At 59.1% G+C, this 48,126-nt stretch carries 44 protein-coding genes and 2 pseudogenes; 30 read left to right on the top strand and 16 right to left on the bottom strand.

Annotated elements, in window-relative coordinates:
• Positions 1 to 485: integrase core domain-containing protein (locus BCA01S_RS32420; protein ID WP_027780439.1), on the top strand; the 485-nt coding region annotated here is incomplete at its 5' end.
• Between the two features lie 39 nt (positions 486 to 524).
• A pseudogene (locus BCA01S_RS37630) lies at positions 525 to 863 on the top strand (IS30 family transposase); the annotation flags it as partial.
• A 371-nt stretch (positions 864 to 1,234) separates the two neighbouring features.
• On the opposite strand, the pseudogene BCA01S_RS35980 reads toward BCA01S_RS37630, so the two are convergent.
• The 4 genes and pseudogenes from BCA01S_RS35980 to BCA01S_RS35975 form a co-directional block, all read right to left on the bottom strand.
• A pseudogene (locus BCA01S_RS35980) lies at positions 1,235 to 2,064 on the bottom strand (polysaccharide deacetylase family protein).
• Positions 2,061 to 3,101 (bottom strand): glycosyltransferase family 4 protein, encoded by a 1,041-nt coding sequence (locus BCA01S_RS32410; RefSeq protein WP_244145910.1) that lies wholly within the window; start codon positions 3,099 to 3,101, stop codon positions 2,061 to 2,063. The pseudogene BCA01S_RS35980 and the gene BCA01S_RS32410 overlap by 4 nt, the downstream one beginning before the upstream one ends.
• Complete coding sequence (locus BCA01S_RS39350) at positions 3,067 to 3,570, bottom strand: phage integrase Arm DNA-binding domain-containing protein (RefSeq protein WP_084167064.1); 504 nt, start codon at positions 3,568 to 3,570, stop codon at positions 3,067 to 3,069. The genes BCA01S_RS32410 and BCA01S_RS39350 overlap by 35 nt, the downstream gene beginning before the upstream one ends.
• Entirely contained in the window at positions 3,506 to 3,721 is a 216-nt protein-coding gene (locus tag BCA01S_RS35975; protein WP_042320198.1) for an excisionase, read from the bottom strand. Before BCA01S_RS35975 ends, BCA01S_RS39350 begins: the two co-directional genes overlap by 65 nt.
• A gap of 112 nt (positions 3,722 to 3,833) precedes the next feature.
• Between BCA01S_RS35975 and BCA01S_RS32400 the strand changes: the two genes are divergently transcribed.
• Positions 3,834 to 4,124: a hypothetical protein gene (locus tag BCA01S_RS32400; RefSeq protein ID WP_244145911.1), complete on the top strand. Its 291-nt coding sequence runs from the start codon at positions 3,834 to 3,836 to the stop codon at positions 4,122 to 4,124.
• A gap of 89 nt (positions 4,125 to 4,213) precedes the next feature.
• Positions 4,214 to 4,480: a hypothetical protein gene (locus tag BCA01S_RS32395; protein ID WP_042320216.1), complete on the top strand. Its 267-nt coding sequence runs from the start codon at positions 4,214 to 4,216 to the stop codon at positions 4,478 to 4,480.
• A gap of 2 nt (positions 4,481 to 4,482) precedes the next feature.
• Here the strand turns inward: BCA01S_RS32395 and BCA01S_RS39345 are convergent, their stop codons facing one another.
• Both BCA01S_RS39345 and BCA01S_RS32390 read right to left on the bottom strand, forming a co-directional pair.
• Entirely contained in the window at positions 4,483 to 4,605 is a 123-nt protein-coding gene (locus BCA01S_RS39345; protein ID WP_255218493.1) for a tail protein X, read from the bottom strand.
• 62 nt (positions 4,606 to 4,667) lie between these two features.
• Positions 4,668 to 5,012 (bottom strand): hypothetical protein, encoded by a 345-nt coding sequence (locus BCA01S_RS32390; RefSeq protein ID WP_027780435.1) that lies wholly within the window; start codon positions 5,010 to 5,012, stop codon positions 4,668 to 4,670.
• Between the two features lie 780 nt (positions 5,013 to 5,792).
• On the opposite strand from BCA01S_RS32390, the gene BCA01S_RS32380 reads away from it, so the two are divergent.
• Positions 5,793 to 6,455 (top strand): hypothetical protein, encoded by a 663-nt coding sequence (locus BCA01S_RS32380; protein WP_027780434.1) that lies wholly within the window; start codon positions 5,793 to 5,795, stop codon positions 6,453 to 6,455.
• Between the two features lie 459 nt (positions 6,456 to 6,914).
• On the opposite strand, the gene BCA01S_RS32370 is transcribed toward BCA01S_RS32380, so the two are convergent.
• Positions 6,915 to 7,751, bottom strand: a complete 837-nt coding sequence (locus tag BCA01S_RS32370; RefSeq protein ID WP_027780433.1) for a hypothetical protein — start codon at positions 7,749 to 7,751, stop codon at positions 6,915 to 6,917.
• A gap of 1,370 nt (positions 7,752 to 9,121) precedes the next feature.
• Between BCA01S_RS32370 and BCA01S_RS35970 the strand changes: the two genes are divergently transcribed.
• The 7 genes from BCA01S_RS35970 (at position 9,122) to BCA01S_RS39340 (ending at position 16,937) form a co-directional block, all read left to right on the top strand.
• Entirely contained in the window at positions 9,122 to 9,829 is a 708-nt protein-coding gene (locus tag BCA01S_RS35970) for a nuclease-related domain-containing protein (protein WP_063831985.1), read from the top strand.
• 1,095 nt (positions 9,830 to 10,924) lie between these two features.
• Positions 10,925 to 11,395, top strand: a complete 471-nt coding sequence (locus BCA01S_RS32360) for a hypothetical protein (protein ID WP_156955157.1) — start codon at positions 10,925 to 10,927, stop codon at positions 11,393 to 11,395.
• Positions 11,396 to 12,092: 697 nt separating this feature from the next.
• Positions 12,093 to 13,190, top strand: coding sequence for an integrase domain-containing protein (locus BCA01S_RS35965; protein WP_084167063.1), 1,098 nt, complete (start codon positions 12,093 to 12,095; stop codon positions 13,188 to 13,190).
• Positions 13,191 to 13,199: 9 nt separating this feature from the next.
• Positions 13,200 to 13,649 (top strand): hypothetical protein, encoded by a 450-nt coding sequence (locus tag BCA01S_RS35960; RefSeq protein WP_244145912.1) that lies wholly within the window; start codon positions 13,200 to 13,202, stop codon positions 13,647 to 13,649.
• Positions 13,650 to 13,771: 122 nt separating this feature from the next.
• On the top strand, positions 13,772 to 14,458 hold the full coding sequence (locus tag BCA01S_RS35955; protein WP_042320195.1) for a hypothetical protein: 687 nt from the start codon (positions 13,772 to 13,774) through the stop codon (positions 14,456 to 14,458).
• A 1,002-nt stretch (positions 14,459 to 15,460) separates the two neighbouring features.
• Positions 15,461 to 16,402, top strand: coding sequence for a hypothetical protein (locus tag BCA01S_RS32335; protein ID WP_169740557.1), 942 nt, complete (start codon positions 15,461 to 15,463; stop codon positions 16,400 to 16,402).
• Between the two features lie 244 nt (positions 16,403 to 16,646).
• Positions 16,647 to 16,937 (top strand): FitA-like ribbon-helix-helix domain-containing protein, encoded by a 291-nt coding sequence (locus BCA01S_RS39340; RefSeq protein WP_042320191.1) that lies wholly within the window; start codon positions 16,647 to 16,649, stop codon positions 16,935 to 16,937.
• Positions 16,938 to 17,322: 385 nt separating this feature from the next.
• On the opposite strand, the gene BCA01S_RS32325 is transcribed toward BCA01S_RS39340, so the two are convergent.
• Entirely contained in the window at positions 17,323 to 18,423 is a 1,101-nt protein-coding gene (locus tag BCA01S_RS32325; RefSeq protein ID WP_027780430.1) for an MraY family glycosyltransferase, read from the bottom strand.
• 249 nt (positions 18,424 to 18,672) lie between these two features.
• Between BCA01S_RS32325 and BCA01S_RS32320 the strand changes: the two genes are divergently transcribed.
• The 3 genes from BCA01S_RS32320 (at position 18,673) to ltrA (ending at position 23,619) form a co-directional block, all read left to right on the top strand.
• Positions 18,673 to 20,319 (top strand): methyl-accepting chemotaxis protein, encoded by a 1,647-nt coding sequence (locus BCA01S_RS32320; RefSeq protein ID WP_027780429.1) that lies wholly within the window; start codon positions 18,673 to 18,675, stop codon positions 20,317 to 20,319.
• A 404-nt stretch (positions 20,320 to 20,723) separates the two neighbouring features.
• On the top strand, positions 20,724 to 21,668 hold the full coding sequence (locus BCA01S_RS35945; protein WP_500862390.1) for a sensor histidine kinase: 945 nt from the start codon (positions 20,724 to 20,726) through the stop codon (positions 21,666 to 21,668).
• 640 nt (positions 21,669 to 22,308) lie between these two features.
• Positions 22,309 to 23,619, top strand: a complete 1,311-nt coding sequence (gene ltrA, locus BCA01S_RS32310; protein ID WP_042320187.1) for a group II intron reverse transcriptase/maturase — start codon at positions 22,309 to 22,311, stop codon at positions 23,617 to 23,619.
• A 412-nt stretch (positions 23,620 to 24,031) separates the two neighbouring features.
• Here ltrA and BCA01S_RS32305 read toward each other — a convergent pair whose 3' ends face one another.
• Positions 24,032 to 25,000, bottom strand: a complete 969-nt coding sequence (locus tag BCA01S_RS32305) for an AraC family transcriptional regulator (RefSeq protein ID WP_208459212.1) — start codon at positions 24,998 to 25,000, stop codon at positions 24,032 to 24,034.
• An 85-nt stretch (positions 25,001 to 25,085) separates the two neighbouring features.
• Here BCA01S_RS32305 and BCA01S_RS35940 point away from each other — a divergent pair, with 85 nt between their 5' ends.
• Positions 25,086 to 25,442 (top strand): nuclear transport factor 2 family protein, encoded by a 357-nt coding sequence (locus BCA01S_RS35940; RefSeq protein ID WP_042320185.1) that lies wholly within the window; start codon positions 25,086 to 25,088, stop codon positions 25,440 to 25,442.
• Between the two features lie 589 nt (positions 25,443 to 26,031).
• Here BCA01S_RS35940 and BCA01S_RS32295 read toward each other — a convergent pair.
• Positions 26,032 to 27,012, bottom strand: coding sequence for an AraC family transcriptional regulator (locus BCA01S_RS32295; RefSeq protein WP_244145914.1), 981 nt, complete (start codon positions 27,010 to 27,012; stop codon positions 26,032 to 26,034).
• A gap of 60 nt (positions 27,013 to 27,072) precedes the next feature.
• On the opposite strand from BCA01S_RS32295, the gene BCA01S_RS32290 reads away from it, so the two are divergent.
• A complete protein-coding gene (locus tag BCA01S_RS32290) occupies positions 27,073 to 27,852 on the top strand; it encodes an SDR family NAD(P)-dependent oxidoreductase (protein ID WP_027780425.1) in 780 nt (259 codons plus the stop codon).
• A gap of 596 nt (positions 27,853 to 28,448) precedes the next feature.
• Here BCA01S_RS32290 and BCA01S_RS32285 read toward each other — a convergent pair.
• Both BCA01S_RS32285 and BCA01S_RS32280 read right to left on the bottom strand, forming a co-directional pair.
• On the bottom strand, positions 28,449 to 29,561 hold the full coding sequence (locus BCA01S_RS32285; RefSeq protein ID WP_027780424.1) for an NADH:flavin oxidoreductase: 1,113 nt from the start codon (positions 29,559 to 29,561) through the stop codon (positions 28,449 to 28,451).
• A 35-nt stretch (positions 29,562 to 29,596) separates the two neighbouring features.
• Complete coding sequence (locus BCA01S_RS32280; RefSeq protein WP_027780423.1) at positions 29,597 to 30,481, bottom strand: alpha/beta fold hydrolase; 885 nt, start codon at positions 30,479 to 30,481, stop codon at positions 29,597 to 29,599.
• A 114-nt stretch (positions 30,482 to 30,595) separates the two neighbouring features.
• On the opposite strand from BCA01S_RS32280, the gene BCA01S_RS35935 reads away from it, so the two are divergent.
• The 6 genes from BCA01S_RS35935 (at position 30,596) to BCA01S_RS32250 (ending at position 38,863) form a co-directional block, all read left to right on the top strand.
• On the top strand, positions 30,596 to 31,087 hold the full coding sequence (locus BCA01S_RS35935) for a winged helix-turn-helix transcriptional regulator (RefSeq protein WP_244145915.1): 492 nt from the start codon (positions 30,596 to 30,598) through the stop codon (positions 31,085 to 31,087).
• Positions 31,088 to 31,504: 417 nt separating this feature from the next.
• A complete protein-coding gene (locus BCA01S_RS32270) occupies positions 31,505 to 32,530 on the top strand; it encodes an IS110 family RNA-guided transposase (protein WP_027780422.1) in 1,026 nt (341 codons plus the stop codon).
• Between the two features lie 1,090 nt (positions 32,531 to 33,620).
• Entirely contained in the window at positions 33,621 to 35,327 is a 1,707-nt protein-coding gene (locus BCA01S_RS32265) for a M14 family zinc carboxypeptidase (RefSeq protein ID WP_027780421.1), read from the top strand.
• Positions 35,328 to 35,824: 497 nt separating this feature from the next.
• Entirely contained in the window at positions 35,825 to 37,018 is a 1,194-nt protein-coding gene (locus BCA01S_RS32260; protein WP_027780420.1) for an amidase, read from the top strand.
• Positions 37,019 to 37,094: 76 nt separating this feature from the next.
• Positions 37,095 to 37,820 (top strand): HAD family hydrolase, encoded by a 726-nt coding sequence (locus BCA01S_RS32255; protein ID WP_027780419.1) that lies wholly within the window; start codon positions 37,095 to 37,097, stop codon positions 37,818 to 37,820.
• A 59-nt stretch (positions 37,821 to 37,879) separates the two neighbouring features.
• Positions 37,880 to 38,863, top strand: a complete 984-nt coding sequence (locus tag BCA01S_RS32250) for a threonine ammonia-lyase (RefSeq protein ID WP_027780418.1) — start codon at positions 37,880 to 37,882, stop codon at positions 38,861 to 38,863.
• A gap of 18 nt (positions 38,864 to 38,881) precedes the next feature.
• Here the strand turns inward: BCA01S_RS32250 and BCA01S_RS32245 are convergent, their stop codons facing one another.
• Positions 38,882 to 39,616 carry a GntR family transcriptional regulator gene (locus tag BCA01S_RS32245; RefSeq protein ID WP_084167059.1) on the bottom strand — a complete coding sequence of 245 codons (735 nt, stop codon included), beginning with the start codon at positions 39,614 to 39,616 and terminating at the stop codon, positions 38,882 to 38,884.
• Positions 39,617 to 39,956: 340 nt separating this feature from the next.
• Between BCA01S_RS32245 and BCA01S_RS39570 the strand changes: the two genes are divergently transcribed.
• Entirely contained in the window at positions 39,957 to 40,184 is a 228-nt protein-coding gene (locus tag BCA01S_RS39570; RefSeq protein ID WP_084167057.1) for a LysR substrate-binding domain-containing protein, read from the top strand.
• A 42-nt stretch (positions 40,185 to 40,226) separates the two neighbouring features.
• Here BCA01S_RS39570 and BCA01S_RS32235 read toward each other — a convergent pair whose 3' ends face one another.
• The 3 genes from BCA01S_RS32235 to BCA01S_RS32225 form a co-directional block, all read right to left on the bottom strand.
• Positions 40,227 to 40,967 (bottom strand): SDR family oxidoreductase, encoded by a 741-nt coding sequence (locus BCA01S_RS32235; RefSeq protein WP_027780415.1) that lies wholly within the window; start codon positions 40,965 to 40,967, stop codon positions 40,227 to 40,229.
• Complete coding sequence (locus tag BCA01S_RS35930) at positions 40,964 to 42,121, bottom strand: alkene reductase (RefSeq protein WP_042320176.1); 1,158 nt, start codon at positions 42,119 to 42,121, stop codon at positions 40,964 to 40,966. Before BCA01S_RS35930 ends, BCA01S_RS32235 begins: the two co-directional genes overlap by 4 nt.
• Positions 42,122 to 42,186: 65 nt before the next feature.
• Entirely contained in the window at positions 42,187 to 42,891 is a 705-nt protein-coding gene (locus tag BCA01S_RS32225) for a type 1 glutamine amidotransferase domain-containing protein (protein WP_027780414.1), read from the bottom strand.
• Positions 42,892 to 43,309: 418 nt separating this feature from the next.
• Between BCA01S_RS32225 and BCA01S_RS32220 the strand changes: the two genes are divergently transcribed.
• The 6 genes from BCA01S_RS32220 to BCA01S_RS32195 form a co-directional block, all read left to right on the top strand.
• Positions 43,310 to 43,996, top strand: a complete 687-nt coding sequence (locus BCA01S_RS32220; RefSeq protein ID WP_027780413.1) for a type 1 glutamine amidotransferase domain-containing protein — start codon at positions 43,310 to 43,312, stop codon at positions 43,994 to 43,996.
• Positions 43,993 to 44,304 carry a DUF1330 domain-containing protein gene (locus BCA01S_RS32215; RefSeq protein WP_027780412.1) on the top strand — a complete coding sequence of 104 codons (312 nt, stop codon included), beginning with the start codon at positions 43,993 to 43,995 and terminating at the stop codon, positions 44,302 to 44,304. The genes BCA01S_RS32220 and BCA01S_RS32215 overlap by 4 nt, the downstream gene beginning before the upstream one ends.
• Positions 44,305 to 44,983: 679 nt before the next feature.
• Positions 44,984 to 45,805, top strand: a complete 822-nt coding sequence (locus BCA01S_RS32210; protein WP_042320173.1) for an alpha/beta fold hydrolase — start codon at positions 44,984 to 44,986, stop codon at positions 45,803 to 45,805.
• A gap of 149 nt (positions 45,806 to 45,954) precedes the next feature.
• Positions 45,955 to 46,452: a DUF3331 domain-containing protein gene (locus tag BCA01S_RS35925; RefSeq protein WP_052369575.1), complete on the top strand. Its 498-nt coding sequence runs from the start codon at positions 45,955 to 45,957 to the stop codon at positions 46,450 to 46,452.
• A gap of 5 nt (positions 46,453 to 46,457) precedes the next feature.
• A complete protein-coding gene (locus BCA01S_RS32200) occupies positions 46,458 to 46,856 on the top strand; it encodes a BON domain-containing protein (RefSeq protein ID WP_027780410.1) in 399 nt (132 codons plus the stop codon).
• Between the two features lie 227 nt (positions 46,857 to 47,083).
• Positions 47,084 to 48,126, top strand: a 1,043-nt coding sequence (locus tag BCA01S_RS32195) for a peroxidase family protein (RefSeq protein ID WP_027780409.1), incomplete at its 3' end; no start/stop codon positions are given.

Here is a 48,126-nt window from a genome sequence, read left to right as displayed (position 1 = left end):
GGCCCGATCAGGTGATTCTGCATTCGGATAACGGCGGCCCGATGAAAGGCGCGACGATGCTCGCCACCCTCCAGGCGCTGGGTGTCATGCCGTCGTTGAGTCGTCCGGGTGTAAGCAACGACAACCCTTATTCCGAGTCGCTGTTCAAGACCCTGAAGTACCGCCCCGCTTACCCACTCAAGGCGTTCGACACCCTGTTTGCCGCACGCGCCTGGGTGGGCGCACTGGTGCGCTGGTACAACCACGAACATCGTCACAGTGCGATCCGGTTCGTGACGCCAGCGCAACGCCATGCGAATCTCGATCAGGACATCCTGGACCGACGCGCGGCGCTCTACGAGAGCGCCCGGCAGCGCAATCCGCTACGATGGAAACGCCGCAAGCGCAACTGGCAGCGTGTAGATGCAGTGCATCTGAACCCGGATCACATTGACAACCAGGGTGCCGCCCCACAACGCCCTAACCAGGAGAGAAAGGCCGCCTGAAATTTATTCGTTGAGGCGACAACTAGCTTGAAACTTTCCGCTGACATGCCTGTCCAGTTGTGGCGGTCATTGACTTGGGATCGTGGCAAGGAATTATCCGATCACGCCCGCTTTACCGTCGAGTCCGGGGTAAAGGTATTCTTCGCCGACCTGCACAGTCCATGGCGGCGCGGCACGAACGAAAACACGAATGGCCCTTTACGACAGTACTTTCCAAAGGGCACTGACCTAGCCCGGTGGAGTGGTCGAGAGATCCAGGCCGTTGCCAATGCACTGAATACCAGGCCCCGGAAAACGCTTGGGTGGAAGACTCCTGCCGAAGCGCTGGACGAATATCTAAAATCTGTTCAACAATCCGGTGTTGCGACGACCGGTTGAATCCGCCTTGTGCACGACGATCCATATGCCGGATACCGGTGCCGTCACCCTGGTCACCTTCTGCTGATCCTCACCTTCAGAGGTTCAAGGCCACGCGAACGTGCGTACGGGTCAGCAATCGCATCTGTCATATGCGTGAGTAGCGCTTTGGTATCGACATTTCCCCGTCGCCCGCAAGACCTTACCCAGCAAGCCTTGTTCAACGTTTGTTCAAAACCCTTCGCCTGACGAAGGCCCTACGGCCATGCATGCAACGGATTCTGCAGGCTTACGGATTGAGGTCCCGCTTGTTGGCGCTATTCAGTGCGATATATCGTTTTCGCGGCTCAGGCCACTCGCAGACGGCAAGTAATCGCGAGATTGTCGGTGCATCACCGTTTGATCCTGAGGTATGCCCGGCTGATTGCGGGACGGGTGTGAATCCACAGCCGCGAGGCGAGCCATGATGCTGAACGGTCGCGCACTTCTAACCGAGTAATCGAGCGAACTGCGCTGCCATCGTTTCCAGGGTAATTGGACCCCTTCTCGCATGTGTAGAAATGCCGGAATCCTGCCTGATAGGCGACACGTCGATAGTCATCGTCGTAATAGCCTTGGGGCCAGCACAAGTGATCGGAAATGGCTCCGAGCCGTGTTTCCAAGGTCGTGCGGGCATCGTGGAGATCGCGCTCGAGTCCCGCGCACTTCTCGTCTGCATTGAATGACACTTGATCCCATCTCACATGACTATGGGTATGGCTGTGAAATTCGAAGGTTCCCGCATCGCGCATCGCGTCGATTTCAGACCATCGGAGAATCGCGCGATCAGCTTCACCGTTTTCAATCGCGACTTCACCGGCTCGATGGTTGAGTAGTGGAGGCAACGTGCCGCCAGCGCCCGCATGGGCACGCGCCGGCCCTTCGCCGATCCAGCTCGTCACAAGAAAGCACAAAGCGGTCAAACCGTGTGCTTGAAGCACGGGATACGCATGAACCCAGTTGTCGAGATAGCCGTCGTCGAATGTCAGCATGACCGATTTCTCCGGCAACCCTCTCCCGCCAGATAGGCGGCTAGTTGCGTGCTGCCGATCGTCCTGTACTCCGCGTCTGCCAGATACGCCATTTGCGCAGCGAAGTTATCGGGCGACACCGTGATCATCCCCGGCGACGTGCTGATATGGTGGTACATCAGCACGGGCACTCCTTTGGCATGCCGGGTCATCCCGATGCTCCTCGCCGGCGGAATACGTGACGCTGGCGATCGATGCCGCGCAGGTATAGATCGATTGTCTCTCTCGCCATACCTTCTACCGTGAAGTTGTTGTCGGTCTTGATACGACCAGACAGTCCAAAGCGCGCGCGCAATGGTGCGTCGTCGACCAGACGCGTGAGCGCGGCGCGCAACGCGTCAATGTTGCGCGGGGGCACGAGCAAGCCGTTCACGCCCGAGTCGATCAACTCGGGAACCCCGTCGACGTCGGTGCCAACCACGGGCAGACCCATCGCCATCGCTTCGATAATCGCTTGGCCTAGCGCTTCCTGGTGAGTCGGGAGCACGAACAGATCACAGCCACGCAACACGTTGTTGATGTCCTTGCGGAAGCCCAGCAAATGAATCCGTTCTGACAAACCAAAGCCGTCGATCATCGCCTTCAGTTTGGCAAGTTCACCGCCCTCGCCAGCGATTACGACGTGAAAATGCGGTCGATCAATCATCATCGGTCTTACGGCCGCGATCAGGTCCTCGTGACCTTTTTTTTCGCGGAGCATCGCAACCACTCCAGCGATGACTGTGTCTGAATCGAGTCCGAGTTCGTCGCGGAGAGTCGAAAGCGTCAGCGGCTCCGGCTTAACAATGCCATCATAAATTGTATCGACGCGACTTTCCTGCACGCCGGCGGAAATCAGATAGTTGCGCACGTAGTGACTCACCGCCACAACGTGATGGGGAATCCAGTTGTACGTAACCAGCGATGTGATGGGCAACGCCAGATGCCGCGTTCGCACGATGAACGGCGTTCCCGCAAGACGTCCGGCCGCGCCTGCGACCAAGGTGTCATGGCCGCTATGCGTAATCAGCACATCGAAGTTATGTTGTTCGAGAAGCGTGCGGATTCTCAGCATGGAACGCACATCGGCGCCCCCGTGTATGGGCGCGTGATGCACTGTAAAGCCTTCCGCTTGAGAACGGATCCCCAGCATTGCATTGTCGGAACATACGAGTTCAACGGTGTGACCAAGCGCACGTAGTGCGATCATTTCCTTGAGTGTACGAACTTCCTGGCCGCCCCGCCTCGATCTTTTCGAGCATCTCGGCGATATGCTTCGTAGTGAGTTCAGCGCATCTGATCGTGCCGATTTCGTCGCGGATTGCGTTGTCGACATACTTGCGATGGCGAATCGTCTCAGGCTTCGCTCTCCAGGCCGGCATCTTGAGCAACAGGGCGGCGACGGTTTCCTTCGGCATGTTGAGCCGCTCGGCGAGCGTCGTCGTCGGCTTTAGGCTGAGAAGCGCGAGATTAGCCTCCAGCGCTTCATGTATCGCTTGGGCAAGCGGCATGCGTCCGAGGATGTGCGTCTCTTTGCTGATAGGGTCGCGCCACGTGTAATAGCCAAGGCGCGGCTCGTGGAGATTGTCGGGCCAGTTAGCGCGACGGCGGATTCTAGGACGTGCGGCCATATTTCTGTAAAACCCTTTGTGCGAGGGACAGGCGTGCGGTACCGTCATTAAAGACCGCGTTTTGGTCGACGTGATACGACAGGCCAACTTTGACCGGCGCTGGATAGATCTTTCCGGCATTGACCCACAGGCGAGCAGTGCGGATAGCGGGCGGCGGATCAAACTCACGCTTGAGCCATTCGTCGAGACGGATTTGCAATTTACACCCAGTGTTTGCGCGTGGTTTCAATCATTCGTTTTGCTGCTGCTTCAATCAAAGCTTCTACTAAAGTTCCTGGCGGGCCGGCCGTTATTGAAGTTCTCATCGCTTCATGTTTCCGTACGGTGAGATCTCTCGGATTGCTCTTGCCCCGTCCTCGTTGAGGTTCGGGGCCTTTTTCAGTGGCATTGACCACATGGACCTAAACCTCACCGTCGCGCAAGCAAAAGCAATCTTCGAATCCGCCTGCGCTGCAGCCGAAGTCAGCGTGGTTGCGCAGTTCGGAGAGTTCGACATATTTAAAAACAGGCACTGCGTCGCATACGACGCGGCGCTGTTCCTCGTGCTGGAAGAGCATTTCGGCGACATGACCTTGCCTGAACTTCTAAGCATCATCGGATGAGTCAGGAGATGCGGCGATAGCGATATAGGCCGCAAATGCTGAGATCGTGCTCACGCTACGATTCCTCGTAACTCACGATGGAGACGGACATGACTGCCTTGCATAAGGAGGTTAAAGTCCCACCGTATAAGATTGCTATTGACGCTGAACTCGAAAAGCGACGTGGAGCTCCTGGTCCAAGCGGCTGCTATTACGCCCGAGCAATGATCATGAGGCTTGACGGCGCACCTGTGTATAAAAACTTCGTCACGTATCAAATCGAGCGGGGGGATGTCTTCGGAGATCCCGAGAGAGCGTTCAAAGACGCCGAAGAGCGGGTTCGTGAAGCAATCGCGAACGGGTTTCCGGACAACTGAGCTCACTTCGCCTTTTCCTCCACCACGCCCGAAGCGGGAGCGACTGGCAAATGAAGCACCGTGCCGAGCGGGAAATATTCGTGAGGGAGCATGTCGGCGAAGTGCGGATTGGATTCGGAAGACACGCTTTATTTGACTTGACCTGTGCATCTCTCAAGCAGTGCCGGGTGTTCCGTCAGTGATATTCTCACACCATCCGAAAAAGCAGATCGACATGGCTAGAGGGCGCTCCGACGTCTTGCAGCGTCAGCTTCCTACGTAACCAAAAGTTCACTAGGAACTGGACGTGCTTGTGCTTCAGTGAGTATGGAGACTGCAAGGCGAAGCCGTTTTGTCGCAGTTCCTCAAATGACTTGCCGAGCGTCATCGTTCGGCACTTCTGCGTCTGCATCGAGAGCGTTTTCGGGCTCCCCGTTGCCGCGCTATTCGCACGGTCCACATTACGCTCGAGCAGCTCTTCGAGCACCGCCTTGAAGTCAGCGGGCAGCCGGTAATTGTCCAAGGCTTCGCGCACATCAAGAATTGTAGACATCTTCACCTCGTCCGTGTGTCGGGGAGCACATCAGTGCCCGCCATCATATGGGGCCGTCGCGGCCACCGAGTCCCTGCTTCCGGCGGCAATTTTCAGTCAGTCGTCCTTCGCGCCTGAGAGGGGGCAATCTGCCGCGACACAGCCTCCGCATCGGCTCAGGGTGAGTTATCGACTAACGAAAACGGCTCGTTTGGCGTGGCCGTAACCGATGTCGACGGCAGATGCCCGATACCTTCATTCACATTCTCCTGTTGGTTCAAACTGCTCGGCGTGCCGAGACTATCGTCCCGCAGCAGCCTGTTCAGAGCACTGCTGTGGCCAGCGTTGCCTGCGCGGCTGTATCACGTTGAGCCAAGGCGGTCGCAGGCCGTTGGCCGCGGCGAAGACAACACTGCTTGACCGACCAACTGTACAGATCTGATGAGGTTAATAGGGAAGCGAATGATCACTAATTTCGCCTGGCTTTCGGCGGAAGCAGCGAACATCCAAACGCGCGCGCATTCACGTTTTGTTGCGTTGAAGAGCAGAGGCAACGGGTTACGCATCGAAGGAATTTCTTCGCTGGATGCATGGGCGCGCTGCCTCGGTCGTTCGACGTTGCCTTGACATTCCGCCACGCATGGCACGCTGAAGCTATCCAGAGTCGTCGCTGCTCAGCGACGTGTTTGCCCCGCTGCGAAATGTGGCGCCACCGAAAGCTGCGCTGCGTTCTGAGGCGAGACGAGCGGGGCGAACTCACGCTGCCGTCTATCACCCCTTCAGTCAATCAACGGAGAACATATGAAACGGATAAAGTCGCTGCATCCTCTGGCCGGTAATAACGCAACCTCTGCCAACGCGTTGTGGAAGGATCCCAGTGCGGCCGCTGAAGGGTGGGACGCCGATCAAGCTCCGTGGAAGGAAAAGCGCCGTCGCGTGTGTTTGCCATTAACAAACCGTATCCGATCGCTACTGGATGGGATGACCGGGGATGCATGCGTCGTTCGCCTCGGAGTGCTACTGGAGCATGCCCCTGACACGCGCAACCCGGTGACCTGGGTAGACTGCCTGGCTATATCGGCATTTGGCGTGTTTGCCATCGATCAGTACGAGTGGATCGGCAAAGTCGCGCGCTCTGCAAACGAGGAGGAGCTCCTTCTGCATGAGAGGCCCGGTGTGGTCTGCGTTCAAACCTCTCCATTGCGCAGAGCAAAGCCCGTATTACGCCATTTGCGAGGGGTACTCGGACAGTTCCTGTGTCCGGTCGAAAGCATCGCCGTCTTCGCCGACTCCGACTGCGCTCGCGATCCAACGTTGCCGGAAAACATGCTTCAAGGCGGTGAGTTACGTCATTTCATGCGCACGCGCCTAAACCGCTTTCGTTGCAGCCACTCTCGGTATCTCGATCCTCGAAGGATCGCGGCGCATCTGCAGTCGCACAGCCCGGACTGGGGCCAAGGTTGATACTTGCCCTCGTCGATGTTCACTTGCTGAGACCGTCGCCAACGGCGCGGACAGACGCGGGCAACCACTGAAGTGCGCGTCGCCTGCCGGTGGGCTCTCCTATCAGACAGTACGGGTTCACTATCCGCGAGCGCCGATGGCCCGGGTGCGCCCGACAAGCGCAACGGGACTACTCGGTCGACGGCAGCGCCGAATTCAAGCCCGAGGTCATGTTTGACGACGGTCACTCGATCTGGATGCGCATGCCCGCGAAATCGCAAACGTGGCCGGTGCCGATGTACAAGGACCACGGCGATCGCGTCGTCGGGAATTTCATCGCCGAGCTGATTCCCTTATTTCCAGCGGCTGGCCGACAAGAGTGTTCTCGTTTCCGTAAAGGATGAGGTGAGGGTGGTGCGTGGACGCCGGCGCGTGTCGGAGTGTTCTGACTGTAGCCAAAAAAAGCCTAACGGTTGGCCTTCACTCAATGCCAAACCTGGTCTTCAGCATTTCAATCATGAACTCGAGCGCCTCTACGCTGTTAGCGTCCGACTCTTGAAGGTGCAATTCAACGATCAGGCGGCGCTTTGCATTCTTTCCTGGCGCTTTCCTAACCCTCACGTTGACGCCGGGTATATCGATACCCGCAAGGCGGTTCAGGATCAGTTGGGGTGACGGCCTACGCGGCGAGCGGCCCGCCTCGGCTGCGAGCGCGCGAACATTATTCACCCCCCGCAGCGCTATCAGCCTCACTATTTCCTTGCCGGCCGCGAAAGTTAGATTGTCACCCGGAAAAAGCATTTTCACCTCAGCTGGCAACGCCTTCTCAATGGTGATTGCCTCGCTAAGCCGGGATTGCGGTATGCCCATATGTGCCGCCGCGACGCCTTTGCTCGGGAATTTGCCTTTTAGGTAATACGCTGCAATGGCGAGCGGCGCGTTCAATCCCGGAGGGGCCGCTCGTGAGCTTACTTCGCCGCCCGATCGCAAGGCACGCAAAATATCCCTCGCGTCCATTCCAGTTGTGTCAATCTCTGCGGCGCTTGCAGCGAGCAGGCTTTCTCCACGCTGACTTGCCAGTCTTAGGAGCGCGCGCGCGTTTCCACTGCTCAAGCCGGCTTTGTCGAACAGTCCTGTAAGCACCCTAGGCAACCGCGAGACGGCCAGAGCCTCGGCGATCCTCGGTGGCGCCAGGTTCGTCTCGAACAACCTGGACAGCTTGGCTGCTGCCTGACGATATGTGTTCCATTGCGTTCCCACGCCGGCCTTATAAATCGCTGCTAGCCTCAATGCATCGTCGACGACTTTTTCCGTCATTGAAACGTCTCAATAAAATCGTTGGGAGAAGCACAGCCAGCAAGCCACCGTCGAAGGTCTCCACCTAGAAACCGAAAGGTGCACCCCTACGGTTGCTTTAGAACCCGGCCAATCGCTTCCGCGTCTGCAACCGCTACTGCGCCGTTGCACCGCGCGTTATCCGCCGCAGTTCACGGCTTTTTAACCATGGTTAATTTTTTTGCTCGCGTCGCCCGCGCAACCGACTGTTTTCAAACAGGAAAAAAGCAAGCTATTTTGTTCCAGGAATGTAAATTTGTAAAAAAATTCGGAACAGACCGTAAACGATACACCGCAGCACGCTCAACGGAACGCCGGAAGGGTGCCGATTTCGATCCTCTTTACGGCGGAGATGCCTAACCATGGTTAAAGTTTTCGAAGCCGGCGACGGAACTGCGAACTGTCGTGACCACAAAGGCGCTCAAATCTATGTGCCTTTTCCCTCAAAACCCTTGTTAGAGATCGTTTCAATGGTACCCATTCATCAAGGGTTGCCATGTGCATTTTCAGGAACAAGCGGCAGGCCGCGCTATCCACGGCCCCCGGCATGTATGCCGAGGAAGATCCATCGAAAGTCATTTACGAGGCGAGCACGCGGCTGAAGGTCGAGAGCAACCGCTCGATGCTCATTGCCTTCGCCTGTGCTGGGGTCGCAACCGGTGCCGTCTGGACACGGCAGCCGCCGCCTTCCGACTATCCGTCGTGCCCACCGTGTTCCTTTCAGCTGTTGCCATGGCTTCACGGACCGTTTGCGGACTCAACGATTGGTAACCTTGGGAGAGGGCGCGAAATTTGTCCACAGATAGGCGTTCGCCATTCTTGCCCGGCTACCCCTGTTGCTTCGGCGACGCACTGCGTCGCATTCTTCGTGAATCTCGACCCGCTGACCCGCCCAACCGTCTGTTGCAGGGGTAGCGCCCGTCGCGACGTCGGCGCGTCAAGCGGTACGGCGGTCCGACTACCTTGGGTCCGTCGAGCTGCGGCTACTGGAACGATAGGTGTGTCGATGCGTGGAGGCGGCTCCCCTCGATCGAGAACCTTCTCGGCTGTAGTTCGTCTTTTCTACCGGTTTCGCAACGTGGACCTCTTGGTGGCGGGATTTGCGACTTCAGTCGTCGCGAACCGCGCTGCTCGTCACCATGTCGTCGCTCGCTGGTGGGACACAAGACCGTCGTGCTCTTGGCCACCTGCTCAACGTCGTTTAAGTGCGACCCAGTATGTGAGCGATAAAGCTGTAAGTGCGTCCAGTTTGAAGCAGCTTGCCGCTGCGGCCAGCGTTTTTCTGACGATCCTTGACTTCGGCTAGAGCCCGGTACGCTGGTTTCACCCATCTAACGAAAGGAGAAGCCGAAATGCTTATAGAACTGCTCGCGTTTGGCGCCACATTGCTGTGGGCGTACCAGGGCCACAATGAAGAGCTGTCCAGCGAGAAGGCTCTTTCAGGGGCGCGATGGATGGATCGTGCAGGGCGCGGCGAGGAAGGGGAACAACTCGTATCTGCTGATCTTCAGCGACACCTCGTGCGCCTGTGTGGCGATGACTGGCTGATCTTCAATGGCCTCATTCTTGTTCACGCGCCCGATAGTGCGTTTCCAACCGTCGAGATTGATCACCTGGCGATCACCCCGTTCGGCATCTTCGTGATTGAGACGAAGCACTGGGGTGGCGCGGTTACGCGTGGTGAAACCGATGCAACGTTGATCCTTTCGACGCCTGACGGGCAGCGGCACTTTCGCACTTCCCCAATGAAGCAAAATGGGCGAAAGGTTCGATTTCTCAAAAGCTTGATCCCTCCGAGGCTCTGGCTCGTTGAAGGACTTGGCGTGTTTTCCAATGACGCGACCACGCTGGCCCCTATGCTTCCAACGGCACTGCTTGAGCGCGGCGAACTTTATCGGCACTTGAGGATACGCCAGCAGCAGTTTGCGCGGACGGGAATCGCTCTACTGCCTGTGCAAAAGATCGCGGACGCGGTACTTCGGCATGCTGATACGCGAGCCGAGGCTTTCGCTGAGCATCGGCAACGCATCCGGGACGCCCGTGCAGCTGAACAGGAATGATGCTGTGACCGGTATGGGCTTCGAACGCCAGCGCAGGCAGTAAGCGCGATCATCCTCAAAGCCGATCCGTCGCCTGCAAGTCGCTTGCATCGCAGCCCTTCCTCTCCGGGGCGCGACGAGAGAAGCCTTACAGGAATGCAAAGCGAGGGGAGATCGCGCAACATGCTGTTCGACGTCTCTTGTGTCGCTGCGCCTCCATTGGCGCCGCCTCCGTGGCGGCCCGGATGGAACAGCGATGCCACCCAGAGCAACATCGAGCGCTGCAACGGTACATCGTACGGTCGAGATCGTGCCGTTAACCAGCGCTGCACCCATTGCCAATCAGAGGCTTCGCCCCGATTCCAACGCTGCCCACAATGCCGTCAATCCTGGCTAAGCAAAAGTGGCGGGAAGGCGAAAGGTGGCGGTAAGCAGACACCTTGAGAGACATACCGTAACCGAGATCATTCGGCGGTTAGACCCGTAACGCGTTACACGCTACGACCCTCGTCCGCGTGTGAACCGGCGAAGCGAGCGTGCTATTGAGGAATAACGAAACGGAAGTGCGCGAGTCGTTCACAGCTCTATCAACGGAAACTGCCGATAAGCCGGATAGACATGGGGGAAAAGACGGGGTCACAACGCTGCCGTCGACATGAGAGAGTGCATCAGCCATGTCGGTGCTGTTCTGCGAGTGCGCGTGAGCGCTAGAGAATGCTCTCGAACGCTCATGTGATGGCTCGCCCTGCCGCCCGCAGGTGCCGGGCTCGACTGCCGAGAAAAAAGCTGCAGCGAAAGACCCCCGCTTTTTGTGATCTTTCGCCGCCACCATGCCCTTGCCGACCGCTATAGTCACTTCATCCCCCGCGTTTTCAACGCATCGACAAGACGAATCGAAAGATTCCTTCGAACTTCCTTTTTCTCTATCCACGATGCCAGTTGCGGCAGCCCGCCTGCCAATTCTGGTTTTTCGCCTGGACGATCAGCCCGGCATTCGTCGCCGCCGGGGCTGACCTTATCTCCTTTTACAACGTAGCCGAACGGAACCTGTCCATTGGGCGATCAATGTTGTGCCGGAGATTCCCCTTGACCACCTTTTTCCTTAATGGAGCTGTCATGAAACTTGTAAATGTTGAAGTCTCTTATGAGGGTGGCACCGTATTGGCCGACCGCGTGTTGCTTGACGTCGATTCAGCGCAAGTAACCTTGCCGCCGCGGCTTGCATCCCTTATGGAGGTCCTGGATGGTTGCGATCAGATGAAATCGTTTGTCGTCGATTGCGGCGGCACGCGGTACCTGGTGAAACATGAATCAGGGCGAGGGCACTTCGTTGACTTCAGTACGCCGCGCCGCCGCGGCTTCTCTGCTGGCGCTATGCAGCTCTTTTCACCTTCGCCCGCACAACAGCGGCTCAACGGGCGCTTCGCTCATATGCTTAGCGCGATGGCGCTCATTGCAGCGTGTTTTGAGGTAGCCACCACGCACGCTTTCAACTGGCATTCTCTACTTGAACCTATTTGTCTGGGTGTATTGTCGATCGCGCTCTTTTTAGTCGGGCATCGTTGCTTCGCTGCCCGTTGCCTTTGAGCATGCGTTGCGCCGCCGCCCAAGCGGTGCAACGCCTTATGTCCGATGCCAGTAAGCGGTAACTGTCGGAGGAAAGTCTGTGGTGCCGGCTCCTTCGGGAGCCACACCATTAGACAATGTTCCCCTTGTGTGTGATTCCGACCTGGCGCGCTATTCTCAGGCGCGCTAGACAGGGCGCAACCAACGCCAGACGATGTTCTGATATCGGGGCAAGCGCTCTGGCAACCGGTGGCTGCGATGTTCTGCATCGTGGTGGCTCATCTGCAGTGTGGCATCCCCGACACCGGCTCCCCTCAAAAATGCCTTGCGGCCGCCTGCAGCAATATGGCGACGTAAGCGCGGCTAATGCGATCCCGCTCTTCCACGCTGGTCGCCGTACTCGTGTCTCCCTGCAGCACAGACACACGGGCCACCTGTTGCCTCCTCAGACGCGCCACCAAGGCGGCAGTCGCCATCCACTTCCGTTACCTCGCAAAGAAGGCCCATCCGTCACGGATCCCACAGCTCAACGCATTACCGGCCCTCACTGCGAACCAAAAGTCGACCTATGCGCGTGGCTCACCCCGGTCCAGCGCAGTCATTTCAGGCAGTCCCATCAGAGGCGACGTGCCGGACAAGAACCGTCATTCCGGGGACCTGTTCGCGTCACGCGCACGCGATCAGGGGTTGGTATGCGCGTACACCGAGGAGTCTGACGATGAGCATGATGTCAAAAGCGGTACACGATGCAGCGGTAAGCAGCAGAAAAGCGGGGGGCAGCTTCGCAACACAGCAGAACAGGCGGCTGGATACGACAGGGCTATTGCGCTTCGCCCGGCAGGTGGGCGAGATGCGTAAATCCATCACTGAGATTCCTCCATGGGTAATTCACGCCTATGCGCAATACAACATTGCCCAAGGCAAAGCAGCGGGCACGCTCGCCAATATTTTTTCGGCCATCCGTGTGACGTCTCGCCATGCGGGTCGCGACATAGACGAGATCTGCAGTAATGAAAGGCTCGAACTCGGTCGACGGGTCAGGATAGGAGCGAAGCGGGCAATGACAGCCGCGGAAGTTGACGAACTGCTCGCGCGGGCGAGAAGGTTGGATACGGGATTGGTGCACATGATCTCGCTGGCCCTTCATCTCGGCCTGCGGCGAAAGGAGGCGCTTATGTGCGCACCGGATCTGCAGATGTGGCTTGATGGCCTATCGCGCGGTGACGCGACACTTGCCCTCATGCGGGGCTCGAAAAACGCAAGGCCACGGCAAGTGCGGATCATCGCGAGCGAACGCGAGCGAACGACCAGAGCCGTTCGTGCAGCTCTCGCCTATAGTCTCGAGCACGACCTTAAACTGGTCACAGGACGACAGAAGACGCTCAAGTCGTCGATGAACCGGATGACAGCCTTGCTTCGTCGCGCGGGCATGACGGGAACACTCAGCTTTCATTCGCTTCGCTACACCTATGCGCTCAAGAGTGCATTGGAGATGCTTGAGGCGGGAATGGCTCCCTATGAGGTTCTCGTTGAACTGAGCGAGTCACTCGGGCATGGGCCCACACGCGTGCAGATGATCCTGGCGCACTACTGTCAACCCATCAGGGACAGGTTTGAAAACCACGTATCAGGGCATCACATCGAGGCGGAACGTCGGCGCAAGCCCTCACCGTTGCCACGTGCCCAGGCGCGTTTACTGGCGAAGCATCGACACGGCGCGTTGAGCGGCTATCCGATTGGCCGGACGGATAATTTATGGTCCACGGCAGGTGCACCGTTACCGACCTCAACCGCAGAACAAGATTTGCAACCGTGAGGAATTTCCATGTCTGAAGGTGTGCTGGCTAGTCAGGCAAAACGTCGAGCTGAAGAAATCGGATTGAATGAATTCATGCGCTCGATTGCGAGTGCCGTGTGGAGCGCGTTCGAAGGATTTTTGCCTGCGGGTTCGACATGTCTCGCGCGGCTGCAAGACGTTGACGTAGAGCTGGTCAGACGCTTCATTGCGTCGCGAGCGCAGGAGTACACCGATGTGGAAGAACTGCTGCTGGAGCTTACCTGTATGAGGTTGACGCTTTTAGCGGCGGGTTTCCATCATAGGCAACTGAGCGCGCTAACGGTTCGGGTCAAACGCGAACGGCTGCCAAATGACGCGAATGGCAAGTACCGGTTTACGAAAAAGCTGTGCAACCCCGGTTCCTGTGCTCCAGTAGCGCCTGCTACCAGTCCCCGGACTGTGCCGCGTGATGCAGCCACGGTTCGTGACATCCGATGAATTCCTCGACCTCGTTCCGCCGATCCGACTCAACGAGTCGTCTTCGCGTTCGCCTCCGTGTCGCACGTTCGTCCTTGCCCGCGAACACCGGGCGCATGACTGGTTCATTACAAGGAAAGAGCATGACAATCCACTATGACTACCGGTACGTTATCGCCTGCAGCGGCTTGCCCGAACAGTTCCGGCGGGACTTGCGCGGGCTCGCCAGCGGCAGGATCACCACAACCTACGATTACCGCACCCGGATAAAGGAAAGAGTGTCACCGGAAGCGCAATGCCGACGGATCGCTGAAATAGCTGAAGGGTTTGAGGCACTGCATAGTAGCGGCTACGCCCTGCATAGTCCGTGGGACTTCAGGGGCAAGCATCTGCAACTTCTTATAGACCGGTGGTCCGCGCAGCACATGACGCCCGGAGAGCGTGCCGAGCGGTGCGAGCACTGGTGCCAGTGTCTGCTGTGGATCCGCAAGCGGCAGCTCATTAGCTTGCTTAACGCTTGGATAAGGACACGGGCCTCGCCGCGCGAGAACGACAGTCGTCGTTGTACGCATGTAGTTGGCTATGTGCGGCCTGCCATCCCTATACTCACGCGCGAAAAAGTCTTGGAGGTTCTGACCGAACAGCGCGGCAGTCTGCGGAGGGCCGCGCGCGCTTTAGGGACAACCACGCATTCGATCTGTGAGGTCCTGCGCGAAGGTCGATCGCCCGAAACGCAGCTTCCGCCCGGGCTGACCATCTTGCCCGGAGGTTCACTCCCTGTAGCCGGCGATTGTCGTGCAGCACCGGCACACGTCAACATTGTCGTGTGATGACGCCAAAAAGGGAGTTTGGTCGGGGGGCTGGCTACAACAGGAGCACTAGTTACTGCGAAATGAGGTGCCGAAGGCATAGAGGTATCGGGGCTTCTCGGGTGTCCTCAGGTACATAACGACGCGTGAGCGACGCCTGCCAGCAGATGTCCGGTTGAAATTTGCGAATTCTGGCTGATTGGCTTGCTTTTCGGATTTCGCAAATCACTTCATTTTGCTTGAGAGATCATGAGGTTACGGAACATCGGCCGCAACGTTAGGACCCGTAACGCGTAATCGATGTTTTCTGGATATCGGCTGAGCGCGGAGCGATGTGGCGAACTGCGTGGCAGGAATGGGTCAACTTCGCACGCGAAGACGGCCGGACGATTCGGGCGAGAGCGTTAGCGCTACCACGATTCTTGCAACGGCAGGTCGAGTTTGACGCTCCGTCCTTGAGCTGGGAACGCTGCTGAACGTCGGAATCGCCTGCGCTGGCCGCGGTGCAGAAGGGGCGGAAACGCACCAACGCCGCGCCCGCATGGCTGGATTTTTCGCGCGCAGGTCGCTTGCGTTGTCGCGCCACGCTCCCCTGTTGCGCCACCTTGGTGGACCCCAGTTGTGATAAGCGGCAGTTCAACGCATATCGACAGGCAAACAACCTTCTCCCGTCAGAAAAGACAGGTCACCTTCGTGCCAGGCGAGCGGCGCGCCGCGCATACCGTTTGGTCCCGGCGAAAGAGGCTATTTGTTGGAAGATGAGACAACGACGCGAGAAGGATCTGACACTTGCGGCTCTATCGAACGTCCTCCTTGGGATCGCCCGCGGGCGGGTTCTCGGTCCTTCGCGCGGCGAGCTGCCTGGAGCGCGCACGGGTGGTTGTCTATGAAGCTGTTACGTTCACAGAAGGCCCCCCGATTCCGCCGAACCCGCGTATCGTATAGGCTCGCAGACGATCAGGCTCGCGACACTATTCATTCGAGACAGATGTTATGCCGCATGACAATGAGTTGATCCGGATAATGAAAGCAGTCCGCAAGTGCTTTCTGATTGTGCACCTGTACAAGGACGGGCTCGCTCGAGGTGAGTGGACCACGCAGAAAGGCGCCCTTGAGGCGCTCGGAATCAGCGCGGCGGAGCTGTCGTTAGCACTTCGGCTTGACGCACTGCCGGCAGAAATCGTAGATCTGTTTGAGTCTCCCGGTGCGATAACGCCGTATGCAGTGCGGGTGATTAGCGAAACCATCGCAAAGGATGGTCTAGAAGCCGTGACGCAGCGGGCCAAGCCACATCTGACCGCTGGCAACAAGTTCTCGACAAGGGTGGCCCTGGCGACGTTGAAAGGAAATCTGGCTGCGACTACGCGCGCTCTCAGGGGAAAGAAAACCGCCAAGAACGCCGTTCCGGAGGGCGCGCCCGCGTCGCCGCGAAATCTTTCGGATCGGTATCATATCGGCGTCCTCGAAGGTAGATGGACCAATTACAGTGGCTGCGCCCGGGAGCTAAAGATTTCTCGAAAAATCGTTCGCGACGCAGTTTGCATCGAAGCGCTCATGCTTAAGATGCCTTGCGCTCCGGGCCTAATTGAGGTCAGTTTCACCAGCGGCCGCAAGTTTCTGGCGCTTGAAAAGCAGTGGGGGCGGGAAATGCTCGTGCAGCGCCTGACGCGCCTTACCTCGCACATGCGAGAAGCTTCAAGCGACCATCTAATTCGCGCGCTTGTCGGCGCGAACGTGCAACCAGCTGACCTTAGTCGTATTCGTATCAGGAAGGGCCGTGGCAGAAACCGACTTATCATCGAGTGCAACCACGCAAGCTTTCTGTACATGTATCGCCGTCAGTTCGAGCAGGCAATGCAGCAGGTGCTAAAGAGGCTGACAGAAAGTGCTGAAGGTAACGACCTTGCTCGAATGCTATTCGCATCTCAGCAGTTCAAGAATGCATCTTCTCTAGGTCGTGTGTGAGCTCGGTAAGTGGTGCATGGCTTTGCCTTATCATTGACGTATAAGCTAGATGCTAGCGATGATCGTGAGCGGCGTCATCTTGACAAGGACGAAGCGTAGACTGCTGGTCGCTCAAGCGCAGCCGCTCGACTGGCACTCGCGCAGTCGGAGTGCAATTGATCGCGCGCCGGCCGGCCCTGCTATCACTGCGTGGACTTCACACGCAAGATCTTATTGCGAAGACCGACGAAGTGTGGGGTGATTCATGGCGAATCTGCTGTTGAGAAATGTAGACGATCAACTTGTCCAGAGCTTGAGGCAGCGAGCCGCAGCGCGTGGGCGCAGCGCAGAAGCCGAGCACCGCGAGATCTTGGCAAAAGCATTGAGCGCGTCTCAGCGCAAGACATTCGCCGAAGCGTTGATGAGCATCCCGAACGTCGGTGTGGAAGCTGATTTCGCGCGTATTCAAGGTTGGGACGGCGGGAGTGTATCCGGGCGAGAGCAAGGTCACCAGGGCGGTTCGCAAGCGGGACCGCGCGGACAAGGGCGCGACTGACTCTCTTTCGGAAGGCGGTGCAGGATGACATCGACCGGTACATCCCGTTGCCGACGATTGATGACTGCGGGCAGGCGTAGGAATGCGTTACCGGTCCAGCGTCACAGGATCACTGTTTTTGTTGACTGTTTAGTACGAGGGTTAGCGAAATGCGTTGGACGCTTCCGTTCTCCTTAAAGCCACGACTTTTGGCTCTGACGATGATGGTTAGGAAGTTGTTGCGCCAACTTCCTTTTTGTGTTCAAACACCCACGGTTGTTTGTCTGACTTTCAACCCGTTATAAGGAGAAAGCGCGCCGAACTTCAGCTTCGGGGATTGACCGGGGTAGGAGCGCGCCCGAACGTACCCCGGCTGTACCACCGATGTGACGGGGCTGGACCCGGCTCACCGCTTCCCTTTCCTCACCACCATCCACCGGGGCGACTTGAAGCGCACGATGCTCACATAGAGCCACACATAAGTCGCCGCGAACAGCACCACAAAGCAGAAAAGATGCAGCGTATGTCGCCAGAACAACGTGGCCGGCACGACCGCAATCAGGCATAACAACCACAAGTAAGGCGACGTCAGCGAGTTGCGCCGCGTCAACTCGCGTGCGGTGCGCGCGCCGACCGCCCAACGCATCAGCCGCTTATAGACCAGCATGTGCAGATGCACGCCATCAGGAATGCCCGGCGACATGCCGCGAATAAACTTCTTTCGATAAATCGAGAAACACGTCTCGAAGATCGGGTACATGAAGAGCAGTACCGGATACCACGCGGACACGTCGCGATTGCGCATGACCAGCATGATCGACAGTTCGGCAAGCATGAAGCCGATGAAGTACGCGCCGCCGTCGCCGAGAAAAATCAGCCCGGCCGGGAAGTTCCAGATGAAGAAGCCGAGCACCGCGCCCATCATCATGAACGACGCCGACAGCACGATCGGATCGTGCACCTGAAAAGCGACATAAGCGAGCGACGCAAACATCATGAACGCCACCATCGACGCAAGGCCGTTGAAGCCGTCGATGATATTGATCGCGTTCGCAAGCGCCGCCACCGCGAGCACCGTGACCGCGCACGAGATCACCGCATACGAGAGCAGGAAGTCGAGCGGCGGCACGCTGATGCGCGTGACTGCAATGTCCAGCAGAAAATAGGCAAGCGCCGCTGCCGCCATCGTGCAGACGAGGCGCGCGAGCGGCGACACACGTTTGGTCAAATCCTCGATGAGACCTGAGCCGAAGGCGGGCATGCCGCACGCGATGAGCCCGAGGATGCCGCCCGATACTGCCGGATAGGCATAGCGCAGTTGCACGGCCGAAACGATCAGCCCGACGAGAATGCCCGTTCCGCCGATGCGCGGCACCGGGCGCACATGAAATTTCTGTACGCCGGCCAGATCGGTGTCGGTCGAAAATTTTTCATGCAGATGCGCATAGCGCACGATCAACAGCGTGATCAGCAGTGAAACGATAAAGCCGAGCGCAAAACTAAGCATGAAAGTGGGCCTGAGCGAAGACGCCGAATTATACAAACGAAACGCGAGACGCCCGGAAAAGCGCCGGGCTCCCGAGAGCCGCAACCGATCCCAGATAGTGAGGCGCAAAACGCGTGCAAACCCGCGCCAGTCATGGATTTCACCTATGTAGCGAAGGTCGCGCCGCGTCGTTAACCTGGATGCGGCGACGTGTGCGCAATGCAGGGATAGACACTCGCCGCGGATCGACAAGACGGTTCCGGAGACCCAATGCTAAATAACATCACAATTCGTGGCGGCCTGACGCTGGTGATCAGCGTATTCGTTGCCTTCCTGCTGACCGTAATCGGCGTTGGATATGGCGCACTGAAGCTTGCCAACAATAGCCTCGACGAGACGCAGCGCAGCGCAGCGGCGCTCTCGCATCTGAAGGCAAGCTCGGAGAAGCTGCTGCAGGTGCAACTCGCGCTGGGCTCTTATCAAACGCTCTTCAGCGTCGGCAAGCAAACCGACGACCTGCTGCCCGCCGCGCACAAGGTGCTGGTCGAATCGAACAAGGACTTTCGCAATTACATGGCGGGACCGTTTTCGAGCGACGCGGAGCAGAAGCTCGCGCAGAACGTCGAGCAGGCCCGTAACGCGCTGGTCGATAAGGCAATCGAACCGGAGTTCAAAGCGCTCACCGACTTCGACTTCAATACGTTCCGCAACATTCAGGGCGAGACGGCAAATGGGTTCTACGCCGCGTATTCGAAGGCGATCGACGCGCTCGAACATGCGCAGACCGAAAATCAGCACCGCCAGGCCGGGACCGCCGCTCAACGCTTTCAGATTGCGACGCTGCTGTTCGCCGCAATCGGCGCACTCGCCATCGTGATTGGCGTGGCGGCGCGCGTCGCGTTGTCGGCGGCGCTCATCAAGCCGGTTAATGCCACCGTCAAGCACTTCGAGCGGATGGCCGCAGGCGATCTAACCGTGGCGATCAAGAGCCAGTCGCGCAATGAAATGGGCCAGTTGCTGAGCGCGCTGACGAAGATGCGCGACGGTCTCGTCGACACGGTGTCGCAAGTGCGCGGCAGTACGACGGCCATTACGCAGGGCGCAAATGAAATTGCGTCGGGCAACGCAGACCTGTCCGCGCGCACCGAGCAGCAAGCTGCGGCGCTTCAGCAGACGGCCGCGAGCATGGAGCAATTGTCGGCAACGGTGAAGCAGAACGCGGACAACGCCAAGCAAGCCAACCGGCTCGCGCACGGCGCACTCGACACGGTCACGCGCGGCGGCAAGGTGGTGTCGCGTGTCACGGAGACGATGGACGGCATCAGCGAGTCATCGCGCAAAGTGTCAGAGATCATCGGCATGATCGAGGGCATTGCGTTTCAGACCAACATTCTCGCGTTGAACGCGGCCGTGGAAGCGGCGCGTGCCGGCGAGCAGGGGCGCGGGTTCGCGGTCGTGGCGTCGGAAGTGCGCAGCCTCGCGCAGCGCTCGGGCGCGGCGGCGAAGGAGATCAAGGAACTGATCGGCGATTCGGCGGCTCAGGTCGAGCAGGGCGCGTCACTCGTGGCCGAGGCGAGCCGCACGATGAACGAGGCAATGCAGTCGGTCGAGCGCGTGACCGGCATCATGGGAGAAATTGAGGCTGCCGCGCTGGAGCAGAGCGACGGCATCGAGCAGGTCAACAAGGCCGTCTCGCAGATCGACGAAGTCACGCAGCACAACGCGGCGCTCGTCGAGGAAGCGGCTGCGGCGGCGAAGTCGCTGGAAGAACAGGCGGCCGTCTTGCGCGACGCGGTGGCGGTGTTCCGGCTTGATGCCAATCCGTCAATATTGGCCGTCCGTGATCGAGCCGCACTGAATTACGGCAGTCACAGTGCTGCATTGCCACGAAAAGACACATCTGTCCAAGTTATCTAAGTCCTGTTGCGTCTGTGTGCGGCCGGTATCTTCGCATCTAATGCGGACAGGGATCGGTGCCTGCTGTGAACGCGGAGCGGTTGCCGGCGGTGGCACGGCTTCTCGCACTGCCGCGCAGCGCTCAGCACGGCGGTGAAGGGAAATGCCGCATCGCTCCTATCGGAGCGCTCAGCGCGATCCATGAAGCCATAATGTGGCCGATCAAGGTACCGTCGCCATGAACGAGATTACTGCGTGCGAGTTGGCACCGGGCCAGCGAACCGGGGACAAGGCCGCTTGACACATCACCAAAGTCAGGCAGCGCGAAATGCGGCGCCTGTCGAGGAAGTGGTCCCGGGAGCCAAAGTCGCTGAGTTGGCAGGCCCCGGTGGCTGCCAATTCAATAAGGTTCCTTCTGCTTGAAGATGTTGCGTCAGCCACCACGATCCGCGTTCGCGAGACTGGCGGCACTCGTTCCCGTTATTCGTGAGACCGCTACCGATCGCCCTGCTGTGAGCCGAATACACGCCAGTGAACACCTGTCACCGCTTGAACGAATCTCTCACGCGCTCGCGGCGCGCTCATTGAATTCACTTGCTCCTTTGCGTCTGGACAGGCGTAGTCCGGTCGAACTGGAGCCGCTCGTCAATGCGTTGAATGATCTGCTGAACCGGCTCGACATTGCATCACGTGCACAACGCACCTTCGTTGCAGATGCCGCGCATGAACTTCGTTCGCCGCTGGCTGCGCTGAAGCTTCAGGTCCACGCGGCCGAGCGTGATGGCTCGCTGACTAGTTCAGGGACGTTCGAGCGCATCAAGGGACGACTCGACAGGATGATTCACCTCGTGCACCAGTTGCTGATTCTTGCACGCGAAGACGCGCGCCGCGCTGATCAGTTTGAAGTCGTCAGTTTACGGGGACTCGCGGAGCGTGCCGTAGGGGACGCTTCGTTTCTTGCCGAAGCGAGGAAGATAGATCTGGGCCTGGACTTCGCCGACCCTTTGATGGCTGACGATCCATATAACATCTACGCAGAAGTCGCCGGTATCGAGGTTCTGTTGAACAACGTGATCGACAATGCTATCCGGTACGCGCCGGAACACGGGAAGGTCGACGTAATACTTTCGCGCAACGGATCCGAGGTCAGCGTTACGGTTGTCGATAGCGGTCCCGGAATTTGCGAGCACGAACTGGATCGGGTTTGCGACCGCTTCTATCGCAGCGCAGGGACAAAGGAGCAAGGCAGCGGTCTGGGACTGGCAATTGCGGCGCGCATTGCCGATCGGCATAACGCCACGCTTTGCCTGAAGAACAACAACCACCGGCCGGGGCTTAGCGTGGCTTTGACAGGGCTGCGCAGCGCCTGAAGAAGTTAATCGGCATCGACGGAGTATTATGGCGCCGCCCCAGTGCGCACTGCTGTGTCATGTGTATGTTGAAGGCTCGCGCCGATGTCCGCAGCGGCTCGCAAAGCTGCCGTTGCTGCAGCCCTCGTCCGAAAGACCGCTCCGGGTGTGCGCCGTGAAAAGGTGGCGCTTTCCAGCGGGTGCAAGCCCCGCCCGGCAAATGCTCCAGCCGGAAGCAACCGGAGCAGCTATGGAGGCAACGAAGTGGCTGAAGCCTTCGGTGATGCGTGTCACAAATTGGTGACAGCGCGAGTGTGCAGGCCGTAACGCGAGTGAACGCCGAGCAAACCTCGAAAAGGTCGATGCGCAGGCCGACCCGACAACCCTATCGGGGAAGGCTGATACGACTGGGCGAATGAGCAGGCTGGACGCCCAGTCGCTGCGCCGGGGTAGTGGCGACAGCATGTACACAAGGAAAGCGTACGCAACACGGGAAGTCCCTCGGCGTGGTCAGGGATGACCAACCGGACGCCCGCGAGGGACAGGCCGGGCGCCTTGGGATGACGGAGAGGCCCGTAGTACTGCTGAAGCCGGGTAATGCCGGTGGAGGGAAGGGGCCTCAGTTCAAGACCAACGCAACACGTAGTAAGGGACCTGGAGATTGGGCAACCTATCAACTCCGATCAGTGTTCAGAAGCTGCAGACGGCGTTACACGCGAAAGCGAAGGCAGAAGCCGGGTACCGCTTCTACGCTCTGTACGACAAGATCTACCGTGAGGATGTGCTGGCGCATGCGTACGCCCAGTGTCGCTCGAACAGGGGCGCGCCGGGTGTCGATCGGCAAGACTTCGCGGCGGTCGAAGCGTACGGGGTGCAGAGGTGGCTCGGCGAACTGGCGCTTGCGCTCAGGCAGGAGAGTTACCGCCCGGACCCTATCAGAAGAGTGTTCATCCCGAAGGCCAATGGCAAGCTGAGGCCACTGGGCATCTCGACCTTGCTTGATCGGGTGTGCATGACAGCAGCGATGCTGGTGCTCGAACCGATCTTCGAAGCGGACCTTCCATCAGAGCAGTACGCTTACCGCCCGGGGCGAAACGCCCAGCAAGCGGTGATCGAGGTGGAGGAACGGCTGCATCGAGGGCAAACGGACGTTGTTGATGCCGACCTTGCGGACTACTTCGGGAGTATTCCACACGCCGAACTGATGCTGTCGCTTGCGCGACGCATCGTTGATCGGCGCGTGCTGCATCTGATCCGGATGTGGCTGGAATGCTCCGTGGAAGAAACCGATACCCGAGGCCGGAAGAAACGTACGACGGAGGCCAAAGACAGCAGACGTGGCATTCCGCAAGGCTCACCCATCTCACCACTGCTGGCGAATATTTATATGCGCCGGTTTGTGCTGGCATGGAAGAAGCTCGGACTTCAGCGCAGTCTTGGCAGTCGCATTGTGACCTACGCGGACGATCTGGTGATCCTGTGCAAGAAAGGGAAGGCTGAGGAAGCCTTGTCACGAATGCGCGAGATCATGGACAAGCTGAAACTGACGGTCAACGAGGAGAAGACGCGAATCTGCAAGGTGCCGGAAGGCGAATTCGACTTCCTGGGTTATACGTTTGGGCGGCTGTACTCAGCGACGACTGGCAAGGCCCGTATGGGCATGCGTCCGTCGAAGAAGAGTATCCGGCGCATGGTCGAAAAGCTTCATGCGATGACCGCCCTCAAGACGGTGTGGCAAGAGACCACGGAGCTGGTGGGCAGGTTGAACCGTACGCTACGCGGCTGGGCGAACTACTTCAAGGTAGGCTCGGACAGACGCGCGTATCGCGCGCTCGATAGCTACACTGCTGCGCGGTTGCGCCGGTGGTTACGCAACAAGTACAAGGTTCGACGTCGCAGGGGCGGGACTTATCCATCCCAGCACCTTTACGGGCACTTCGGTCTCGTGCGTCTGACTGGTCCATGGTTGTGAACCTGCCGTGTGTGAAGGCGTGATGTCCTGTCCGAGAGCCGGATGCGGGAGATCTGCATGTCCGGTTCGATGAGCGGGGTGTGGAAACGGAGTTAGGGCGAGGTTACTCGGGCACCGCCAGACGAAAGGGGCGGCAACAGACAAACCGAACCTACTGCCACCGCGCCACATCTCGACTCTACCGTAGGACGCACTGGCGACTGGCCATTTCCGGGCAGCGAAATCCCACTGGCCGCTTTCCGGCGATGAGTTTGAAGAGCCGACAGACGCAACTCGACGGCGGATTCAATCGTCGATACGACAAGACTTGTACGGCAGGTTTCACGTTACAACGGACGTTCGCCTGGCTGCACTGGAAGGCGGGAGTTCGGCCTCAATGGACGCCGAAGGATGTCCGCCCGGATCACTGGCTTTACGCGGTGAAGAGTCGGCGTGACGCCTGACTAGCGTAGCGGCTAGGTGAGCAGCCGACCGAGCGGCTGAAGGCAGTACTAAAGGCACTCGGCGACTGAAAACCTATCTCAAACGCGATCTGGCTCATGTTCCGCGTGCCCTTAAGCAGTTCGTCTTTAGCGATCGCGATACGCCAACGCTGCAAGTACTCGATAGGCCCTAAGCCCACGGTTTGACTGAACCGATGGCTGAGACCAGAGCGCGATATACCGCAAAGGCGCGCGAGCGAAGCGACGGTCCACGCCTCGGCCACTTGACCGTGTAGGATCGTCAAGGCACGCGCAACTACGGGGTCAGCCATTCCTGCAAGCAAGCCCGTCTGCATGGGGTTCAGCCGAAGCGCCTCACTACGCAATATTTCCACGAAGATCAACTCCATTAGACGCTTGGTGACGAACTCGCTACCCGGCCCGGGAGACTTTGCTTCGCGTTCGTTCATCGCGAGCAACGCGCGCAATTGGCTTGAGCCGGGATCGTTCGACGATACGCACACCACCTGTGGCAGTAAATCGAGCAGCATTTCCTCGTTCGCCATCCCGAAAACAAAACGGCCTCCGCGGAGCGTCATGGAGGTACCCGTGCCGTCACCGAGCGTCATGTCGGTGTGGCCTGCGTTGGCCGCGATCTCTTCGCTGTCTCGAGGTTCTACACCCGGGTCAGAAACCAGTGCGAAAGTCGTTGACGTTCGGATGAGCGCGAAATCCGCCTCTTTCAAACGAAGCGGTGGCATTCCTGGCCGTAGAAGCAGGCACTCTCCGCGCTGTACCCAACAGAACAGGACGTCGTCTCTTTGACGAAACGAAACGCCCCAGCGTCCTGATGCGTCGATGCGGGCCCAAAGAGTCGCCTGCGGCCGAAGCAACCGAATCAGGTCAAGAAAAGGATCCACGCAGTTTGGACAGATGGTAAAGAAGTTTGGTCTTTTCATTATATCCCGTTCGCTCACAGCGGCTTATCGTTCTGCCTGTGGTCCGAGTGGTTCCACGAATTCAGGCAATACTTAAAGGACAGCTATGACAGACTCAAACCCGCGGGATCTTTTTACCGTCTACCAGGACGCCTGGGCTGACATCGCTCACGCCGACCGTGAGCGATTGATTCGTTCGAGTGTGGCCGAGGAAGTTATTTTTACAAGCCCAAATATCGAGGGGCAGGGAATCGAAAATCTCCTGAACCATATCGAGGACTTTCAAGGGAAGTTTCCAGGAGCTTATTTCCGCGCCAATTCCGTTCTGGAACAGCACGGGCAACTGCTCGCCGAGTGGACGATGTTCAGCAAGGATGGCACGGAATTCCTGACCGCCCACAGCTACGCCCGATTCGATGGGACAGGGCGCTTTACTCGACTGGCGGGATTTTGGAGGCTGTGACATCAGTGCCGGTCGGTTCCGAGCGAACGATGGCCAGATAACTGGGTGCAGGCGACGTTAGACTGACCTTGCTCGCACAGTGGCGAACGGCAGTTTCTCGCCGAGTGAGGCAGCGCCACCGGCAATTCGCTCGCGGGAGGCCAGCAATTGAGCGAGCGCGGACGATTCCTTGGCTAATGCAAAAAGGGGGCGACCTCGACCGGCGGCTCCTGGGCCGACTACTGCCTGGCGCATCAGACCGTAGACGAGGTACCACTGTCGTTCGGTCCTGCCACATCATTTGCTTAAACGACCGCCCGTCAATCCCAACGACGATGATTGAGATGAGCGATAAACGGCTGGGATGAGAGTGACGCACCTGCCATGACGGCGCGTGTTCGTTAGCTTGAGGCGTGCTATCGTCGCGATTCAGTTTATTTGACAAGGTCCGTTCATGAGCGTCGTCCGCGATAGCAACGGCCAAGACCGTACCGGTTTCAAGCCCAATATCATGATCTACGGCGTCGGTTTCTATGGTGCGGAGGCTGTGCCCATCCTCGTGAAAAAGGGCTGGCCGATCGAATTAATGTCATCTGTCACGGCTCGGAACCTACGCGGCCTCGCCGATCGTTTTCATATGTGCTAACTCCTTTTTTGGCGGAGCGCCGAACATCCGCGCGTATTCGCGGCTGAACTGCGACGGACTTTCGTAGCCGACTTCAAATGCAGCGGTTTGTACACTCATGGACTGCGACAGCAGCAGTCTGCGTGCTTCCAGCAAGCGCAATTGCTTCTGGTACTGCAAAGGCGGCAGGCCGGTCAGGGCTTTGAATTGCCGATGAAACGCCGACTCGCTGAGCTGCGCCAGCTTAGCGAGGTCTTCCACTCGCACGGGTCGCGCATAATTTGCCCTCAGGTTATCGACCGCGTGCGCGAGCCTGTGCGTAGGGCTCTGGATTGACGCGAGCTTCGCCACTTCGGCGCCGTTTGGTCCCGCGAGCAGCCAGTAACCGACCTCGCGCATGATCATCGGCTGCAGGATGGCGGCGGCATCGGGCGTATCGAGCAGACGCACGAGACGCAGTGCGCAGTCCGCCAAAGGTCCGTCGAAGTTGGCGACGAAAACTCCGCGGCTTGCATCGCCCGACGGCACTGGGGCGGACCCCATCTCATTGGCCACCGTGCGGATCGTCGCGAGATCCAGTTGCAAAAGAAGAACCAAGCAAGGTTTGGCGGGGCTCGCCTCGAACACTTGCCCCCTCGACGGCGTTTGAACTCCGATCACAAGCGCCTGCCCGGCCCGATATTCCAACTGTGCGCCGCCGAAGCTTGCCCACTTTGCGCCCTGAGCGACGATGCACAAGGCGGGACTCGCCGAGCGCAGCGTCGGCGGTCTTGGCTGATCTGAGCGAAGAATGAAGACGCCCTCGAGCGGTGTCGCGTACGGACTCTCGCCCGGACACCTGTCGGTATAGCGAAGCAAGGCGGTGGCCAATCGGCTTGGCATGGCTGATCGATGCGCTAAGAATGGGGTCGGCCCATCATAGAACAGTGGAGCAGAATCAGGCAATAACCGGGCAGGTTCGGGCATTCACGCGGCGACGACGCGGGCGGAGAATCAAAGCTAACCAAGCCAACAAGAGGGTATCAGATGACAACGACCAGCACTGAACGCACCGGTCCGAAGATTGCGATCATTACCGGTGGAAGCCGAGGCATTGGCCGCGATACGGTACTGAGACTTGCCGCTTGCGGCGTCAACTCAATTTTCACGTACAACGCCAATCAGGTCGAAGCCGATAAGGTCCGTGCACTCGTCGTCGAGGCGGGCGCGAAGGCGATTGCGCTGCAGTTGAGCGTAGAGAACGCAGCCACGTTCGACGCTTTCGTCATGCGAGTGAGTGAAGCACTCGATAGCTGGGGTGAAAAGCGCTTCGATTATCTGGTGAACAATGCCGGCACGTCTTCCGGGTCAAGCTTCGAGGCCGGCACCGAAGCAGAGTTGGACGCGCAGTTCGCGGTTCATTTCAAGGCGCCGTTCCTGCTAACGCAAAAGCTTCTGCCGCTGATCCGCGACGGGGGACGCATCGTTAATATCTCGTCGGGCCTCGCACGCTTCGCGTTTCCGGGGCGTGCCATCTACGGCCCGATGAAAGCGGCCGTCGAAGCACTGACGCGTTACATGGCGCTCGAACTGGGGCCGCGCCGAATCACGGTGAACGTCGTGGCGCCGGGTGCAGTGGCGACGGATTTCAGTGGCGGCATAGTGCGTGACAATCCACAGGTCAACAAAGCCGTCGCAGACCACACCGCGCTTGGGCGCGTAGGCTTGCCGACCGATGTCGGGCCGGTGATCGTGGCACTTCTCTCGGACGAGTTCGGCTGGGTCAACGCACAGCGGATCGAAGTAGCTGGCGGAATTCAGATCTGATTCTCGATTGGTGAACGCGTCGATGCGCTGCGTTAGTGCGGCGGCGTCCGCCGCAGATCCCGCCTGAGATTGTTATGACCTGCTGTAACGGACCATTCGCGACGCCGTTCGGCCGTTCAACATCCCGTCAACATTTTCAACTTTCTCGGACCGGCATCTCCGACACCAGAGCAAACGCTAAGAGCGCTTCTTGCGCGACGCGGAATTCCTCGCAGGGGCTTCCGGCGGCCGTCCGCTTTCTGATTGCGGCCGTCTTTTGAGTGTCCCGGCGACAAGCCAAACGAAAGTCTCTAACTGGCCGCCCAGCGCCTCATGCAAATTGCGCAACGAGCCGGCGCAGCCAAGGAAGGCCGGCCGGCCGAACACGACGCACTGCCGCCTTCTGAGCGAAGTGAAGTAGGTGTCCGGTAGGGAAGTGTTGCAGCGGTCGCATACATCAGGCTGGAGACGCCTTTCTGCATCGGAGAGCAGGTGTTGATTTCCGGTAAACGCCAGCGCAGTCGGGAGCACGGGCCAGACCTCGGCCCAACCCAAAGCGCTTCCCTGAACTGTGACGGACCCGAGCGAGCGGGTGTTCTGGGCGCCAGGCCACCCAATCAGCGTAAGGTCGAAAATGCGGTAGGACTGAAGTCCTCGATATCGTCGACGCGCCCTTGCCGGATCTTCTCGAGCCACCCTGGGTCCTGCAGCAACGCGCGACCGACCGCGACGAGATCAAATTCGCCGCGCGCGAGCCGCGTGAGCAGATCGTCCAGCGAGGCGGTGCGCGCACCGTTGCCCGCGAACGAGTCATACACATCGCTACCGAGCCCGACCGAGCCCACCGTAATGGCCGTGACGCCGGTTACTTTCTTCGCCCATCCCGCCAGGTTCAGATGCGGATCGACTTCGGGAAAGGCAGGCTGCCAGTACGCGGGTTGCGATAGATGGAACGCGTCGGCGCCGGCGTCAGCGAGCAGGCCGAGCCATGCTTCGAGCACTTGAGGCGTGCCAGCGAGCCGCGCGCAAAAGTCCTTTGGCTTCCACTGCGACAGGCGCAGGATCACCGGAAATCCGGGGGCCACAACGGACCTGATGGCTTCGAGGATCTCGACTGCGAATCGCGAACGATCGAGCAGCGTTTTCCCACCATACTGGTCGCCACGCTGATTTAGATCCTCGGAGAAGAACTGATTGATCAGGTAGTTGTGGCCGCCGTGGAGTTCGACGCCGTCGAAACCTAGGCGTTCGGCATCGGCGGCGGCTTGCGCGAACGCGCCGACCGTGTCGGCGACGTCGGACTCGCTCATCGGCTGGCCGACGCGCTCCGCGGTCATCGAAAGACCCGATGGGCTTTCGTATCTCGCCGACAATGACCTTTCGATCCGTGTATTCGAGCGCTTCTGGCCGACGTGCCACAGCTGCGGCGCGATACGCCCGCCAGCGGCATGTACATCGTCGACAACCTTCTTCCACCCGGCGAGCACCGCCTCGCCATAGAAGCGCGGGACGTCCGGATCGTCGAGCGCGGCCGGGCGGCCGACGCCGGTTCCCTCCGTGATGATGAGGCCGACGCCGTGCTCTGCGCGTCGGCGGTAATACGCTGCAACGTCGGCGCCGGGTATGCCGCCCGGCGAGAAAGAGCGCGTCATCGGCGCCATGATCACGCGATTCGGCACGGTCAGGCCGTTCAGATGATACGGGCTGAAGAGAATGTCAAGGTCGGCCATCGGTTTCTCTCGCGTTGGGTTAACGAAGCGATCGGCTACAGGGTGTCGATCCACGCGCTAATCGCGGCGTTCACGTCGTCGCTGCGGTCTTGCATGATCCAGTGACCGGTGTTGGTCCATACATCCACCTTTGACTTCGGATGCGAGAACCACGGGCGCATGCGCGTAGCCTGCTCGGGATCACGGCACAGGTGATAAAACGGGACGCTCAGGCGCTTGCACAACGCCGCGCTCGCTTCGCCAACGCCGACCTGGTCTGCACCGAAGAACAGTGGGCCGAACGACTCGCGCACGACATGCTCGGGCATTCCCTGTACACGCCGCGCGTGCCAACGCTTGAACGCCGGATCGGTGTTGCGGTCATAGACGAGCTGGAACAACGCCGGGACGACGGTGGCGGGATCAGCCGTTTGCAGACCGTGCGTGGTCTTCGCGAACAGCTGAACGGCGGGGCCGGAAAAGCCGAGCGCGCCGTCGACGGACACGACCGCGCTGACCAGATCCGGACGCTTCGCGGCAAGCCGGGCCGCGATCTGCCCGCCCATCGAATGTCCGACGAGGATGAATTCCTCGCCAGGGTACTTCGTCGCGATGAACGACTCGATGTCCGCGACATAGTCGGCGGGCGTATAGGCGCCGGGCGGCAGCAGCTGCGACCTGCCATGTCCGCGCAGATCGAGCGCGACGACACGGTAGCGGCTTTCGAAGAATGGCAATTGCCAGCTCCAGTCGTGGGAATCGCAAGTCCAGCCGTGAATAAACATTACGTTGGTGCCCGTACCCATTTCCGTTGCGAACAGCGCGGCATGCGTCGGCGATGCGGCGATGGCTTCACGTTCGCCCACGGTCGCGGCTACCGCCGCCGCGCCAGCAATCTTCAGGATGTCGCGGCGCGACACCCTCGACTTTGACGAGTTCATATGGTTTCCTAAATGACGAGATAAGACTTTCGATGCAGATTGATCGACGGCTGTGCGTAACGCGCGGGCCTGCTTGTCAGATGCCCAACAATTGTGTTGACGCTATGTTATACATTGGATATCTACGGTCAATTACGCACCTTGAGGTGCGTAGATATACAGGAGGATATCGGCATGGCTCCCGAGGTTGACGATGTGTTCTTCGCGGACTGCGCCGCTCGATCGTTTTTCGATCAGGTCGCGAACAAATGGTCGGTAATGATTCTTACGATGCTGACGCAGAAGCCGACGCGCTTTAATGAACTGAAGCGCAGGCTGGAAGGGGTTACGCACAAGGCGCTGACCCAGGCGCTGCGGCGTCTCGAGCGCAACGGTCTGATCTCGCGGCAGGTGCTCAACACGTCACCCGTCGCGGTCCAATACTCGATCACCGATCTTGGCCGCACGCTCCAGGTTCCGTTCGGCGCGGTATACGACTGGTCAATCAAACATTTGCATGAAATCGAGACTGCACAGCTGATCTACGATCAGCAAGTGCTGCAGGCTGAGGAGGAACAAGTGCCGGCACTCCTGAATGCCAGATCGGTCCGTTCCTGCGCGACATGATCGGACCAATAAGTCGTGGATCACTCGCCACTCCCGGAGGCGGCCGTCGGACGAACTGCTGCAGAGGAGAAGGCGGCCTCTAAGTGATCCTCGACGCATTTTGATCTGTGCCAAAAAGGGCCGGTTTTCAGTGATCAATGAGACGGTCGGATGTCTTCATAGGCACGGCATCGAATGACGGTTTGTGGCGGCGACTACTGCCCGATGCGTCCGGATGAGTCAGTGCCTTGGCCTCGTCGTTGACACAATTAATTCGGCTTGTCCAAGTCATGCGCAGCAAGGCTTGTAGCTCCTCGGCACGTCCGGACGTCACGGATTGATGAACTTATTGCCGCAACGTTACAGTAATGGGATGGTCCCTCCCGCCCTCGCCGAGTGCGCTACGCTTACGGCGTCAATTCCGGATTGGAGACTGTCATGCAAGACGTCACGATAGTTGGCATCGATTTGGGAAAGAACACCTTCCACCTTCACGGTCAGGACAGAGGGGGCAAAGCGGTATTTCGCAAGAAGCTCGGGCGCAGGCAACTGGTCGAGTTCTTCGCGACTTTTCATGCATGCACGGTTGTAATGGAGGCTTGTGCCGGCGCCCATCACATGGCTCGCCTGCTGACGACGTTCGGACATGAGGTCAAATTGATCTCACCGCAGTTTGTACGTCCGTTCGTAAAGAGCAACAAGAATGACTTTGTAGACGCCGAGGCTATCTGCGAAGCTGCCTCCCGGCCTACCATGCGGTTTGTCACCGCGAAAACCGAATCACAGCAGACGCTCTCCGCCCTACATCGCCTACGGGAGTCATTCGTGCGGGATCGCACGAGAACCATCAACCAGATGCACGGCTTATTGCTGGAATTCGGCGTTAGCTTGCCAGTTGGAAAGGCTTCCGTTGCCCGTCTTCCGGCCTTCCTCTCTGAGCATTCACTGCCACCGCGCCTGATCGCGATCCTTCAGCGTCTGCACGAGCACTATAAGTACCTCGACAGCGAAGTTGGCCATATTGAGAAAGAGATTAACGCCCAGCTCGCAGACGACGAGCTCGGCCAGCGCCTGCTGACGATCCCGGGCATCGGCCCCATCACCGCCAGTGTTCTGGCCGCAGAAATGGGAGACGGCAAGCAGTATAGGTGCGGTCGCGACTTTGCAGCGTCGGTCGGTCTCGTTCCCAGGCAGTACAGTACCGGTGGGAAGGCGACGTTGCTTGGTATCAGCCGACGTGGCGACAAGAATATTCGGCGGCTGCTCGTCACGTGCGCTCGAGCCTACATGCTGCGGCTTGAGGGACGGACAGGCCAACTCGCGGACTGGGTTCGTGCCATGCTCACCCGACGACATTCAAACGTTGTAGCGTGCGCGCTGGCTAACAAGCTGGCTCGAACTGCGTGGTCAATGGCAGCCCACGGCACCGCGTACTGTGCGGGATTGACGGTCGCTGCGGACTGACTGCGCGGCTCAACTTCTGGCGAATCACCCAACTGGTTTTGCGACGACTGAAATTTGATGACATGAACGGCACATCGGCCTGAAGGACAACCTGGGTATTAAATAGGCTTTCCCAAGCCGAGACAGTTTTTAGGACCTTCAGGCGCGAACCTCATCGTGGCGCGGGGCATGATCCCCACAATCGACGCCGGATAGATTTAAGCGAGCCTGCAATGACATCGAAAATCGTGGTTGCAAAAATGGGAGGGACCATAGAATTTAATACGCTCTACGGCGGGATGGATACCTTTTCCCGACAATTTCGCGATCAGCACTAGGGCGATTCGCGACGCTCGCGCGTCTTGATGGCGGCAGGTTGAGCCACACACAGACGCCAACAGCATGGCTCGATGACCGTCGCTGCATGCCGTACTGCTTTAGATGCCTCGTGCTAAATGAAGCGGACGTGTCAGCGCCACGCTGGAAACGTGAGTGGCTTGATCCGACAGCCGAATTCTGTAGCGTGCACCACAGGCCCCTTGAAACGGTGCCGGCGTCCGTGTTCCGGCTATCAAATCACTTCGACGCCGCGCTTCGGACGATCAGGCGCTACCGAGAAAAATGCTTGTTTTCGGGCCACCGACCGCCTGCGTTAGCAGAATTAGTGGACAGCATTAACGATCAAGTGGACACCGCTAGCAAAATTAACGATCTCCAACACGTATTGTTGATTGCCGGGCATAACGTACCTAAAGAGTCCCCGCACATTCTTGACATACGCAAACGTCCGCTCTATTTTATCGATTATCGATAAAATGGTGACGGCATACTGCTTGGTCCTATCCAGTCTGATGTTCTCAGGTTTGATGTGAACGGTACATTGATCGACATGGCGCCCGCCATATCGATGTTTCGGAGCGTTGCGGACCAGGTCGCGTCCAAGAACAGCCTATGGCCCTGCGTGTCCGGGGATGCGGTTCGATCAGCGCATCTTATGGGGAGGGGGCACGCGGCCGCTCGCCTGGCTGTTCATGATCGACCAGCCTTGCCTTTCCCACGCCCTTCGAACTTGGCAGTGGCAACGTACCACCAACAGAAAAAGGAATCGCGCATGACGTCCCCGACCGCCGTTGCCTATCCCACACCCTTCGAACTCGGCAATGGCAACCAGACCACCACGTGGGCCGAATGCATCGCCTTCTACGAGCGGCTGGCCGGGCGATTCCCGGGTGTGCTGCGATGGTGGCGGGTAGGCACGTCTGACACCGGCCTTCCGATGCACGCCGGGTTGGTGACGTCCGACGGCGTGTTCGACCGCGAGACCTTGCGCGATCAGGGGCGTCCAATATTCTTCAACAATAACGGCATCCATGCCGGCGAGCCCGAGGGCATCGACGCCTGTATGGCGCTAGTGCGCGACTTCTGCCTCGAACCCGAACGGCTGGCGGCGCTGGGTAAAACGGTGTTCCTTTTCATCCCGGTCTACAACGTCGATGGCTGCGTGAACCGCCAATCCACCTCGCGTGTCAACCAGCTAGGCCCCGAATCATTCGGATTTCGGGGCAATGGTCTCAACCTCGACCTGAACCGCGACTTCATCAAATGCGACAGCCTGGCCGCCCAGATGTTCAACCGCTTCTTCACTGCCTGGAATCCGGATGTGATGGTCGACACACACACCGCCAACGGTGCCGACCACGTCTATGCCATGACCCTGATCCCGACCCAGCCCGACAAGCTGGGCGGCGACTTGGGAAACTTCCTGCGTGAGCGCATGCTGCCCGCGATCTATGGCGAGATGCAGCGGCGGGGCTGGCCGACCTGCCCCTACGTCAATCTGCTGGCCGAGACGCCCGACGACGGCATCGAAGATTTTCTCGATCTGCCGCGCTTCTCCACTGGCTACGCCGCGCTGCACCACACTATTGGCTTCATGCCCGAGACACACATGCTCAAGCCTTTCGCCGACCGTGTGGCCGCGATGCGCACGCTGCTCGAGGTGGTGCTGGACTTCAGCGTAGCGAACGCGGCGCGCATCCAGCAACTGCGGCGCGACTTGCGGGCCGACGCCGAACGCCGCACGCAGTGGCCGCTGCGATGGCGCAACGACCACGCACGCCCGGCGCGCCTTCGCTTTCAGGGCTACTCGGCGGTGCGCACACCAAGTCGGCTGGGTGACTATCAACGGATCGCATATGACCGCAGACAGCCGTGGGAGAAGGACATCGTCCACTTTGACCGCTGCGTCGAGGAACGGGTGGTAACGGCCCCGAAAGCCTACCTTGTTCCCCAGGCCTGGCGAGACGTGATCAAGCGGCTGAAGTGGAACGGTGTCGCACTGCGGCCCCTGGACGCCGACCGAGTGTTCGATGCGGCTCGAGTGTACCGGGTGGTGGAGGTTGGGACCCGCGCGACAGCCTATGAAGGCCACATGTTTCATGACCACGTGCTGCTGAGCACGCACTGCGAGGCCATCCGGGCGCGCGCGGGCGACATGCTGGTGTCTCTCGACCAGCCCCAGGCCCGCTACGCGGTGGAGACGCTGGAACCCGAAGCGCACGACAGCTTCTTTCGCTGGGGGTTTTTCAACAGCGTGCTGGAGCGGAAGCAGGACCACATCTCGGCGTATGTCTTCGAGGACACGGCCTTGCAGATGTTGGCCGACGAGCCGGCGCTGCGCCAGACATTCGACGACTGGAAGGCGGCGCATCCGGCACAGCTGTCCGACCAACAAGCCGTGCTCTGGTTTCTGTTCACCCACGGCCGGCGCCATGCCGAGCCGGAATGGCGGCGCTATCCAGTGGCAGCGTTGATTTAGTCGGAAGCGACAACCGTCGCCGCTGGTCACTGCTCATCTGATGGCGACGGAGAGTTCATCCGCACCGGACACGAAATAATGACGATCAACTATCGCGTGGTGCGAGTGAGGTTCGCGGTAGCTCTGTTCCACCTTGCATCAGTTGCATGGCACTCGCCTCCAAATTGCCTCAAAGAAGGGTTCAAATCACGCTAACGCTAGCCGTGAAGCATCGGCTGGTGCCTCTTCGACGAGTCGGAATCGGCGCTCGATCCGGAACACCAGTACGAGGTTCTTCAGGTGCTCAGGCAAATCGCGCTCGGAGCCGCGTCGATGATCATCGTCTCCGCACGAGATCAAGTTCGCGCGCCATGTTGGCAGGGGGGCGTCTCCTTCTCGACAAAGGCAAAGTGTTTGATGACGCGCGCCGGCGGCGCTGTAACGCCCCACCAAGCGAGCGCCACGCGAGTTCTCTAAATCCCGTAGGTTGACCGAACACCATCTCAGCCCAGGATGCCATGCCAGATACTGCTCAGCCCCGTTCATTCTATCGTTGCTTCGTTCCCTATCCGGATGCCAAGGTACGCCATGCGCCAGATGGGCCGCTGTCCGGCCTGTCCTTCGGTGTGAAGGATCTTTTCGACGTAGAAGGCTATCCCACGGGATGTGGCAATCCCCACATGCTCGCGTTGTCGGGTGTAAAAGGCGTCAATGCAACCGCGGTCAACATGCTGTTGAACGCCGGTGCGCGTTTCGTCGGGAAGACACATACCGACGAGCTTGCTTTTTCGATGACCGGAAAGAACGTCCATTTTGGAATTCCTGTCAACGGTGCGGCTCCGGACCGAGTTTGTGGGGGATCCAGTTCCGGGTCGGCATCAGCCGTTTCCAATCGGCTCTGCAGTTTCGCCATCGGCACGGACACCGGTGGCTCGGTCCGTGCGCCATCGAGCCACTGCGGACTTTATGGGCTGCGTCCCACCCATGGCGGCGTGAGTCTGGAGGGATGCATGCCTTTATCTCCGAGCCTTGACGCATGCGGTTGGTTCGCACGTGACGCAAAGACGTTGAGTCTTGTCGGCGGCACGCTCCTAGGCGCTGACTCGTCCACTCTTTCGACGCCTCGGGATATCGTCGTTCCGCTCGAGTTCGAATCCGAATTGCGGCCGCATACTGCGGCTGTGTTCTTCGACACGCTTGCTAGGGTCGCAGCCCGACTTGGAGCCAACGTTTACCGCAAAAGAATCTCGACTCATTCCGTCGATGCACTGTGCGATGCGTTTCGTCATATCCAGGGATTTGAAGCATGGAGAGGCTTAGGGCACCTTTTGGATGAGCATCATTTCCAGCTAGGAGAGACGGTACGGGATCGGTTTGATTGGTCGCGCGGCGTGACGAGCGCGCAATATGAAACCGCGTCGGAAACCAGAGCGAAATTTGGCAATGGCCTGGCCAACCTTCTAGATGACAACACGGTGATTGCCGTGCCTTCCATGCCGGACGTCGCTCCATTGATTAGCGTGACCGACAGCGAACTGGACGCCTACCGGTTCGAAGCCATCCGGTTGCTGTGTGTTTCGGGCCTGTCGGGTCGCCCGCAGGTGTCCATGCCGATCATGCAGATTCAGGGAATCCCGCTGGGCTTTTCATTAATCGGTCCCCGCGGCAGCGACACAGCGCTTCTTTCCCTGGCGGTCACGATCTCCGGTTGAGCCAGCCCTCAACTGGTCGTTGACGAACCGATCACGAATAGGTACGTTATCGATTATCGATAAAAAGGAGCGAATCGTGACGCTTGACCTTACGCGGTTTGACGCAATCACCTTCGATGTCTATGGCACGTTGATCGATTGGGAGCCGTCGATCATTGCGATGTTCCAGAGCGTTGCGGACCAGCATCAGGTCGAACTCTCCCGTGACGAGTTACTGCTTGAGTTCGACCGGGCGAGAGCCAGATTGCAGCGTATCCGGCCGGCACTTTTGTACCCCGATGTGCTGCGCGAGGCGTACAACCAGTTCTGCGAACGCTACCGGATTCCGGCGAATGATCGCGAGCGCGAGATGTTCAGTCGGGCGGTCATGCTCTGGCCGGCGTTCGACGATGCCGTCGAGTCGCTCGCTTATCTCCATTCGCATGTGAAGATAGGTTTGCTGAGCAACATCGACAACGACTCGTTGAGCTACTCGGTGCGCAAGCTGCGCTTCAATCCTGACGTGGTTGTTACGGCACAAAGCGTGGGTGCGTACAAACCGGATCATGCTCACTTCCATTCGGGTTTGAAGGCATTTTGTGATCTGAAGATTTCGCCGCATCGGGTTCTGCACGTGGGGCAAAGTCTGCGTGCAGATGTGATTCCCGCGAACGTCCTCGATCTGAAATGCGCCTGGATTCGCCGGCCCGGACGCAGCCTGGGCTCACGCTCGGAGGACGCTGTCGGTGCACGGCCTGATGCGGAATTCGACACGATGCATGACTTCGCGCTCGCTTTGCGGGCTCAACTCGCGATTTCGTAAGCCCGACGACAGCCTGCATCTGGCTAAAGACATGTAGTGACTACCTCACATCAAAGGCAATGCTCGATCTTCAACTGCCGAGCCCCTCCGAAGTCCAAGCCGCAGCTGACCGTCTTCGAGGTATAGCGAGGCCAACACCCTTACTTCGATCGGAACGGCTCAGCGCGCTCTGTGACGGTGATATCTATGTGAAGCTCGAGAGCTTGCAGCGGACCGGGGCTTTTAAATTCAGAGGTGCGTTTAATTGCGTGTCGCGGCTCGACATGGCCGAATTCCCGGACGGGGTTCTGGCCTATTCGACAGGCAATCATGGACAGGCGATAGCGACGGTGGCAATGATGCTTGGCACACAGGCAACCGTGGTCATGCCAACGGATGCACCTTCCATCAAAATTGAAAAAGCCCGGCAGCAGGGCGCAAGAATCGTGCAGTACGATCGCACGCGGGAGCGCCGGGAAGAAATTGCTGAGAAAATCGGTCGCACGGGGCGTTATGTGACGATTCCGCCAGGAGACCACCGTCACGTCATTGCAGGGCAGGGCACAGTAGCGCTTGAAATCCTCATCGAACTCGGCTCCCGTCGCGTGGACGCGCTCGTGGTTCCCTGCGGCGGTGGCGGGTTGGCAGCGGGGACGTGTCTTGCTCGAGACTTAGTGTGCTCTTCGTCGGAGGTCTGGGTCGCCGAGCCGATCGATTTCGACGACACCAGACGCTCATTGACCTCGGGTAACAGGGAGCTCAATCCAACGGGCAAAACATCGATCTGTGATGCACTGCTTGCGCCGACGCCTGCCGGATTGCCCTTCGAAATCAACCGCGGAGGTGTTGCCCGAGGGCTTGTGTCCGATGACGCGCACGTACTCAAGGCAATGCAATTGCTGTTTGAAGAGTTTCGCGTTGTTGTCGAGCCGGGCGGCGCTGTCGCTGTGGCGGCGATCCTGTCGGACCCCACTGCTTTGCGAGGGAAAGTCGCCGCTTTGGTTGCGTCCGGCGGGAACGTCGATTCAGGGTTGTGCGACGAAATTATTCGCGGGGCTCGATGACAATTGACCTGACCTCGCTTAGGTCTGCAGTAGCGCGACGATAGCATCGCCGGTCGCCGAGATATGCGACGCCAGAGTCTTTTGCGCGCCCCGAACATTTTTTGCACGGCACAGCGCGACGATTTCCCGATGATCGGCTTGCGAATTTGACTTGTATCCGGAACGCATCCAAAGCATTCGCAGATAGGGCTCCAGAGCAAGCCGCAATTTCTCCAGCATTGCCAGCGTGCGGGGCCGCACGGCCCGCGAATAAAGGAGGCTGTGAAAACTCAGATTGAGCTGAAGCTGCTCATTAAGGGTCCTCGCCTTGTCCAGTCGCATAATTATCCGTTCAGCTTCTTCAAGATCCGTATCGGTCAGGCGGCGGATTGCCGCCGCGATCAGGATCGATTCCAGTGTGATGCGTAATTCGACGATTTCCCGCACGTCGTCTTCTGATAGACATGCGACGATAGCGCCGCGCCGAGGAGCGATTTCGACCAGACCTTCCTCGCCAAGGAGGCGCAATGCTTCGCGTACAGTCACCTGACTGACGGCGAACTGCTTGGCGAGCGCGTCTTGGCGGAGCGGCTCGCCCTGCTTGAGCAGGCGCCCAAAGATCGCTTCGCGCAGCGCGTCGGCCACGAGGATCGATGCCGGTTGGCGCCGGTCCTGTGCTGCGCGTGCCAATGTTGATAGCTGCTCCATGACGATGTCCCCGTTCTGTACCGGCTGTATGTTGACATATTTCGTTGGTCCGCCGGACGGATTCATCGATAATCGATGTCTGATCGGCGTTGCCGATCAACGGCAGTTGCCTAATCGTTGATTTCGGTAGCGCTCGCCTTTGGGACACGGAAGAACTTCTGCTGGCGCTTTCCATCAAGCCTTTTCGTGCAGTCTGCAATTCGCTAGCGACCCGGTTTGAAGTCTGGCATGTTGTCACCCCAGATTGCCGCTTGCCGGACGAATCGTGGACATGCGGAACGGTCGCTCAGAAGACGGACAAAGACGTGCGCGTAACAACGCGGCTGTCCCACCTCATCAAGCGCGCGCGCCGAAGGCGGCTACAGCTGGCCCCTGATTAGGCGGGGGCAAGCCGCAGCGTTACAGGATCGATCCGGTGATTGCAGGAAGCGATCCGGCGTTGGTTCTCGAGGCGGCGTGCGCGGGCCAAGGTGTCATGCTTGCGATGGACATGAGCATGGAAGCCGAAGTCAAGGCAGGCCGCTTATTCCGCGCGCTGCCGCGATGGGCGGGGCCCCCGCAGGAATTGAACGCGCTCTACCCGCAAGAGTGCGTCCGTTGGCCGAAGGTCCGCGCTCTCGTTCGTTACCTGTAGGAGAGGTCAGATCCATCGCCGAAGCAATATCGCGAGCTTGCGTCAGAACTCCTGACGCGTAGGCCGTAAGACGATTTCATTGATGTCTACATCGTCGGGTTGCTCGATCGCGAAAGCAATTGCTCGCGCGACGGATTCTGTCGGAATCGCCAGCTTGTAGAAGTCCAGTACGGTGTCTTTCGCGGTTCCCGAGGTGCTGTGCTTCAGTTCGCTCTCGACGGCTCCCGGTTCGATCGATGTAACGCGGATCGCTGCGCCCACCTCTTGCCTAAGCCCTTCGGAAATTGCTCTCACCGCGAACTTGGTTCCTGAATATACCGTCCCGCCCGGCGCAAAAACCTTGATTCCCGCAACGGAGCTGATGTTGATGACGTGTCCGCTACCTTGCGCGGTGAAGCGCGGCAGCACGGCAGCGATGCCATACAAGGTGCCCTTGATGTTGACGTCGATCATCGCGTCCCATTCATCCGTGTTCACCTCGATCATCGGCCGGATCGGCATTAACCCGGCGTTGTTCACGATCACGTCGATGCGACCGAAGTCTCCGACGGTGGCGGCGACGACCGCTTCCATGTTCGCTTTGTCCGTGACGTCCAGTGCATACGATCTGGCCGCCCCTCCAGAAGCGAGGATGTCGGCGACGACTGTCTGGAGTAGATCTGTCCGGCGGGCGGCGACTGCTACCCGTGCGCCGCGAGCCGCGAGATAGCGCGCCGTAACGGCACCGATGCCGCTGCTCGCTCCGGTGATCAAAACGACCTTATTCTCGATGTTGGTTCTCATGCTGTGGCCTCTGTAGTGTGGTCCTGACGTGATTCGACGTACATGGGATAGTCGGTGAAGCCGCGTGCCCCGCCGCCATACAGGGCCGCGCCGTCCAATGGGTTCAATGGCCAGCCATTCGCGAGACGTTCGGGAAGGTCCGGATTGGCAATGAACGGCCGGCCGAACGCAATGAGGTCGGCTAGACCCGCGTCAATCAGACGGGTGCCGCGTTCCGCGGTGTAACAGCCAGCGTAGACAATGCGGCCACTAAAGGCGCTTCGAACGTCACGGCGAAAGCTGTCGGGCAACTCCGGAGCGTTGTCCCAATCGGCTTCTGCAATGGAGAGATACGCAACGCCCTCGGCCTCCAGAATCCTGATTGCTTCGAGATATGTGCCATGCGGGTCTTCTTCGACCAGGCCGATGTACACGCGGTCCTGATCGGTGCCTGTAAAAAGCGGCGTGAAGCGCACGCCAAGGCGACCGGGACCCACCACCTCCATGACCGCATGCACGACCTCGCGGAGAAAGCGCAGACGGTTGGTCAGCGAGCCGCCGTACTGGTCGTCACGGTGATTGGCGTGCGCGGAGATGAACTGGTTGATGAGGTAACCGTTCGCCGCATGAATCTCGACGCCGTCGAAGCCCGCGCTCAACGCATTCCTTGCGGCCTGCGCGTACATCCTGACCAGTTCTTCTATCTCGGTCGGGCTAAGCGCTCTAGGATCAGACGGTTCTATCAGGGTGCCGGTTTCGGGCCCGGTGGCGATGAAAGCTTTGACTTTCTCCGCACGGATTGCCGAAGGGGCAACCGGTGAGCCGCCATGAGGTTGAAGCGCCGTATGCGACACCCGGCCGACGTGCCATAACTGCGCAAACATCACGCCGCCCGCCGCGTGTACTGCCTGAGTGACCTTGCGCCAGCCAGAGATCTGGGCGTCGCTGTAGATCCCCGGGGTCCATGCATAGCCTTGTCCGCGAGGTTCGATTTGCGTGCCTTCGCTGACGATGAGCCCCGCGCTAGCGCGTTGGCTGTAGTAAGTCGCCATCAGGTCCGTTGCGGCATCGCCATCGGGGCTACTTCGCTGCCGCGTGAGCGGCGGCAGGACGATCCGGTTTTTGAGGACATGTGTGCCGAGCGTCACGCGCTCGAAGAGTTTGCTGTGGTTCATGCCATACCTCATAAATGTATTTGTGCTTCGACTCGTCGCGCCGATCGTTGCGACATGCCTTGCGCTTAAGCTTTCGGGGCAGCAGCCGTAACAAGAGCCGGATGCTGAAGCAGACGGGCAGCGGCAGGCCCGGAGGAGGCCGGGTTCTGGCCCGTGATCAGCAGGCCGTCGGTGACGACATAAGGGGACCAGTCGGCTACTTTCGAATAAATGCCACCGTTGGCCTCAAGCACGTCTTCGACGAGGAACGGCACAACCTGGGTGAGCCCGACGGCCTCTTCTTCCGAGTTGGCAAATCCCGTTACTTCCTTGCCTTCGACGATAGGCTTTCCTTGCGGCGTCACGACGTGCCGCAATACGCCTGGCGCATGGCAGACAAGGGCTGCCGGCTTCCGGGCGGCGATGAACGACTGGATCAGTCTGATCGACGTTGCATCTTCGGCCAGGTCCCAAAGCGGGCCGTGACCACCGGGGTAGAAGACGGCATCGAAATCGTCGGACGACACGCTATCGAGTCGTGCCGTGCTCGCAAGCTGCGCCATTGAATCGGCGTCGCCTTCGAAACGACGGGTGAGGTCTGTCTGATTCGCGGGCTCGTTGCTTTTTGGGTCGAGAGGCGGCAAGCCACCCTTCGGCGAGGCCAGGACGATGTGCGCACCGGCGTCCTTGAACATGTAGTAGGGCGCTGCCAGCTCTTCGAGCCAGAATCCGGTCTTGCGACCTGTATTTCCAAGTTGGTCGTGCGAGGTGAGAACCATCAGTACTTTCATGATCATTGTCCTTCGAGTGGTTGGCGTCGTCATTCGACGGCACGGTTGGTCCCAAGCAATACGCAGATGGACCAAAGAGCTTTCATTTCGAGTAGACCGGTCGGCTAGTAACGCCTTAGCGTTTGTCGGCAGCAAACACGCCGAGCCGACCCGGCATCAATGGTCGGCGTTTCGCAAGCGTGGCGCCTTGGGGCCACGGGTTGAACTATACACGCTCTACGTGCCGACTTGATGCAACTCGTTATCCTATGAGTCGCACTCACTAGCTGCCTGGTGGTCAATCGATTGTGTATTTTAATTTTTACTAGACGACCGGTCTAGGAAGGGCTACAGTGCGCTCGTTGAGGTTGCGACGACGCGGCCAGTCTCAAAGGCGAGCCGTATTTTTATCTTGATGATGCAACATGAGGGTAAAGCAATGAAGATCCTGATAGTACTGACGTCGCACGACCAGTTGGGCGACACTGGTCGTAAGACGGGCTTCTGGCTGGAGGAGTTGGCTGCCCCGTTCTATACGTTCGAGGAAGCAGGCGCGGCCATTACGCTGGCTTCGCCAAAAGGTGGCCGACCACCGCTTGACCCGAAAAGCAATGAATTGGCGAATCAGACCGACAGCACACGCCGGTTCGAAGCGGATGAAAAAGCAATGGCCGCACTTTCGGCAACGCTGAAGCTGTCCGATGTGGTCGAGGCAGACTACGACGCCGTCTTTTATCCGGGGGGGCATGGTCCGCTATGGGATCTGGCTGAGGACCCGCATTCCATCCGTCTGATCGAGAGCTTCATCGTGTCAAACAAGCCCGTCGCTCTCGTCTGTCACGCGCCTGGCGTCCTGCGTCATGTGTGCGCACCGTCAGGTCGGCCGCTCGTCGATGGAAAGAAAGTCACCGGTTTTGCCAATTCCGAGGAGGACGCCGTTGGGTTGACGAATGTCGTGCCATTTCTCGTCGAAGATGAGCTGAGGGCGAAAGGCGGCGTGTATTCGCGCGGTCCAGATTGGGGTTCCTATGTCGTCGAGGACGGTTTGCTTATCACCGGGCAGAACCCAGGATCGTCTCCTGCAACCGCACGTACCCTGATCGATGCCTTGGGAGCCGGGAAATGACGGCGTACGTCGTCATCGTGCGCGAACAGACGCTTGATGGAAAGTCTCTCGGCCGCTATCGCGAATTGGCGCCCCTCGCGCGACACGTGCATCCCGTGACTCCTATAGCCTTCTATGGTGAGCACGAAGCGCTCGAAGGGGCGTCGGCCGAGGGTGTAGCGATTCTGTCCTTTCCTACTATGACGGCCGCGAGGGCCTGGTACGCCAGCGACGAATATCAGGCCGCGCTGCCTCACAGACTCAAAGGCAGCGTATCTCGTGTTTTACTCGTGGCGGGTAACGATGAAGCCCCTGGCGCATCGGGCTAGGCTTTCAATGGCGTATCTGAGAAGGTGGTTCATGGCAATCCTTCTCGCCCAACCTTTTTATTACACGGAGATTCGAATCGTTCACGCCGTGCTCGCCGCCGTGCGGCACCGTTGGAGCCTGGTCCCAAAAACCAGACCAAGTCATAGAAACCCGCGATAACCGGAAAAATCTGGATGCCTCACTGCACGAGATGGCATTGACTTTCCCGCCGCTACAAACAGACAACTGACAGAAATGGTATTGCGAGTGCAACAAATGAGCAGTTTTATAATTTAGTAATCCGAATCACGGCCCGGAGGAATCTTGCTGTCATTCAGCGATTGTACGAGGCATTCGCACGACGAAACCGTCCTTAACAACAATCAAGCAATCTGAACTACAGCTGATATTCGCGTCCGCAGCATTCGGAACCATGCGATGCGGGGGATAGGGGCGATGTGGCGCCATGCTTCCCACGCATGCACAGCAATGTCACAAGCACGGAGAAAACTTTTGGCTCACTCATTGAAAACGCCGACGACAGCGCCATCGGCAAATCGCCGCCAGCTACTCACCGCGGGCGCAAGCGCGGCCGTTGCCGCGATCGCGGCGCCTGGCGTCGCGTTCGCAGCGGCATCCGGTGGCGGCGGCAGCCACGCGGGCAACTCATCTCATTCACAGCGCGGAGAGCGGCACACCATGAACACGGTCACCACGAAAGACGGCACGCGCATTTTCTTCAAGGACTGGGGCACGGGTAAGCCGGTCGTGTTCTCGCATGGCTGGCCGCTCGACGCCGACGCATGGGACCCGCAAATGATGTTTCTCGTGCAGAAGGGCTACCGCGTCATCGCCCACGACCGGCGTGGCCACGGCCGCTCGGAGCAGCCGTCGCATGGCAACGATATGGACACCTACGCCGACGACCTGGCCGCCGTGATCAACGCGCTGGATCTGAAGGAAGCCACGCTCGTCGGCCATTCGACAGGTGGCGGCGAAGTCGCTCACTATATTGGCCGCCACGGCAGTTCGCGGGTAGCGAAGGCCGTGCTGATCGGCGCTGTGCCGCCCATCATGGTCAAGACAGAGGCGCATCCGAACGGCTTGCCGATGTCCGTGTTTGACGGCATTCGCGCCAACGTGGCGGCGAACCGCTCGCAATTCTACAAAGACCTCGCGGTGCCTTTCTACGGCTATAACCGTCCGGACGCGAAAGTCTCGCAAGGCAACATCGACGAGTTCTGGCGCGAAGGCATGCTCGGCTCGATCAAAGGCCAGTACGAATGCATCAAGCAGTTTTCCGAGGTGGACTACACCGCCGACCTGATGAAGATCGATGTGCCTACACTGATTCTTCACGGCGACGACGACCAGATCGTGCCCATCGGCGGCTCGGCTCGGCTGTCGGCCAAGCTCATTAAGAACGCGACGTTGAAGGTCTATGCCGGCGCACCGCACGGCATGTGCACCACGCTTGCCGACAAGGTCAACGCCGACCTGCTGGAATTCCTGCAGGGCTAGATCCGGCGAGGCGCGCGCCGCGTTGCAGCGGTGCGGTGCAGATCCGCGAGAACCGTCGGTTTCGAGCAATACACCGACACGCGGCAATTCTTCCGCGCAGCCAGAGTTAGCTGGATGCGCGAAGTTTTTCTCTCTTTCGGAGGACCATCTTGCACGATAGCGGCCTTCTGCTGGACACGAGCCACGTACAAGCGTCATCGACCATCTGGGACCACGTGATGCGAAATCTGTTGGGACTTTCCGGGCAGATATTTCGCGAAGAAGCGGAAAAGAAAGATGCGTCGTCGCAACACGCGCGCATCCGCGTACTGGAGCGCCTGAGCGCCAACACGATCATTGTCCTCTGGCAGGATGCGACCCGCTGCCACTATAGCGATCAGACATGGATACGCTGCAGGGCGCGCGCTCGTGGTGTCTGTGCTTTGGGCGGTGAAATCATCCGGCGGGGTGACATCGTTTATAAGCCGCGGGCGCGCCATCACACCGTCGCAAACGGTCACGCAATGATTCTGGCGAGTGAAGTCGCATACGAGCACGCTGAGTGCGGCGGCGACAAGGCGAGCGCATTTAGTCCTCCAGAGAGAGCTGAAGGTAATTTGAATGGCGGTGGACCTGGTGTCTGCCAACAAATCAGGAGATTCACTTGAAAAAAATGAAAGCAGCGTTCCCGCGCGTCGCCTGCATGGCGCTTCTCGTGCTGGTCAGTGGCGCTGGGGTTGCATTGGCCGACGAGGCGGATATCGCATATCTGCCGCCTGTTCAGCCTTATGTGGCGCCGCCGAAAGACCCTGCAAAGGCGCAGCGCGCCGCGCAAAAAAAGGCAATGCGCGTTGAGAACCGCCATCTTGCCGCAAGCGTGCGGAAGTCGCTGGTCAAGGCAGGTGATATTGACACGGCGCACGTGTCTGTCCTGGCGAAGTCCGGGACGGTAACACTGGCGGGGACGGTGCCCGAGGTATCGCAGATCGACCTCGCGCAACAGCGGGCGCGGCAAGTTCCGGGGGTGAGAGAGGTCTCAAACCGGTTGATCCTCGGAAGCGAAGGGCACTAAAGCGGCATCCACCTTCCTGGCGGCGCCGCTCGGCCTCGCTCGGCGACGTGGAAACCGCACTGCCGGTGTCACGCGGTATTGCGGGCGCAACTGCTGCCAACGTCCCGCGGGGTTCGATGCAGTAAGAATGCCTTTTCGCAATCTTTATCTCCCTTGCAAGCCCGGCAAAGTGTGTCGGGGCAGCAAGAGCGAGCACCGAAAACAGCTTAAAAAACAGGACCAACCTGATGTCTGATACCTCGAAGTGCCCATTCAATCACGCGGCCGGCGGCGGCACCACCAACGGTGACTGGTGGCCTAAAGCGCTGAGACTCGACCTGCTGAGCCAGCACTCCAGTAAGTCGAACCCGCTCGATTCGCAATTCGACTATGCGCAAGCATTCAATACGCTTGACCTCTCTGCGCTCAAGAAGGACCTGGCCGCCGCCATGACTGACTCGAAGGACTGGTGGCCTGCCGACTTCGGTCACTACGGTCCGCTTTTCGTTCGCATGGCCTGGCATAGCGCCGGCACTTACCGTACGGGTGACGGACGCGGCGGCGCAGGACGAGGGCAGCAGCGTTTTGCGCCGCTCAACAGCTGGCCCGACAACGTGAGCCTCGACAAGGCGCGTCGACTCCTGTGGCCAGTCAAGCAGAAGTATGGTCAGAAGATCTCGTGGGCCGATCTGCTTGTCCTCGCGGGCAACGTCGCACTCGAAAGCATGGGCTTCAGAACCCTGGGTTTCGCCGGTGGCCGGGAGGATACATGGGAACCCGATCAGGACGTGTATTGGGGCAACGAAAAGACCTGGTTGGGCGGCGATGTTCGCTATGGAAAGGCGGCGGCAGACGGCGGGGGAGGCGTGATCGTCGCCGATGAAGAACTGCACGGAGTCGAGCAAAGCCGCGCGGATGCGGGCCGCAATCTTGAAAACCCGCTCGCGGCAGTGCAGATGGGCCTCATTTATGTGAACCCTGAAGGCCCCGACGGCAATCCCGATCCACTTGCGGCCGCGCACGACATTCGTGAGACGTTCGCCCGCATGGCGATGAACGACGAAGAAACGGTTGCCTTGATCGCGGGTGGCCACACCTTTGGCAAGACCCACGGCGCGGGCCCCGCCGACAACGTGGGACCGGAGCCGGAGGCGGCTGGCCTTGAAAACCAGGGCCTCGGATGGCAAAGCACGTTTGGCACTGGCAAGGGCGCCGACACCATTACCAGTGGGCTCGAAGTCACGTGGACCAGCACGCCCACTCAATGGGGAATGGGCTTCTTTGAGAACCT

The organism is Paraburkholderia caledonica NBRC 102488 (genome assembly GCF_000685095.1).
Lineage (GTDB): Bacteria > Pseudomonadota > Gammaproteobacteria > Burkholderiales > Burkholderiaceae > Paraburkholderia > Paraburkholderia caledonica.
Note: the sequence above shows the minus strand (reverse complement) of the source record. Positions and strands in the feature narration are given on the sequence as shown.

What these genes read in the sequence shown, in the direction of transcription:
- BCA01S_RS39350 (WP_084167064.1), bottom strand. Translation starts at nt 3,570, where the DNA reads ATGACGGTACCGCACGCCTGTCCCTCGCACAAAGGGTTTTACAGAAAT.
- BCA01S_RS32280 (WP_027780423.1), bottom strand. Translation starts at nt 30,481, where the DNA reads ATGAACTCGTCAAAGTCGAGGGTGTCGCGCCGCGACATCCTGAAGATT.
- BCA01S_RS32380 (WP_027780434.1), top strand. Translation starts at nt 5,793, where the DNA reads ATGAAACGGATAAAGTCGCTGCATCCTCTGGCCGGTAATAACGCAACC.
- BCA01S_RS35970 (WP_063831985.1), top strand. Translation starts at nt 9,122, where the DNA reads ATGCTTATAGAACTGCTCGCGTTTGGCGCCACATTGCTGTGGGCGTAC.
- BCA01S_RS32265 (WP_027780421.1), top strand. Translation starts at nt 33,621, where the DNA reads ATGACGTCCCCGACCGCCGTTGCCTATCCCACACCCTTCGAACTCGGC.
- BCA01S_RS35960 (WP_244145912.1), top strand. Translation starts at nt 13,200, where the DNA reads ATGTCTGAAGGTGTGCTGGCTAGTCAGGCAAAACGTCGAGCTGAAGAA.
- BCA01S_RS32210 (WP_042320173.1), top strand. Translation starts at nt 44,984, where the DNA reads ATGAACACGGTCACCACGAAAGACGGCACGCGCATTTTCTTCAAGGAC.
- BCA01S_RS35945 (WP_500862390.1), top strand. Translation starts at nt 20,724, where the DNA reads ATGTTGCGTCAGCCACCACGATCCGCGTTCGCGAGACTGGCGGCACTC.
- BCA01S_RS32400 (WP_244145911.1), top strand. Translation starts at nt 3,834, where the DNA reads ATGTTTCCGTACGGTGAGATCTCTCGGATTGCTCTTGCCCCGTCCTCG.
- BCA01S_RS35965 (WP_084167063.1), top strand. Translation starts at nt 12,093, where the DNA reads ATGAGCATGATGTCAAAAGCGGTACACGATGCAGCGGTAAGCAGCAGA.
- BCA01S_RS32305 (WP_208459212.1), bottom strand. Translation starts at nt 25,000, where the DNA reads ATGAAAAGACCAAACTTCTTTACCATCTGTCCAAACTGCGTGGATCCT.
- BCA01S_RS32335 (WP_169740557.1), top strand. Translation starts at nt 15,461, where the DNA reads ATGAAAGCAGTCCGCAAGTGCTTTCTGATTGTGCACCTGTACAAGGAC.
- BCA01S_RS32200 (WP_027780410.1), top strand. Translation starts at nt 46,458, where the DNA reads ATGAAAGCAGCGTTCCCGCGCGTCGCCTGCATGGCGCTTCTCGTGCTG.
- BCA01S_RS39340 (WP_042320191.1), top strand. Translation starts at nt 16,647, where the DNA reads ATGGCGAATCTGCTGTTGAGAAATGTAGACGATCAACTTGTCCAGAGC.
- BCA01S_RS32260 (WP_027780420.1), top strand. Translation starts at nt 35,825, where the DNA reads ATGCCAGATACTGCTCAGCCCCGTTCATTCTATCGTTGCTTCGTTCCC.
- BCA01S_RS32225 (WP_027780414.1), bottom strand. Translation starts at nt 42,891, where the DNA reads ATGAAAGTACTGATGGTTCTCACCTCGCACGACCAACTTGGAAATACA.
- BCA01S_RS32290 (WP_027780425.1), top strand. Translation starts at nt 27,073, where the DNA reads ATGACAACGACCAGCACTGAACGCACCGGTCCGAAGATTGCGATCATT.
- BCA01S_RS35955 (WP_042320195.1), top strand. Translation starts at nt 13,772, where the DNA reads ATGACAATCCACTATGACTACCGGTACGTTATCGCCTGCAGCGGCTTG.
- BCA01S_RS32390 (WP_027780435.1), bottom strand. Translation starts at nt 5,012, where the DNA reads ATGTCTACAATTCTTGATGTGCGCGAAGCCTTGGACAATTACCGGCTG.
- BCA01S_RS32270 (WP_027780422.1), top strand. Translation starts at nt 31,505, where the DNA reads ATGCAAGACGTCACGATAGTTGGCATCGATTTGGGAAAGAACACCTTC.
- BCA01S_RS32285 (WP_027780424.1), bottom strand. Translation starts at nt 29,561, where the DNA reads ATGGCCGACCTTGACATTCTCTTCAGCCCGTATCATCTGAACGGCCTG.
- BCA01S_RS35940 (WP_042320185.1), top strand. Translation starts at nt 25,086, where the DNA reads ATGACAGACTCAAACCCGCGGGATCTTTTTACCGTCTACCAGGACGCC.
- BCA01S_RS32295 (WP_244145914.1), bottom strand. Translation starts at nt 27,012, where the DNA reads ATGCCCGAACCTGCCCGGTTATTGCCTGATTCTGCTCCACTGTTCTAT.
- BCA01S_RS32245 (WP_084167059.1), bottom strand. Translation starts at nt 39,616, where the DNA reads ATGAATCCGTCCGGCGGACCAACGAAATATGTCAACATACAGCCGGTA.
- BCA01S_RS32325 (WP_027780430.1), bottom strand. Translation starts at nt 18,423, where the DNA reads ATGCTTAGTTTTGCGCTCGGCTTTATCGTTTCACTGCTGATCACGCTG.
- BCA01S_RS35930 (WP_042320176.1), bottom strand. Translation starts at nt 42,121, where the DNA reads ATGAACCACAGCAAACTCTTCGAGCGCGTGACGCTCGGCACACATGTC.
- BCA01S_RS32370 (WP_027780433.1), bottom strand. Translation starts at nt 7,751, where the DNA reads ATGACGGAAAAAGTCGTCGACGATGCATTGAGGCTAGCAGCGATTTAT.
- BCA01S_RS32250 (WP_027780418.1), top strand. Translation starts at nt 37,880, where the DNA reads ATGCTCGATCTTCAACTGCCGAGCCCCTCCGAAGTCCAAGCCGCAGCT.
- BCA01S_RS32215 (WP_027780412.1), top strand. Translation starts at nt 43,993, where the DNA reads ATGACGGCGTACGTCGTCATCGTGCGCGAACAGACGCTTGATGGAAAG.
- BCA01S_RS32235 (WP_027780415.1), bottom strand. Translation starts at nt 40,967, where the DNA reads ATGAGAACCAACATCGAGAATAAGGTCGTTTTGATCACCGGAGCGAGC.
- BCA01S_RS32360 (WP_156955157.1), top strand. Translation starts at nt 10,925, where the DNA reads ATGAAACTTGTAAATGTTGAAGTCTCTTATGAGGGTGGCACCGTATTG.
- BCA01S_RS32395 (WP_042320216.1), top strand. Translation starts at nt 4,214, where the DNA reads ATGACTGCCTTGCATAAGGAGGTTAAAGTCCCACCGTATAAGATTGCT.
- BCA01S_RS32220 (WP_027780413.1), top strand. Translation starts at nt 43,310, where the DNA reads ATGAAGATCCTGATAGTACTGACGTCGCACGACCAGTTGGGCGACACT.
- BCA01S_RS32410 (WP_244145910.1), bottom strand. Translation starts at nt 3,101, where the DNA reads ATGATCGCACTACGTGCGCTTGGTCACACCGTTGAACTCGTATGTTCC.
- BCA01S_RS32320 (WP_027780429.1), top strand. Translation starts at nt 18,673, where the DNA reads ATGCTAAATAACATCACAATTCGTGGCGGCCTGACGCTGGTGATCAGC.